Here is a 56288-nt window from a genome sequence, read left to right as displayed (position 1 = left end):
AAGTGAAGGTAGAGAATGTTGAAGAGTACAATCTAAATTTTCAGATAAAGTCATAAAAAAATGAGCGTATTGGCATACACTCATTTTTACTACATTTTTCTAATGTCTGCTTAACTGACTGGCATTATCTCCGTGGAGAGGTTTTTTATTTTAAAAATAAATTTTTTTTATTTCTGTTTCATTTCCAGCACTAACTGATTAATTAAATCAGAAGCTTCCATCTCACGAATTTGCGCCACATTCGAACCAGCCCAAAACGCGCCATAACCCTGATCACCATGTTTGGACGCTGCTGCATGTAACTGCTTGGCCAGATCATAAGTATATGGATAGGCAGGTACATCCAGACGATCAGGAGTGTCGATGTCTATATGCCAGTGATTAATGATGCCACGCGCTGGACGGCCGGAAATGCTGGCACTAACTTGAGTCAGCGGCTTGGACAGTAGCGCTTTACGATAGGCGTCATTGGCATTGGAAGATTTACACTGAACAAATGCCGTGCCTAATTGTACTGCTTCAGCGCCGAAGTCCATCATCTGACGTGCTTGTTCACCATTCATGATTCCGCCTGCAGCAACCACTGGCAATGAAAAATGCTGTTTTATTAACTTGACCAGATTAGAGGTTTTGACTGAGGCATCAAACTTGGTGCTAAAGATACCCCGGTGACCTCCAGCCTCAATACCTTGAGCAATGATGATATCAATCCCTGCCTCTTGAATGGCTTTCGCCTCAGCAAAATTGGTGGCAGATACCATCGTCAGAATACCGGCATCTTTTAGAGCCTGAATCTGGTGCGGAAGAGGAATACCAAAATGAAAGCTGACCGCACATGGTCTGGTTTCAAGAACCAGATTCAAGAAATCATCATTGTCTTTAAAACTTGGGTAAATACAGTGTAATTGAGTGGGTGGATTAATTCCGTATTCAGCAAATTTATCTTTAAACTGGTTAATCCAGGCTTGGGCTACGTTTTCATCAAGAGGCTGACTGTCATGACAGAAAAAGTTAACCTGAAACGGACAATCTGTAAGTTCCTGAGTTTTTAAAATCTGCTGGCGCGCAGACTCTACGCTGCTGGCTCCCAAGCCCAGCGAACCCAGACCACCTTGATTTGAAACTTCCGCTGCCAGTTCAGGTGTCGAAACGCCTGCCATAGGGGCCAAAAAAATAGGATGTTTTATTCCGAGTTTTTCTAATAAAGACATAGATTTGCTCCCTGTTACTCTATCTACTTTGCCTATAGCCGCAGAATTAAGCAAATCATATTGGTTATTTTATTTTGAAATAATGCTGTATGGATAACGGTTCAATTACATTTCTTACGACATGAGATGTCGCTATAAAGACAGGAAAGCTATAGTGCATAACGGGGAAAATTTATAATAGGTTTTTAGCCAACAACTTGCTGAAATCATGTCTGATCGTATCCGAGAAAAACTACAAATTTTAGCTGATGCTGCCAAATATGATGTGTCCTGTTCATCGAGTGGCAGTAACCGTAAAAATAAAGACAAAGGCTTGGGCAATACCGGAAATGGAATCTGTCATAGCTATACCGAAGATGGTCGCTGTGTCTCATTACTGAAAATACTGTTTTCAAATGTCTGCATTTTTGACTGTGCCTATTGTGTCTCTCGTCGTTCCAATGACGTAAAACGTGCTGCATTTACCGTGCAGGAAGTGGTCGATCTGACCATGAATTTTTATCGCCGTAATTATATTGAAGGGCTGTTTTTAAGTTCGGGAATTTTTAAATCAGCAGATTACACCATGGAGCGGATGTTGCAGGTGGTGAAAAAGCTGCGTCTTGAAGAAAATTTTAATGGTTATATTCATCTCAAAACCATTCCCGGAGCATCGCAGGAGATCATTACTGAAGCGGGTTTATATGTCGACCGGATGAGTATCAACCTGGAAATGCCAACCGAAGCAGGCTTGCAAAAGTTTGCTCCAGAGAAAACCCATACAGAAGTGCAAAAAGATCTGGGAATTGTACGGGATCGCTTAATCCAGTTGAAAGATGAACGTAAGATCATCAAATCCGTTCCCAAATTTGTTCCCGCAGGACAGACCACGCAAATGGTGGTCGGTGCGCATAGTGAAACGGACAAAGATATTATTTTGATGGCTGATCGGCACTACAAGGAATTTAAGCTGAAACGCGTGTATTTTTCTGGCTATATTCCGATTAATCCCGAAGAAAAAGCCTTACCTGCAATCGGCTCAGCGCCACCCTTATTAAGAGAAAATCGTCTATATCAGTCTGACTGGCTGATGCGCTTTTATGGTTTTGAAGCAGATGAAATTGTGGATGACCAGCATCCAAATCTGGATCTGGATATTGATCCAAAACTGAGCTGGGCTTTACGCCATCCGGAGGCCTTCCCGGTTGATATTAACCGAGCCGACTACAAGATAATATTACGCGTGCCTGGCATTGGAGTACGTTCTGCCAAAAAGATTGTACAGGCACGCCGTTTTGGTCAGATTCATATCGATCAACTAAAACGGATGGGCGTGGCGTATAACCGGGCGCAGCATTTTATTCGCTGTGCAGATACACCGAAATTTAAAAAGGAGCAGCAATCCCAGCAGATTCGCCAGCAGATTTTACAAGCGGGTCAGTCCAAATATCAGCAGCAACTGTCACCTCAACTGGGATTTGGTTTCTGATGGCACACTACTGTTTTGATGGCACCATGACCGGTTTATTAAGCTGTCTATTTCGGGCTTTTGAATTTAAAGAGTTTGATGTCAAAGTGACTGCCAATCCGCAGGCACAAAATGGCTTATTCGATGATTTTATTCATGTGGCCTCGAATGAAAGTCAGGGACAGCGGGTCTGGCAAGGCTTAAAACAGAAAGTATCATACAGCAGTTTAAAAGCCTTTTATTATGCCTTTCTTTCTGAAAAAGAACAGGCGTTTCAGAATCTGTTTGATTTTGCGGTCTATGTATTTCAAAACCAGTGGCCGGTTGATAAAGATTATGGCCATCATGCAGTCATTGGAATGTCACAATGGTGCAAACAGGTCGGGCGTGAAAAGCATCGTATGGAAGCTTTTGTCCGCTTCAAAAAGGCCAAAGATGGATTGTTTCTCAGTCTGGTCAAACCGGATTTTAATGTACTGCCGATTATTTCCCGACATTTTAAGGAACGTTACCAAGACCAGCGTTGGCTAATTTATGATGAGCAGCGCCAGTACGGCATCTATTACGATTTAGATGATGTACATCAGATAGAAATGAATGCAGAAATAGTTGATCCACAAATCCGGATTGGACATAGTCAGTCTTTTAGTATTGAACTGGATGATGAAGAAGTACTCTATGATCAGCTTTGGAAAGATTATTTTAAAAGCGTGAATATTCAGGCACGACAAAATATGAAACTGCATATCCAATATGTACCTAAGCGCTACTGGCGTTATATGAATGAGAAAGTACTTTAAATAAAATCTTCGCCCAGGTTTAAGGCATAATGACAGCTAATATTTAGATCGAGTGTATAGATATGAAGGTATGGCTGGCATCATTAGCTATGGTAACTGGATTGGCCGCATGTTCAGCAGAGCAACAGAAAGTAGCAGTAGATCCAGGTAAATATCAGGTTAAAAGTGCACAGGAATTACAGCAACGTTTTGATGATCTAAACAGTAAGTTGGCACAAGACTTTCAGCAATTTAAAAAAGTAGAAAGTATTGCCTTTTCTCATCAGCTGCCTTTGGATGTGAATAACCTGCAAACCTTGAATCAGCATCCTGTCAGCCGGACTGCGCTAAAATCCAGTAAAGTCGCCTATTGTGACATGATGAATGGCTATTTTGCCGAGATGTATCGCTTGGGACATTATAATCTGAATCTGATCGACAAGATCCAGTTACCTAAAGCCGAGAATGAAGACCTGAAATCCAATTTTGCATCTAGCGATCAGTTCTATACTTTTATTCTGGATCGTTATACGACTTATCGCCAAGTTCAACAGACCATGAATTATGGCTGTAACTTAAAAGCTGCGTTGTAAGTATTAAGCTATAAAAAAGCCCATCACAAAGATGGGCTTTTTTATTTAGCAACCAGTCAGTTTTTCTGGTTGAGGTTTCTCACCGGGGAAGAAAATTGGACGAAGTTTTACCCCAAGCCCATTTCCAATGAATGCGAAGACCAGCCATAACCAGCCATGTACACTGCCAGAAGCAATACCACTAAAATAGGCACCAATATTACAGCCATAAGCCAGACGAGCGCCGTAGCCAAGCATCAAACCGCCAATAACCGCAGCAACCAATGAACGTTTTGGAATATTGAAGTTCGGAGCAAATTTACCTGCCAGACTGGCAGCCAATAATGCACCAAGCATGATGCCAAAGTTCATCATAGACGTAATATCGAACCAGAGCGATTCAGATAAGGCTTTGGCATTGGCTGGTTGCTGCCAATACGCCCAAGAGGCTACATCAATTCCAACAAAACTTGCAGATTTTGCGGCCCAGACAGCAAGGGCAGAAGTAACCCCCCATGGACGACCAGCCAGCGCCAAAGTAGCAAAGTTAAGCAGGGTTAAAATGATTCCACCCCAGATTAATGGCCATGGACCACGCAAAAAGCGTTTCCAGCCCTGATGCTGGCTTTGAGGTTCAACTTCTAAATTGCCATGACGTTTCTTTTCAAAAAAGATAGTTGCAGTAGCAATAACAGCAAAAATGACAAAGCTCAAAACAAGTGCAGGAATGACACCAAAACTTTCTACAATGGAGATAGGTGCGAAATGAGGCAGGTTAAACCACCAGTCAATATGCGAAGTCGCAATCAGTGAGCCGGCACAGAAGAAGAACAGGGTTACCAGCATACGGGCACTACCACCACCAACGGTATAAAGTGTGCCTGATGCACAACCGCCACCGAGCTGCATGCCAATCCCGAAAATAAATGCCCCGATTACCACAGAAAGCGAAACCGGACTGACAAAGCCTTGAACTGGATTACCGAACAGTTCACCTGCGCCTAAAGCAGGAAAAAATAGCAATACAGCAAGACCCAGCATGATCATTTGGGCACGTAAGCCACGACCACGACGTTCTTTAATAAAGACGCGCCAGCTGGAGGTGAAACCAAACGAGGCATGATACAAGGTCATACCCAGTGCACCACCCACCAGAAATAATAGAGCCTGGTTCAGGCCCACGATGTGATAGGCACCGACAGTTCCTAATACAAGTAAAATAAAAGCCACCCAGACCGAGAGATTCGATCGCTGGGAAGACGCAGCAATAACAAACATGGGAGATCAAGTTTTAAAAATAAAGTCGCGTATATTACGCAATTTCTCACTAAAATGGGCTGATCTAGAATTTCTAAGAGCCAATTAAATATCCTGATAACTGATAATAATTATGACTTTAAATGATATAAGGTCGTGATTATTTCAGAAGATATCATTTTAATTAGAACAATCACCCGTCTAATAGTGAAACGTATAAAAAGTTTAAAAGCCTGCAAAGCAGGCTTTTAAAGATTGAAAGCTTTAAAAATTAATTTTCAGCTTTCTCACGTACTTTGCCTGCGCCTTCTTCAATAGCACCGGCAGTTGCAGCAGTCGCGTTTTTAGCGGCTTCAGCAGTTGCATCTGCTGCTCGAGAAGTCGCAGCGGCGGCTTCATCAGCGGCACGGGAAGCATTTGCAGCCGCATTATCCATGGCTTGGTCAGTTTCCTGAGAAGCCTCATGAGTGGCATCTTCCATATCATGGCCGGCTTGAGTAGCAGCATTTTCTAAATGCTCACCTGTAGTCGCGCCAGTCTCAGGCTGTTTTTCTTTACTACAACCCACCAGTGTTACGGTAGCAACTAAACCCAAAGCAACAAGTAATTTATTCATCGTGTCATATCCTTTGTAGTTGTAAGGTCGAAAACAGTCTAGCGAGTATTTATTTGAATTTATGCTAATAATTAGATCAGAATTTGTTCGCTAAATGTAATTTTTATAAAGGCTTATACAATTTTTGCTAGATATAAATTGTCTGATTATTTGAATGTATTTTCTTACAACCCTTATATGGATTGCTTCTCACTGCTTATAAAAAATAAGTTTATCCGTTTTAATATGAGTTTTAGATGTAACAAAACACAACTATTTCCAGCTCAATTTTTGTCAGGCTAAAAGTAGAAGCCATAAAAAAAGCCCGCATAAAGCGAGCTTTTAAAACTTGAAAACTTATAGACCAGCAGATGCTTTAAGTGCTTCGACTTTGTCAGTTTTTTCCCAAGTAAATGCAGTATCTGAACCTTCACGACCAAAGTGACCATAAGCCGCAGTCTGTTTATACATTGGCTGGATCAGGTTCAACATACGGGTAATACCATATGGACGCAGGTCAAAGTGCTCACGAACCAATTGAACGATCAATTCATCCGACACTTTGCCTGTATTGAAGGTATTGATTGAAATTGAAGTTGGCTCGGCAACACCAATTGCATAAGACACCTGAATTTCACATTTATCAGCAAGACCCGCAGCGACAATGTTTTTCGCAACATAACGGCCTGCATAAGCAGCAGAACGGTCAACTTTTGATGGATCTTTACCAGAGAATGCACCACCGCCGTGACGTGCCATACCGCCGTAAGTATCTACAATGATTTTACGGCCAGTCAGACCACAGTCACCTACAGGACCACCGATCACAAACATCCCGGTCGGATTGATGTGGAATTTGGTGTCTGCATGGAACATGTCGGCAGGAATGATTTTTTTCACGATTTCTTCAATCACAGCTTCTTTTAAATGAGCTTGTGAAATTTCAGGATCGTGTTGAGTTGAAAGCACAACAGCATCTAGACGAACAGGTACGCCATTTTCATAAGCGAAAGTCACCTGGCTTTTTGCATCTGGACGTAACCAAGGCAATGTACCGTTACGGCGTAATTCAGCCTGTTTTTCCATTAAACGGTGCGCATAAGAAATTGGCGCAGGCATGAGTACATCAGTTTCACGGCTGGCATAACCAAACATCAAGCCTTGGTCACCGGCACCTTGATCTTCAGGTTTCTGACGGTCTACACCCTGAGCAATTTCAGGAGACTGCTTACCGATCATGTTGATGATCGCACAAGTCGAACCATCAAAGCCAAGGTCAGAATGATGATAACCAATACTGTTAACGGTATGGCGGACAACCGCTTCAAAATCGATGTTCGCAGTTGTTGTGATTTCACCGGCAAGTACAACCGCACCTGTTTTTACAAGCGTTTCACAAGCAACCCGTGCGTATGGGTCTTCTTTTAAGATTGCATCCAAGATAGCATCACTGATTTGGTCAGCCATTTTATCTGGATGGCCTTCGCTTACAGATTCCGAAGTAAATACAGCGTACTCGCGCATAGTCCTATCACAGTTAAATTTAAAGACCCGATATGTTACATCGACTTGTGCTCTAGGACTAGCGCAACTCGACAAAATTGCACGAAATTGTTTCAAATTATTGTGCTTTTATTTGATTATTGGAATTAAAAAAACTGATATGCCTAATTAAACAGCAGGGCGGATTCATTTAATAAACTTAATAAATAGTCTGTGAATTGATAAAGGACGCTTATTAAGCAGTGATATTTCTAAACAAATTTGCATAACTAAATACTAAGAAAAATATAAAAATTAAAGTGCCTAAAATATCAAGGAAAGTGATCATTCTATTAATAAATTAAGAAGGGGGTATTGATCGTACGACAGACAGCCTTGCTGCAAATAGTCCGATTCTGCATAGTAGTTTCAAGTCTTCAGAAACCGCCTGTCAGGAAGTGGCGAAATCTTTTGGTATGGACTTGTTTAAAAGACTGTACGGAGATGGAAAAGCATGTATCAAAAGGCGTTTACCTTGATTGAAGTCATGATTGTACTCACAATTATTGCCATTCTGGCGACAGTAGCTGGCATGAGTTATCACAGTTATGTAGTGCGAAGCCAACTAGCGGAGGTTTTTGAGCAAGCGGGTAGCTATCGAACTCAATTTATTGCCTCTGATGGTCACTGTGATGCAGGCCGTCAAATTGGCAGCGGAACCCAATATATTGAAAAAGTCGTGATCAATGCAGCTTGCCGGATTGAATTTAAGCTACGGCAGGATGGGATAGATACGGCAATCCGTGGCAAATCCATCGCCTTTGATGTCTATGGCGGCAGTTGTTCTTCGAGCGATATCAGTCAGCGTTATTTACCTAAAGAGTGTCGAGGACAATGATTTTCGTGGTATCGACTAGCCTGATTGAACTTCAACCTTTATCTTTTCATGTCTGATGATCTTGGGCAGACATTAGATATTCACATATGCATTTTTATGGACTGGAAAAAGATCACTTATTTAAGTCTGGATCTTCTGTTTTGACTCCTAGCTGGAGGTATCCTGAAGAGGAATTCAACATATTGTAAAAGTTTAATTTATAAAAAATAGTTAAGAATAATCCCAGATTTATCATCTTATTAGAATTTAACTTAGACTCTAGTCAATCAATGCACCTTAAAAGTGCAGAATATTTATCCGATAGGTAAATACAAGATCAATAAATTGATAAATATTGTAGGCTAGTCTTTACCCCTCGCTGTTTTTTTAAGACAATAGACGGCAGTTTTGAAAGTCTTTTCATCATTTCCTATTTCTTCTGAATTTATTTGGACGCTGATTTATGACAACCCCGCTTAATGAACGTCGTATTGCAAACGCAATTCGTGTATTGGCAATGGATGCTGTGCAAAAAGCAAACTCAGGACATCCAGGTGCTCCAATGGGGATGGCAGATATCGCTGATGTGGTTTGGCGCGAATTCTTAAACCATAACCCAACAAATCCGAATTGGGCTAACCGTGACCGTTTCGTATTGTCGAATGGCCATGGCTCTATGCTTCAATACGCACTTCTTCATTTAACGGGCTATGATCTTTCAATTGAAGATCTTAAAGCATTCCGTCAACTTCATTCTAAAACTCCAGGTCACCCAGAATTGGGCTATGCACCGGGTATTGAAACAACCACTGGTCCTTTAGGCCAAGGTATCGCAAATGCTGTTGGTTTTGCACTGGCTGAAAAAACTTTAGCAGCGCAATTCAACAAGGAAGATATCAAAGTTGTAGATCACTACACTTACTGCTTCCTGGGCGATGGTTGCTTGATGGAAGGTGTTTCTCACGAAGCATGTTCTTTGGCAGGTACTTTAGGTCTGGGTAAGCTGATTGCTTACTATGATGACAACGGTATTTCGATTGACGGTGAAGTTGAAGGTTGGTTCTCTGACGATACAGAACAACGCTTCAAGTCTTATGGCTGGCAAGTGATCAAAGTTGACGGTCATGATGCTGATGCAATCCGTCAAGCCACTGTTGAAGCAAAAGCTGAAGCGAACAAACCAACCATCATCATGTGTAAAACAGTGATTGGTTTAGGTTCACCAAACAAACAGGGTAAAGAAGACTGTCACGGTGCTCCTTTAGGTAATGACGAAATCGTATTGACTCGTGAAGCTTTGGGTTGGTCAGATGAAGCGTTTGTCATTCCTGAGGATGTATACGCAGCTTGGGATGCCAAAGATAAAGGTTCACAAGCTGAAGCAGCATGGAATGAAACTTTTGCCGCTTATGCAGCAAAATATCCAACTGAAGCAGCTGAATTAAAACGTCGTCTTTCTGGTGATCTTCCAGCTGACTTTGTTGCAAAAGCGGATGCTTATATCGCTGAAGTAAATGTAAAAGAAGAAACCATTGCTACACGTAAAGCGAGCCAAAATACGTTACAAGCCCTTGTGCCTTCACTACCAGAAGTACTAGGTGGTTCTGCTGACCTTGCAGGTTCTAACCTGACACTTTGGAAAGGCGCGCAAGGCGTACAGGACAATCCAGCAGGTAACTATGTTCACTACGGTGTACGTGAATTTGGTATGACTGCGATTGCCAACGGTGTTGCACTGCATGGCGGTTTCATTCCTTATGTAGCAACATTCCTGATGTTTATGGAATATGCACGTAATGCAGTACGTATGTCTGCACTGATGAAACAACGTGTGATCCATGTATATACTCACGATTCAATCGGTCTGGGTGAAGATGGTCCTACACACCAGCCAATTGAACAAATCGCATCTTTACGTGGTACACCAAACCTGAATACATGGCGTCCATGCGACACTGTTGAAGCAGCGATTTCCTGGAAATCTGCTTTGATGCGTTCAGAAGGCCCAACAGCGTTAATCTTCTCTCGTCAAAACCTGCCATTCCAAACGCGTACTCAAGCACAAATTGAGAATGTAGCGAAAGGTGGTTATGTTCTGGCTGAAGAAAAAGGCGAATTGAAAGCGATCATCATTGCGACTGGTTCTGAAGTTTCTCTTGCAATGGAAGCTTATGCACAACTCGAAGGTGTACGTGTTGTATCTATGCCATGTGCTGAAGAGTTCGTGAAACAGGATGCTGCGTATCGTGAAGCGGTTCTTCCTTCAAATATTCGTGCACGTGTAGCGGTTGAAGCTGCACATGTAGATTACTGGTGGAAATTTGTAGGTCTGGATGGTCGTGTGATCGGCATGACCACTTATGGCGAATCTGCACCTGCTAAAGACCTGTTTAAACACTTCGGCATTACAACTGAAGCTGTTGTAACAGCTGTAAAAGAGATTACTGCTTAATCAACTGATTAAGTCGTTTTTTAAGGGCGCCCCAGTTTTGGGGCGTCTTTTGTTTTTCCGCTTTCTAGCCTTGTTTTCATGTGGCAACCGCTAAAAAGTGTTCTCCCATAATTGAAATGAAAGAGTGAGATAAACATGAGCTTGTATGAACAAATTAGTGATGAAATTACTTTAATGGATGCAGGCGAGCAGAAATGGATCGGGCAGGATCTACCCCTTGAAGCAATGGTTGCGGTTGAGCTATTACTTCAGGAAATGGCTGAAGAAAAAATCATTAAAGTACGTCGTAAGAACCATGAAAAGCATTCTGGTTTGAAACAGGTGGATCGTATTCTGGTTGAAAAACTTTAACAGAAAATACTAAAAGTCCCTGAATGGGGCTTTTTTTATGTCGGATGATTTCCTCTGACAGTTGCTTATGAACATTAGATGAGATAAATCTAAGTTCGTGCCATCATAAAAACCTAATGACTCATATCGTAAATAATTGACTTAAAGATAATTAAAGACATAAACCAAAGAAGTTACTCAATATGGAAATATCATCCCAGATCCAGATCAAATCTCTAGAGCAAATATCACAGCCCGAATGGCTATTTTTATGGCAAGACTATCAACGCTTTTATCAGACCCAAATTTCGGATGAGGTAAGTAAAAATACCTGGGATAAATTAACCAATTATGAGCTAGATTCAATGTACGGTTTTGCGGCGCTGATAGATGGAAAGGTCGTTGGGATTGTGCATGTCATCGAACATAACAGTAGCTGGACCATGCGTCCTTATGCCTATTTGCAGGATTTATTTGTTCATCCGGATTATCGCGGGCAGGGCGTAGCACGTGTACTGATTCAGCATATCTATGATGTAGCAAAGCAGCGTAATTGTGATCGGGTGTACTGGCTGACCCATGAATCGAACCATAAAGCCAGATTGCTCTATGATAAAGTGGCCAAAAAAACCGGATTTATCCAGTATCGTATGTCTTAAATGCTTAGATTTACACGAGAATTTACAATTTTATCGTTTCATAGTTGCAACAAAACGTTTTATCTTTAGGGATGTAAACGGTTCAAGATTCTATAAACTGAAGTTAATTCAGACGAGAGATAACAACATGAATTTGAAAACATTAACTTTAGGCTTGGTAGCCGCATCTATTGCAACTTTTAGCTTTGCAAAACCGGTGACTTATACAATTGATCCGAGTCATACTGCGACGGTATTTAGCTGGAACCATTTTGGGTTTTCTACGCCATCTGCAAACTTCAGTGACATCCAAGGCACCATTAATGTTGATAATGAAAAACCTGCGAATTCTTCGGTCAATGTGAACATCCCGGTTGCAAGCATTAATACGAATGTGAAAGCACTGGATGACCATATTAAGACAGCAGAATTTTTTGATGTTGCCAAATATCCGAATATTACTTTTAAAAGTACTAAAGTTCAGGCTTTAGGCAAAAACAAATATAAAATCACCGGCAACTTAACCGTGAAAGATGTCACTAAACCTGTGGTACTGGATGCGGTGTTAAATAAACAGGGTGAACATCCGATGGCAAAAGTTCCGGCAATTGGTTTTAATGCCACAACATCATTTGACCGTTCTGCATTCGGCTTAGGCGCGAATGTTCCGCATGTGAGTGACAAGATTACTGTTCAGATCACCACTGAAGCGACCATTCCGGCAGAACCTGCAAAGAAATAAGATTTATTTCCATTCTGCATAAAAAGAAAAAAGCACCTTTATAAAGGTGCTTTTTTCTTGGGCCAATAGATGAGTTATGAATCAGAATTGGCATTTATCTGAAACTAAAAAATCTTAGCTATGATTCCATTAATCTATTTTGCAAACTTTTAATCATAAATATTTATCCAGTACCTTTGATCAAGATACTAGTTTTAACTGAGTCAGATATTGCTCTAGGACAGATTTAGAAGTGCTTTCCAGTGCAGGCGCAAATTGAAGATTGGCTGCCCGAAGAACTGGGATATTAATTTTAGCTTGACGTAATTCAGAGGTATGACCAACTAGCCATTTTTCCAAGCTATCGCCAGCGACTTCAGGATGAAATTGCAGAGCCAGAATATTTGATCCTATCCGGAAAGCCTGATTTGGATAGAGATTGGAACTGGCTAATAATTCAGCCTGTTTAGGCAGATCAAAAGTATCGCCATGCCAATGTAGCACTTCAATATTTTCCAAGGCTTGTAGTGGATTATTCTCAGTGGCTGGAAGACTAAGTTTAGACCAGCCAATTTCTTTGCTATGTCCTGCATAGACTTTAGCACCGAGTGCATGAGCCATGAGTTGAGCACCCAGACAAATACCTAAAGTGGGTAAATTCTTTTCTAAACGCACTTTAAGTAAGTCTATTTCTTGTTGTAAGAAAGGGTAGTCCTCCGTTTCATAAACACCAATTGGACCCCCTAAAATAATTGTCAGACCTTTATATTCATACGCTTTACGCAGGTCATCAATACCGGCTTCAAAATAGCGAACACGTAATCCCAACTGATAAAATACATCTTCCCAGGCACCTAGGTCTTCAAAAGCCAGATGTTGAATGGCATATACGGTATCGGGGAAGTGATCAAGGTTCAGCATAGCAGTCAGGTCTAAATGGAAAATATTTATTTAACGTTATTCTGCAAAAAATTAGAAGTCTTTTTAATCCGGTGATTTAGCCTTAGGTAGGTGATTCATCCGAATCGGCAATCCTATGTAAGACTATAACTCCGCTTTGTATCAATATGCAGCGATATTTTCCTTTTCTATAAAAAAGGCGTTAGAGTAGAAAGCAGTGGATAATCATAAGAGGCAGGATAAGAAATGCACAATATCTGCTTATATGTCGATAAAAAACGTATCAGTCCTTATGCCATGTCGGTTTATGTGGCTCTAAAAGAGAAAGGACTCAACTTTCAGGAAAAAATGATCGATCTGGATCTGCTGGAACAGCAATCTTTGGCTTATCGTAAAATTTGTCCGAGTGGCAAAGTTCCTTGTCTGATCATTGATGATTTTCATTTATTTGAATCGTGGGCGATTACTGAATACCTGGAAGATGCTTTTCCGGCACCGGATTATCCTGCTTTATATCCTGCAGAGATGAAAGCCAGAGCAAAATGTCGCGCCGTTCAGGCTTTGATTAAAACTGATTTTTCCTCTATCCGGCAGGATATGCCCTCAACTTCGATCTTTGTTCCACCTAAAAGGCCTTTAATCGCATCGGCTGAAACCATGCAGGATATTCAGCGCTTACTGGCAATCACAGAAATTTTAGTTGAAGAGTTGTGGCTCACCGAACGATGGTCAATTGCAGACTTTGATCTAGCCTTTATGCTGCATCGTCTGCTTAGTCATGATGTTGAGCTTCCCGAAAAGATTCAGGCCTATATCCAGCGTAATTTTCAGCGATCTTCAGTGCAGTCCTGGATTTTGGAAAATGAAAAATTGAGGACTCATGCTGAGTTTTGATTCTATGTCCGGTAGAGAGGTTAATTTAATAATTTAAGTACTAAGTTTGCTTAATGAATAGACATGGATATTTTAAAAGAGAGCCAAGTTATACAAAAAATTGCTTAAATATCAGCAGAGCAAGCGTAGTATAGAAAGTATAGGTAATAAGAAGTAGCTAAAACTTAGAATCAGATTCAAATGAAAAGGAGTATAAGGTGGGTGGATCACATCATCATGATCATAGTCATGTAGAAGTTAGTGCGAAGAATGCCAAAAAACTGTCCATCGCCTTAGCCCTGACGACAGCCTTTTTAATTGTAGAAGTTATTGCCGGTTTTATGACTCAGAGTCTGGCCTTGCTTTCTGATGCAGCACATATGTTTACCGATGCCGCTGCATTGGCGATTGCACTGGCTGCGATTAAGATCGGGCAAAAACCCGCAGATGATAAACGTACCTTTGGCTACCAGCGATTTGAAATTCTGGCAGCTTTGTTTAATGCGATTATGCTATTTCTGGTGGCGATGTATATCTTGTTCGAAGCTTACCAGCGCCTGAGCCATCCCCCTGAAATTGAAAGTCTGGGCATGTTGATTGTCGCCATACTTGGACTGGTCATTAACCTGATCTCCATGAAAATTCTGGTTTCTAGCAGTCAGGAAAGCTTGAATATTAAAGGAGCTTATCTGGAAGTACTGAGTGATGCACTAGGTTCGGTGGGTGTCATTATTGGCGCAATCATCATCTATTTCAGCGGCTGGATGTGGATTGACACCGTGATTGCGGTCATGATCGGATTCTGGGTCATTCCACGGACATGGATTTTATTGAAACAGAGCATCAATATTCTGCTGGAAGGAGTTCCCGATGAAATCGATATTGAAAAACTGCGCCATGACCTACTGGCGCTAGACGGTGTTGAAGATATTCATCAGCTAAAAGTCTGGGCGATTACTTCCAAGAAAGTCATACTGACCGTTCATCTGGTTGCGCCAGAAGTTGACTATAAAAAGTTGCATCAGGAGGCGTTTGAGATGTTGCACCATGAACATCACATTACTGAGATGACATTGCAAATTGAAGCAGAAGATTGTCCCCCAGAACAGCATCGGCAATCAGCCCATTCGCATGAGCATCATGACCATAAAGAAAGCCATCAACATTAAGTTTAAAAAATTTTGCCATCACACTTAATGTATTTTTAAACTTCGATCTTTTATTTTAGCCTTTTAATAATGAAACAATTACATCTTTATAACTCGGTGGCGCTTTCACGTAATCGCGCTCTCGCAACATCTGATGCATTTTGGGCAGATTTTGATGCGGAACAGAGGCCATTAAATGATGTTCAATATGATAATTTACATGAATCGGTGCAACGAAAGCCCGCGCTAGCCAGCCTGCATGGGTGGTACGGGTATTAGTCAGTGCAGAATGGCTGGTTTCCAGGCCTGCATGTTCAGCCATTGCCCGTATACGGATAAACAGTGGGAAAGGAGTGATATAAGCTAACGGCCATAATAAATAAAGTTTTGGATGACCGCTGGCCCAAAGTGCGGAAAATAGGGCAGCATTGGAAATCAGCATGCCCGAGCTATTTTTTAACAGATTCTTTGCCAGTTCCAAGTTACTGCGATTACCACGAGGAATTGGTTTCGGATCATTGGAAACACTCCATTCCAGAAGTTCTAAATCCATCAAGACTCGGCCAGCCAGAAATTTTAGGCCGGATTGACCATTTAAATCTCTAAAGAATTTTCTAAATAATGATTGTTTAGTAATTGGAAAGTTTTTCACCAAACCTAAATCTGGATCATCAGGTTGAGAGGTGCGGGCATGATGTTTCAAATGATAAGGACGATATTTACCGACCTCATTCCAGATCGGACGGGCGCACAACCAGTCAGTGAAGTGTGTGTTTAGCCACTTGGTTTTAAACAGACTGTGGTGTGAGGCATCGTGCATTAAAATGGCCATAGCCAGCTGACGACCTGCCAGAATGGCTAATGCCAAGGCACATATCAATATTTTTCCCCAGACTGGTAAATATTCCCAGCTATAAGCGACTGTGCCAAAGGTCAAAACAATCACAGCCCAAGTTGAGCCTACTGCCAGAGCCCCCTGTAAGTCGGATGGGGTGGTCAGCTCTTTGATTTCTTCACGGCTAAATAGCTCTGTGACACTCACTTTACTGTTCATTATTCTGCCTTGATCTAGTTCTTGTATTTCTTGTCACTATATTTGAATTAAAATATTACAGTCAATTTATTTTTGTGAGTGTATAGGAAATAAATTATACGCCTTGCTGCTGAAAATATTGCTGCCATAACTGCTGGCCTTGCTCTTCCATACGCCGTACAGCCAGTTCAAACTTTTGTCGGGCTGGAGCGTCTAGCCACTCTTCAGGCAATAATGGATCTGCACGCAGACTAAATACGGCAGATTTCGCCAGATAAAAGGCAGTTTTAGCTGATTCAGCCAAGGATAAATATTCATGACTTTCAAACCACTGCTCAATTTCCTGACTAATATTTAAATAGGTTTGATGGAGACCATGAATATCCCAAAGTGCAGATACATGGGTGTGCTGATCGATCTCGCTAACCTGAAAAAATCGTGCGCCTTGATCTAGGCCAAACTTGACGGCTGCTGATTTAAGCTCGTTCAAACTGAGTTGTAAATTATCCGGGCGGATAAACACATTCTGTTCCAGCTCCTGAAATCCATAATAACGCAGGGCTTTTTCCCGTTTAGATAAGGCCGTACGATCTACTCGTCCCAACGCACCGGTATAAACCAGAATGTATTTGCCATCCCAAGCCGTAGCAGTCTGCATATTGGGATGTTTGTTCAGGCTGATAAAAGAAGTATCAAATTTTTTTTCAATTAACTGATAAATGCCGCGTTCTACTGACTGAATGATCTGATCCTGATTGAGTCGTGCGACTGCAACCCGCAAGCTGTTGTCAGAGATTCCTAATAAATCTGCTGCACATAACATCTGTTTGATGCTAACAGTAGAGTTATGTGAGGCATAGAGCAGGTCTAGCACCAGATGTCGGGCATTCAGTTTATAAGTCATGAAACTAGATCGTGATTAGAAAATGAGAAATTGGAAACTTTTTGTACAATAGCATTTTGAATAGGAAGAACCAAAGAGGAATACGACTAAAGTGTTTGTATATTCAGGCAATTAATTTTAATTAAAGGTAATGTTTATAAATAAAAATGACTAGATAAGGTCTTGGTTTTTTACTGGGACACAATATTTCACAATCAATAAGCTGGTCTAAGCAGCAAGTCAGCGAAAAAGACCTGAATCTGTTTTTATTTTTTTATTCTTGATTATTTTTAATCCCAGCTCCCTTGGGAGCTGGGATTACCTAAAAAAATAAATGAAGCGTTATTCCTAACGTCTACATGTTTGGGTATGAGAGGCAATGCCTCGCAAGAATTATCCTAACATTACATGTTAGGATAATTCGGACCACCAGCACCTTCCGGCACCACCCAGGTGATATTCTGAGAAGGATCCTTGATGTCACAAGTCTTGCAGTGTACACAGTTCGCCGCATTGATCTGGAAGCGTTTAGAACCATCATCATTTTCCATGATTTCGTAAACACCTGCAGGGCAGTAGCGCTGCGCAGGCTCATCCCATTTTGGCAGGTTGACGTTTACTGGAATTGAAGCATCGGTCAGTTTCAAATGTGCTGGCTGGTTTTCTTCATGGACTGTATTCGATACAAAGACTGAAGATAGACGGTCAAACGTCAGCTTGCCATCCGGTTTTGGATAGTTCGGCTTGAAGTTCACTGCATCCACCGTTTTCAGTGCACTGAAATCAGGAACTAAATCATGGAGCGTGAATGGAACTTTAAACACGTTCTGGTCGATGAAGTTGAATGCACCGCCCATCCATTGACCAAATTTGTGCATTGCCGGGCCAAAGTTACGTGCGCTATATAACTCTTCTTTCAGCCAGCTATTGTTGAACTTGTCTGTATAAGACGTGAGTTCTTTAACGAAGAAGTCTTCACCTTCAGTCACACGTGCAACTGCAAGATCACCACCTTTTTCTACACCAGCTTTGATCGCTTCAAAGACTGCTTCACCACATAACATGCCTGATTTCATCGCAGTGTGTGAGCCTTTGATTTTCGCAAAGTTCAGGAATCCAGCATCATCACCAATCAGTGAGCCACCCGGGAAGGTGAATTTCGGCAGAGAGTTGAAACCACCTTTGGTTACGGCACGCGCACCATAAGAAATACGCTTACCGCCTTCCAGATATTTTTTGATCAGTGGATGGGTTTTCCAGCGCTGCATTTCCATGAACGGGTACATGTGTGGGTTTTCATAAGAAAGATCCACGATCATGCCCAGAGTGACCTGGTTATTTTCAGCGTGGTATAACCACCAGCCGCCTGAAGAACCTGTTTCAGATAAAGGCCAGCCAGCACCGTGCATTACCAGACCTGGCTTGTGTTTGGCCGGATCAATTTCCCAAAGTTCTTTAATACCGATACCGTAGTGCTGAGGATCAGCATCTTTATCCAGATTAAACTTCTGGATTAAACGTTTACCTAAGTGACCACGGCAGCCTTCAGCAAAAATCGTATATTTCGCGTGAAGTTCGTAACCTGGGGTAAAGTTATGCGTTGGTTCACCATCTTTACCAATGCCCATATCACCAGTTTGGATGCCTTTGACTGAACCATCTTCATGATACAGAATTTCAGCAGCAGCAAAGCCCGGGAAGATCGAAACTTCCAGTTCTTCCGCTTTCTGGCCTAACCAACGCACCACGTTACCAAGAGAGATGACATAGTTGCCATCGTTGTGCATGGTTTTCGGTACCATCCAGTGAGGAGCTTCTTGTGATTTTTCATCTGAAAGAAGGAAGAAAGTTTTATCCTCTGTCACAGGAACATTTAAAGGCGCGCCTTCTTCTTTCCAGTTCGGGAACAGCTCGTTCATGGCACGAGGTTCAAGCACAGCACCAGAAAGAATATGAGCACCGACTTCGGAGCCTTTTTCCACGACACAAACGGACAGATCATTCAGGTTGTTTTCAATTGCAAGCTGACGGATTTTGATTGCCGCAGAAAGACCCGCAGGGCCTGCGCCTACGATGACTACGTCAAACTCCATCGATTCTCTAATAATATCTTCCATAATAAGAAATCCTGTTTCGCTTAGCGGTATTTTACCACAGTGAAAAAGTTTTTAAATAGAAAGTTGGGAATTGATTATGAAAAAAGCCTCCTAGGAGGCTTTTTCTAAAACGGATTAAGATTTTTGAGGATCGTAGAGTTTTTCTTTGATGAACAGGGCAGGAAGCAGACCACAGATAAAGTATGCAGCACCCATTACTAAGAAGCCAAGACCGATCGAACCGCCTGTTGCCAGATAACCAATCGTAGCTGGGGCAATTGCCGCACCTAAACGACCGACATTATATGCACCACCAATTGCTGTGCCGCGTACGTTGGTTGGGAAGCTTTCAGTCATATAAGTCGCATTCACACCATATGGAATACCATATAGGAAACCGAAGATCACCAATAAGTATAGAATGTTGTCTGGTGAGTTATAGAATACGATCAGTGGTAGGAAGATCGCAGTACCAATCGCACCGAAGGCATAAGTAAAACGACGTCCGAATTTATCTGCCATTAAGCCTGCAAGGATTTTACCTAGAATCATCGCGGTATAGGTACCGACCATGTAGGCAGTCATTTCCTTGAACTTCATACCCAGTTCACTTTCAAGGTATGTTGGCATCCAGTTGTTTACGCCATAGTAACCAAACTGAAGGAAACCGGCAGTCAAAGCCCATAAGATAAACATGTTACGGTTTTTCTTATCTTGGAAAATCAGCTTCCAGGTCGACTCAGTAGGTTTGTCAGTCACTTCAACTTTCTTGAAGCGGTTTTCTTGCCATGCCGCTGGTTCTGGTACCAGAATGTGCATCAAAATAGCCAAGGCAATTGGAATCGCAGCTACATAGAACAGCATGCGCCAGCCGTGATCTGGAATTAACCAGCCCGCAAGCAAGGTCGCAACGATATAGCCAACTGTCCAGCCAGCCTGTAATGTACCTAAAACGGTAGTACGATATTTAGTAGGTACGTACTCAGCCATTAAAGTATTCGATGCAATATACAAAGAACCCAAGCCAAGAGAAGCGAAGAAACGTAATGCACCAAATTGAGCAAAGCTTTGGGTAAAACCAAGACCACAAGTCAATGCCGAAAATAAAAGGATTGAGACAACGACGGTACGTACACGACCGAATTTATCACAAGCCCACCCTCCGAATATACCTCCAACTGCCATACCTGCAAGGGTAAAGCTTCCGAGCATCCCAGCTTCGACAGAGGTTAGGCCAAATTCAGCTTTAATACTGTTTAAGCTGTAGGAAAGCAGCATTAAATCCGCACCATCGACCAGCAGGGCGAGGAATGCAAAAATAAATGCGATTTTCCAGGTATTTGGGCCAATTTTTGAAATTGTATTCGTTATAGCCATCATCCATTACCTATAAAAAAGGCCTGATCGCAAGGAGAGTTGATCAGGCCAAACTTGTTACTGAGTCGCCTCGCGAATCATATTGCGAGCAATAATGACTTGCTGGATTTGCGTGGTTCCTTCATAAAGACGGAATAAACGCACATCGCGGTAGAAGCGCTCAATTGCATATTCACTGATGTAGCCCGCGCCACCATGGATTTGCACACCACGGTCAGCGACACGGCCACACATTTCTGTTGCAAACATTTTTGCGCATGATGCTTCAGTACTTACATTCTGGCCGGCATCACGACGACGCGCTGCATCAAGCACCATGCATTTCGCTGCATAAATTTCAGCTTTAGAATCTGCCAGCATGCCCTGGATCAGCTGGAAGTTGGCAATCGCCTGACCGAACTGCTTACGTTCAACGGCATATTGCAATGAATCTTCCAGCATACGGGTTGCAGCACCCACGCTCAGTGCAGCAATGTGGATACGGCCTTTATCCAGAACCTTCATCGCAGTTTTAAAGCCAACGCCTTCTACACCGCCAATCAAAGCTGATGCAGGGATACGGCAGTTTTCAAAGATCACGTCACAGGTATGTGCGCCTTTCTGGCCCATTTTCTTGTCACGTTTACCCAGTGAAATACCTGGCAAGTTACTGTTAACGATGAACGCTGAAATAGCTGCAGCACCTTTTAATTCAGGATTGGTACGTGCCATTACTGTGAATACACCCGCATGTGGCGCATTGGTAATGAAACGCTTGGTACCATTCAGAATGTACTCATCACCATCTTTTACAGCAGTAGTTTTAAGCGACGCTGCATCAGAACCAGAATCCGGTTCAGTCAGACAGAACGAGCCAATAATTTCACCGCTGGCAAGTTTTGGCAGGAAGTGCTGTTTTTGCTCTTCAGTACCATCGATGATCAGGCCAGATGCGCCGATACCGTTATTCGTACCAATCAATGAGCGGAAAGCAGGGGAAGTACGGCCCAGTTCAAAAGCGATATAGACTTCTTCTTCCATGGTCAGGCCAAGACCGTCATATTCTTCAGGAATGGTTAAACCAAATAAGCCCAACTCTTTCATTTGTTGCACGATTTCTGCTGGAATTTCATCCGTTTCTGCAACAATTTCTTCATTTGGGATTAATACGCCTTCTACAAACTGGCGAATCATATCTACCAACTGGTCTAAGGTTTCCTGATCACGAATCATGTCCTAACTCCGTATCTAGGATTTCGTTCTGTCCACATCTTGTCCAATGTGAATAAAAACTCATCACTAAGCTAAATTTATGCGGATACTAATTAAAATTAAAACAAGGATCAATATATACGAAAGTATATTTCGCTGTGCGATATTTATGTTTTACTTTAAAATTGGCTTTAAATAATTGATTTAATGTGATTAATGCTGTTTTTAAGGCGTTATAAAATATTTTTTGTTCAAATTTGAATAGTTTACTTTGAACTAAATTTATGTATATTGTTAATTAAATACCGCTGTGCGAAATGAGAAGATTATGGAAAGCACTGAAATTTTAAAATTGACTGTACAGGAAGATGGCGTCGCAATTGTTCAAATCCATCGCCCGGAAGCACGTAATGCCTTGAACCTGGAATTACGTCAGCAACTCTCTGAAGCATTTCAATACCTTTCAAAATTAGATGCTGTAAAAGCGATTATTTTGACCGGCGGTGAAAAAGTATTTGCTGCGGGTGCAGACATTAAAGATTTCACCACTGCAACTACAGCCCAAATGTATTTACGCCATACTGAACAATATTGGCAAAGCATTACTGATTGTCCGAAACCGATTATTGCAGCAGTCAATGGCTATGCACTCGGTGGTGGCTGTGAACTGGCCATGCATGCGGACATCATCATTGCCGGTGAAAGTGCCAAATTTGGTCAGCCTGAAGTGAAACTGGGCTTGATGCCAGGTGCAGGTGGGACACAACGTTTACTGCGCGCGATTGGTAAATATCAAACCATGCTTTGGGTATTGACCGGTAAATTGGTGAAAGCTGCTGAGGCTGAGCGTATGGGCTTGGTTTCTGAAGTCGTGGAAGATGAAAACACCATTACCCATGCGATTGAGATTGCTCAAACGATTGCGTCTTTCTCTCCAATTGCAGTGCAGCAAATTAAAGAAGTGACCAATCTTGGCCAAGATCAATCTTTACAAGGTGCTTTGGCATTGGAACGTAAAGCTTTCCAGATTTTATTTGATACCAAAGATCAGAAAGAAGGCGTGAATGCGTTCTTTGAAAAACGTCCTGCACAATACACTGGAGAATAAGACATGACCATTCAATCTATGGCGCTCATTGGTACTGGTGTAATGGGCATGGGTATCGCGCAAATCGCAGCCCAGGCAGGTCTGGAAGTGCGCTTATTCGATGCCAAAGCAGGTGCGGCAGAAGCAGGTTTGGCTAAACTTAAAGCTACGCTTGAAAAGCTGCAAGCCAAAGGTAAATTTACTGAAGAAGTTCTGAATGCAACTCTGGCACGTTTCAAAATCCTGAATAGCATTGAAGAAGTGGCTGGTGTTGATCTGGTGGTTGAAGCCATCATCGAAAATCTGGACATCAAGCAAGGTTTATTTAAACAGCTGGAAAGTATCGTATCTCCAGAAACCATTCTGGCAACCAATACCTCATCACTTTCAGTGACTGCTATTGCATCCAACCTTGAGCATCAAGGTCGTATGGCGGGATTCCATTTCTTTAATCCAGTGCCCTTGATGAAAATTGTCGAAGTGATTGCTGGCCTAGCAACAGATGAACAGGTCGTTGCAGATCTACTCGAACTGGCACAACGTATGGGGCACTTCGGTGTGCGTACCAAAGACACGCCTGGGTTTATTGTTAACCATGCCGGCCGTGCTTATGGTACGGAAGCACTGAAAATCCTAGGCGAAGGGATTGTCTCAGTTTCAGAAATCGACCGTATTCTGCGTGAAGGTGCCGGTTTCCGTATGGGACCACTGGAATTGTTTGACCTGACTGCACTGGATGTTTCTCATCCAGTGATGGAATCGATTTTCAACCAGTATTATCAGGAAGATCGTTATCGTCCAAGCGCTTTAACCCGTCAAATGCTGGCTGGTAAAAAAGTCGGTCGTAAAGTCGGTGAAGGCTTCTATAAATATCAGGATGGTCAAAAGACCAATGAAGCTCCGGCTCAGATTGCGCCTGAAGTAACTGAATTCAGCCCAGTCTGGATCAAAGCAGATCTTGAGCAGGATGCCAGCATCTTGCGTGACTATATCCGTGAGCAAGGCTTGATCATCGACAGTGCTGAAACTCCGGCAGCTGACAGTCTGATTCTATTGGCCACTTATGGTGAAGACACGACAACAGCTGCATTACGTTTTGAGGTTGATGCGACTCGTGCAATCAGCATTGATATGCTGACTGATTTTGCCAAGCACCGTACCATCATGCCTTCGATTGCAACTCAAAAAGCCTATATCGACCAGGCACATGCATTGTTTGCTAAAAATGGTCATGGCGTATCGGTAATTGCTGAAAGTATTGGCTTTGTCGCACAGCGCGTATTGGCAATGGTCGTGAATCTGGCTTGTGATATTGCCCAACAACAAATCGCAACTGCAGCCGATATCGATAAAGCAGTAAAACTTGGTCTGGGCTACCCACATGGACCAATTTCATGGGGTGATGTTTTGGGCGCAGAACGTATCCTGTTGATCCTGGAACGTATCCTGGCGAATACTGGTGACCAGCGTTATCGTCCAAGTACATGGTTACAACGCCGCGCCCGTTTAAAACTATCTCTTCTTCACACTGCAGCAGTTTAAGGAATCAAACTCATGTTAAATGCATATATTTATGATGGATTACGTACGCCATTTGGCCGTCATGCAGGAAGCCTGGCAAAGGTTCGTCCAGATGATTTAGCTGCACATGTGATTAAGGCATTGGTTGCAAAACATAATCTACCTGCTGATATTTTTGATGATGTGATTCTGGGGAATACTAACCAGGCCGGTGAAGACAGCCGTAATATTGCACGTCATGCAACGTTATTGGCGGGTCTAGATGTGAAAACGCCAGCACAAACTGTGAACCGTCTATGTGCTTCAGGTTTAGCAGCGGTGATTGATGCAGCTCGTGCGATTACTTGTAATGAAGGGGATATCTTCCTTGCAGGTGGTGTCGAGTCGATGTCTCGTGCACCGTTTGTCTTTGCCAAATCTGAAACACCATTTAGCCGTGATTTTAAAGTATTCGATTCAACCATCGGCGCACGTTTTCCGAACCCTGCCATTGAAAAACAGTTCGGCAATGACACCATGCCGCAAACTGGCGATAATGTAGCAGTAGAATACGGTGTAACCCGTGAAGATGCAGACCAGTTTGCTGCAGCATCACAAGCCAAATATGAAGCAGCTAAACAGGCAGGTTTCTTTGCTGACGAGATCGTGGGTGTTGAAGTGCCTCAAGGCCGTAAATTACCAGCAAAATTGGTCGATCAAGACGAACATCCACGTCCATCTTCTAACTTGGAAGCGCTACAGAAACTACGTCCACTGTTTGAAGGCGGTGTAGTGACTGCGGGTAATGCTTCTGGTGTCAATGATGGTGCAGCAGCGCTAATCATTGGTTCTGAAGCCGCTCAGGAAAAACTGGGCATCCAGCCAATGGCGAAAATCATCGCTTCAGCGGCTGCGGGTATTGAACCACGTATTATGGGCGCCGGTCCGGTTGATGCGATCAAACTAGCATTAAAACGTGCCAACTTGACGTTGGATGACATGGATATCATTGAAATCAATGAAGCATTCGCATCACAAGTTTTAGCATGCTTAAAAGGTCTGGGTGTGGCATTTGATGATGCTCGTGTGAACCCGAATGGTGGTGCGATTGCAGTTGGGCATCCACTCGGTGCTTCAGGTGCTCGTTTAGTGCTCAGCACCGCTCGTGAATTGCAGCGCAGCGGCAAAAAATATGCTGTGATTAGTCTGTGTATCGGTGTGGGCCAAGGTCTGGCACTGGTCATCGAACGCGTATAAACAAAGGAAAAACACATGGGTGCATTAGAGGGTATTCGCGTACTGGATTTAAGTCGCGTACTTGCAGGTCCTTGGTGTGGTCAAATCCTCGCGGATTTAGGCGCTGAAGTGATTAAAGTTGAACGTCCTAAAACGGGTGATGATACCCGTATGTGGGGACCACCTTGGATGAAAAATGACCATGGTGAAAATACACGTGAAGCGGCGTACTACCAGTCAGCCAACCGTAATAAAATGTCAGTTGCGATTGATATTTCAACGCCTGAAGGTCAGGAACTGGTCAAAGCACTGGCTGCTGATTCAGATGTGGTGATTGAAAATTACAAAGCGGGTTCATTGAAAAAATACGGTCTGGATTATGAAAGCCTCAGCGCGATTAATCCGAAACTGGTGTATTGCTCAATTACTGGCTTTGGTCAAACTGGCCCTCGTGCACCTGAACCAGGTTATGACTTTATCATCCAGGGGATGGGCGGTTTAATGTCTGTCACTGGTGAGAAAGATGACTTACCAGGTGGTGGACCACAAAAAGTTGGCGTGGCTTTTGCGGATTTGACGACGGGTTTGTACTCGACCATTGCCATTCAGGCTGCTTTGCTGAATCGTCATGTGACTGGCCTGGGTCAGCATATTGATATGGCACTGTTGGATGTGCAGGTTGCTTTGCTGGCAAACCAAGGGATGAACTACCTGGCTTCAGGTAAAATTCCAGGTCGTTATGGTAATGCGCATGCCAATATTGTGCCTTATCAAGTGTTCCGCGCTGCCGACCAAGACTTCATTATTGCCTGTGGTAATGACAAGCAATTTGTTGCCTTGAGCGCTGCAATTGGTTTGCCTGATTTACCGCAAGATCCACGTTTTGTGACCAATGCACTGCGTATTCAGCATCGTGCAGAAATCACAGAGCTGCTAGCCAAACATTTCTTAAGCAATACTGCGAAGCATTGGGTAGAAGCAATTCATGCAGTGAAAGTTCCGGTAGGCCTGATTAATAACCTTGAACAAGCTTTCCAGGAACCACAAGTGCAAGCGCGTAATATGCTGGTTGAGATCCCCCATCCGTTAAAAGAAAAATTAACGGTGATTGGCTCACCAATTAAATTATCGCGTACACCAGTGGAATATCGTAAAGCACCACCAATGTTAGGTGAGCATACGAATGAAATTCTTTCACGTGTCGTGGATGAGGAAAAACTGGAGGCCCTAAAAGCTCAAGGTATTGTTGGTTAATAAACAAGAAAACCCATAAGTCCAATAAAGAAGCAACTTAATCAAAGTTGCTTCTTTGCTATATACAAGATAATTATTTATAATTTCGCAATGCGAAACACTTATTATGAATTTGAAGGACGGTGAAGACATGTCTGATGATGTACCTGAAACCGATCAGTCGGAAGAAAAATTAATTGCGCCTTTGCGCCATGAGTTATTGCATCCGATCGAAGATATGCAGGATGAAAATGACCGTCAATTTATTACAGCTTTAGCACGTGGTCTGGAGTTACTGCGCTGCTTTAGTCCAAAACATCAGCATCTGGGCAATCAGGAACTGTCACAGATGACAGGTCTACCTAAACCGACGATTACCCGTTTAACCCATACCTTATCCCGTTTAGGATATTTAAAGCAGGTTCCGAATTCGAGCAAGTTTCAGCTCTCAGTCGGCGTACTGTCTTTTGGTTATTCGATGCTGTCGAATTTATCCTTGCGATCGGTTGCTCATCCATTAATGAAAAATCTGGCAGACTATGCTGAGGCAGCCGTTGCAATGGCGACCCGCGACCGATTGAACATGATTTATCTGGATGTGGTGCAGGGCAAAGGCAATGTCACCATGCGTCGTCAGGTAGGAACCCATTTGCCGATTCATTTAAGTTCAATGGGGCGTGCCTGTCTGGCTGCAATGCCAGAAGATGAGCGTGATTTTCTGCTTGATGCGATTCGCCGTAAACATGTTGAAGAATGGCCACAGATCCAAAAAAATCTGGAGAAGTCATTTAAAGACTATCAGGAATATGGTTTCTGCTTTTCAATCGGTGAATGGCATAAGGATGTGAATTCGGTTGCAGTTCCTTTTGTCCATGAACAGCATGGTCTACTGGTGTTTAACTGCGGCGGTCCAAGTTTTCTGCTCAATGAAGAGAAAATCAAAAATGATATTGCACCACGTTTATTACATATGGTGAACAATATTAGAAATGAATTGGGATAATACATTTCTCAATTGATTAATTTTAGAAAATAGTAGGTATTTCAATTAAATACCTGCTATAAAATATCTATAAAATTCATTGAAAATAATAACTCTTTTACCTGATAATAATTTATCATTATTTTACAAATACTTAATTAATTCCTCTATGGTAATTCATGAGTGTTTTTATCACTCATAAGACCTTAATTTAAATTAAAAATAGCTTGATAACTAAAGATGATAAGGGGTATGAAAACTAAGATGAAGACAATTACAACAGCTCTTTCTTTGGCGGTAGTTGTTATAATGGTGACTGCATGTGGTGGTGCAAAATCCTCTACAACAGTGAATACACCCCCGACTAATGGCGGTACTACACCGACTACGCTTGCTTATACCTATGACAAAGCTAAATTTAATGTTGTGGATAACGCTGCGCCTACTAAACAGGTAAGGATCGAGATTGCTGATCTTGATGTTCAAAAGAATGCATATCTGCAACATTCTGTCCAAAAGATATTTAAATACATTCAGGATTATCAGAATGGTACGATCACGGTTGAAGACCTGACCAATGCGGGGATCGCAATTCAAGATCCGTCACCAACATTTTGGCTGATGCTTCAACTGAAACTGATGTAACTGGTCTGGGCGCTTATGCAAAATGGCAATCTGACAAGGGTGTATATGTTTCAGGTAATGTGCAGCTTGGTTTCGGTGATGTTGAGTTTAACCGTACTGTGACTGATGGGCTTGATTCGGTGAAAGAATCCAATAAAGCTGATCTGTTTAAATACGGTGCTTATGCTGAACTGGGTTATGACTTCTTCGCTGACCGTCTGACTGTTTCACCATACATGGCTTTAAGCTATAACGCTGCAAAACTGGATGCGGTCAAAGAAGATACTGTTATTGGTCTGACTGTAAGTGATGTAGATGTGGCTGAAACTAAAGCGCATGTGAGTGTGCGTTTTGACTATGAGCTAAACCAGAATCTTTACCTGACTGGTTATGGTGAGTATGCCGATGCCTTTGATCGTGATAATGGCATGGTCACAATCTTGTCCAATGTAGATAATGCAATCCAGTATGGTTATCAGGCTCCGTCCTTTGACAAGGATTACCTCTTGTATGGTGTCGGTTTGAACTATACCAGTGGCAATAAATGGAACTTGGCGAGTTGACAGGCAATGCATCTGAATCAAGCGATTACCTGATTCAGTTAGGCTTGAAATACCACTTCTAAGTCCTGAAATGAAAAAGCCCTCTTAAGATAGGGGGCTTTTTTTAATTACTGAATTATGATTTTTCAATAATCAGGTGTAGCTTTCACGGATCATGCTGATGGTTTTACAGGTGGTATTTAGTAGATCATTATGGACTTTATTTCTGAAAGTCCTTAATTTCTTTACTCATACTGCAAATTGCAATTTAAGGCTCTTACGTTCCATGCATGATCTGTCTATGTAATAAAAAATAACCGCAGAAAAAGTCTTGAAAACTTTTCTTAAAACTTTATGAAAAATAATGCTTAGGTTAAGATGAACCATCATTTGTAAAAGCATTCTAGAAGACCTATGCAACCATTTGTTCTATATAACTCAGAGCAACGTAAAAAAGTAGAATTTGTGCCTCGTAAAGAAGGTCAGATTGATCTGTATGTCTGTGGGATGACGGTCTATGACTACTGTCATATTGGACATGCACGCACGGTGGTTGCATTTGACTATATTATCCGTTTCCTGCGCAGTCAGGGCTGGAAGGTGAAATACGTACGCAATATCACCGACATTGACGACAAGATTATTAAACGTGCCAATGAAAATGGGGAAAGCATTTCATCACTGACCAGCCGTTTTATTGATGCCATGAATGAAGACTTCGCCAAGCTGGGCTGTCTTGCACCAGATGTTGCACCAAAAGCCACTGACTATATCGATCAGATGCAAAATATGATTGATACACTAGTCCATAATGGCACAGCATATCCAGCCAATAATGGTGATGTTTATTTCGAAGTTGAAAAATTTGCCAAATACGGCCGCCTTTCAGGCCGTAAACTGGAAGATATGCAGGCAGGCGCTTCTGAACGTGTAGACGTCGAAGTTGAGAAAAAACACCCATTTGACTTTGTACTTTGGAAACATGCCAAAGAAAATGAACCTTCTTGGGCTTCACCATGGGGCAATGGTCGTCCAGGATGGCATATTGAATGTTCTGCGATGTCAACCTGCTGCCTGGGCAATCATTTTGATATTCATGGTGGCGGTGCTGATTTAAGCTTCCCGCATCATGAAAACGAGATTGCACAATCTGAAGCAGCGACAGGTGAGCAGTATGTGAACTACTGGATGCATGCCGGCTTCATCAATGTTGATGGTGAAAAGATGTCGAAGTCTTTGGGTAACTTCTTTACTATCCGTGATGTGATTGAAAAATTCCATCCGGAAGTGGTGCGTTACTTTATTGTGTCTTCACACTACCGCAGCCCAGTGAACTATTCTGATGTGGCCTTAAAAGAAGCGAAAAATACGCTGATGCGTTTCTATCATTCTTTCAAAGCTTATCAGGCAGTATATGGCGAACAACTGGTTGAAACTCTGGATCAAAGCTTTGTTGAGCGTTTCAATACAGCCATGTGTGATGACTTTAATACACCAGAAGCCATTGCTGTATTGTTTGAACTGAATAAAGAGCTGAATCGTGCAGTAAAAGATCAGAATCAGGAACAGGCTGCTGTTTATTATTCTACTCTGCGCCATCTCACCAATATTCTGGGTCTGGTACAGCACAATGTCGACGAATTCTTAAAGTCTGATATTGGTCAGGAAGCTTTAGGCTTGTCTGAAGAGCAGATTGAAGATCTGATCCAGCAACGTAAAGATGCCAAAAAAGAGAAAAACTTTGCTCGTGCCGATGAAATCCGCCAGTCTTTATTAGACCAAGGAGTGGTGCTGGAAGATACCCGTCAAGGAACTGTATGGCGTCGTGCTGATTAATTCGACAGTTGAATCAATAGAGAGTTGACAGTTAGCAGAAACTCTCTATAATTCACTCCCATATTGCGGGAATAGCTCAGTTGGTAGAGCACAACCTTGCCAAGGTTGGGGTCGCGAGTTCGAGTCTCGTTTCCCGCTCCAAAATTCAAAAAACCCTGATCGAAAGATTGGGGTTTTTTATTGCCTACGCAAAATAAAAAGGAAAATCAGAACTGATTAACATAATGAAATTCTGAATAATGAAGAGCTTTTGGTCAGGGAAATTTCTAAACATTCTGTTTAAGTTTTATGAAAAGCTCTACATTTTGAAACCTGACATTTGCATAGATATGATAAAATTGCGAAAATTATTTTTTGCTAGACTGAGTCAACTCTGTATAGAGTTAAGGTAAACCTACTTTGAACCCACCAAATATGCCAAATCAAATAGACTTCCAGAAAGTTGCACTTGAAACCTTGCGTATCGAAGAACAAGCATTACAGATTTTAGCCACGCAGATTGATGAGCGTTTTAGTCAGGCATGTGAAATTATCCTGCAGTGCAAAGGTCGTCTGGTGATTACCGGGATGGGGAAATCTGGGCATATTGGTCGTAAGATGGCGGCAACTTTTGCCTCTACGGGTACGCCTTCATTCTTCATGCACCCGGGCGAGGCAGGGCATGGTGATCTTGGCATGTTGGTACCGGGTGATGTACTGATTGCCATTTCAAACTCAGGCAAAAGCGATGAAATCATGATGCTGATGCCTCTGATCAAGCGTCTGGAAATTCCTTTAATTACCATTAGTGGTGATGCCAAAGGCCCAATGCCACAAAATGCTGATGTGGCTTTAACTCTGGGTCATCTTCAGGAAGCCTGTCCACTTGGTCTGGCACCGACTTCGAGTACAACGGCAACTTTAGCGCTGGGTGATGCACTGGCTGTCGCTCTTCTGGATGCACGGGGTTTTACTGCTGACGATTTTGCCTTGTCACATCCAGCAGGTGCCTTGGGTAAACGCTTATTGCTGCATGTAAAACACTTAATGCACACTGGTTCGGAATTGCCAAAAGTGTCACCAGATACACCAATGAATCAAGTTTTATACGAGATTTCAAATAAACGCCTAGGTTTAACCACAATTGTGGATCAAAATGACCTATTACTGGGTATTTTCACTGATGGTGACTTGCGCCGCCTGATCGACAAACAGCAAGGTTTTGATGTCAATTTACCGATTCAGGAAGTAATGACCAAAAATCCGCTGACGATTTCTCAGGAAGCGCGTGCTGTCGTTGCACTGGAAAAAATGAACGAACGTAAAATTAATCAATTTGTTGTGGTTGATGATGCCAATAAAGTCATTGGTGTAATTAGTATGCATGACCTGATTCAGGCTGGGGTAAATTAATAGATGGCATCTTATGTATTATTAGAGCAGGCACGTCATATTGAGGCACTGGTACTTGATGTAGATGGTATTTTAAGCGACGGTTTTGTCACATTGACCAATACGGGTGATGAGATCAAGTCTTTTGATATCCGTGATGGGCTGGGTATGAAACTGGTACAGCAAGCCGGAATCAAAGTGATCATTATCACTGGACGTCAAAGCAATATCGTACAAAAACGTATGTCGGATTTAGGTGTAGATCTGGTTTATCAGGGCCGCGAAGATAAAGGGACTGCTTTACGTGAAGCGTGTACTCAGCTCAATATCGACCCTGAAGACTGTTTATACATGGGTGATGACTGGCCTGATCTGTCTGCCTTCGCGATTGCAGGCATGAAAGTGACTGTTCCAAACGGGCATGTTGAAGTACGTCGTCGTGCTGATCTGGTAACGCAGGCCTATGGTGGTCGTGGTGCGGTACGCGAGATTTGTGACATGTTACTGATGTCCAAAGGTAAGTACCAAGAGTTACTTGAAAAATATACTCGTGCGCCTTATTAATAAGTCATACATCCTGGATTAAGTACACCGCTTATGGACACTAGAGTTTTATATCTTACGGCTATTATCATTGCCGCAATAAGTGGTGGTTATTACTATTACAGCGGTAAAGGCAACAAGTTGCAGACTGATTCTGCACGTAGCATGACCTATTCTGCGAATAATATTAACTTAACCCAAACTGATGAAAAGGGCATGTTGTCTGTTCGTGCCCAGGTCGACCAGCTTGAACAAAACCTGCAGCTAGAGACTTCAAGTCTCAAAAATCTGCAGGCAACGACCTATAAAGACGGTCAGATTGATGCGACATTCTTTGCCAAACAGGGCAACGGTTATGATGACAATACAAAAGTTGTACTTTCTCAAGAAGTGCTGGCGACCAAGATCATGCAAAATGGAAAAATGCAGTTCCGTACCGAGGAGCTGACCGCTTTTCCGAAAACACGTGAAATTGAAACCGATAAAACTGTCATTGTTGAATCTCCACAGGCTGAATTTATCAGTCAGGGCCTAAAAGCCAATCTTAATGATGGTCAATACGAATTCTTTAATATTCGAGGAAAGTATGAACCAAATTCCTAGAGCTAAAATGATGAAAACTTTCCTTAAGCGCGCTGCGTTATTAAGTCTGGTTGCATTGGGTTCAGCCACTGCGTTTGCATTGCCATCTGACCGTAACCAGCCGATTACCTTATTAGCTGACCGTGCGACTTTTAATGAGCGTACCGGAGTCACGACTTATTCAGGTAATGTCATTATTGAACAGGGCACCATGAAATTGCAGGCCAATTCGATTGTGGCGAATCTGAATAATAAAAAACAGATCAGCCTGATTACGGCAACAGGTAGCCCGGCTCAATTTCAGCAGAAAGTTGATCCTGCCAAAGGTTTGGCCAAAGGTCAGGCACAGAAAATTGTCTATAATGCGGAAACCGGGATTATTACCCTATCTGGAAATGCCTACTTGCAGCAAGATGGCGCTAGTATCCGTGGTAATACGCTGAAATACAGCATGAATAAAGGCGATATTGAAGCAACAGGTACACCAAATAAAACCGGTTCAGCAGCAGGTCGTGTACAAATCGTGATTCCGCCTTCATCTTCGAAATCCTTTCCGGGAGCACGTGATTAATGGCACAGACGCATCAGGTTCAAACTTTAACCATTAAGCATCTGGCGAAAAATTATAGTAAACGCTGGGTAGTCAAGGACGTTTCCTTCAGTATGGAAAGTGGGCAGATTGTTGGGCTTTTAGGGCCTAATGGTGCAGGTAAAACTACCAGTTTCTATATGGTGGTGGGTCTGGTGCGTATGGACAAGGGTGAGATCCATCTGGATGATCTCGATTTATCTGACTTGGCAATGCATGAACGTGCGCGTAAAGGTATTGGCTATTTACCGCAGGAAGCTTCTATTTTTAGAAAACTAACCATTTCTGAAAATATTATGGCGATTCTGGAAACCCGTAAGGATTTAAGCAAAGCTCAGCGTCAACAACGTTTAGCCGAATTACTAGCAGACTTTAAAATTACCCATATTAAAGATTCATTGGGTATGAGCGTGTCGGGTGGTGAACGTCGTCGTGCTGAAATTGCTCGTGCTTTGGCGGCCGACCCAAAATTCATGTTACTGGATGAACCTTTTGCCGGGGTTGACCCGATTTCCGTGGGTGATATTAAAGATATTATTACGACGCTGAAAGATCGTGGAATTGGGGTATTGATTACCGATCACAACGTTCGTGAAACTTTGGCCATCTGTGAACATGCCTATATTGTCAGCGAAGGTTCAGTTATTGCTGAAGGCACGGCACAAGAAATTCTGGCCAATGAAACGGTACGTAAAGTTTATCTGGGTGATGACTTTACTGTATAGAAAATTTTCATTATCAGAAAAACCCGCATTAAGACTTTAGTCGTCAAATGCGGGTTTTTTTTACTTAACTTAAGACGAAAAAGCTATCTTTTTGTATGATTTGATATATTGTTAGGCTAAAACACGAAACATTCATTATTATGCAATTTAGGGTGCAGCACTTAAAAAATATTCAGGGGATAATAGATAAAAATAAGGGAATATGGATCATTCTTCTTTTGCCTTTATCTGTGCCATTCGTACATGCAGAAAATTCACAGAATTATTTTAATAATATTAAAAGTGGGTTAGGAAAACTGATTGCTCCAGAGCCAACGCGATCAGCGCAGACGATTGATATTAGCTCACTGAGTCAGTACTCACTGGATACCTCAAAAGTAGCCGAACTGCCACAGATTAGTCGGCCGTAGCAGGGACAATCTTCAATTCGACCTATAAATGCTGGTATTCCTGCAAAAATGAGTCTGATTGAGGCGGTTCATACAGCAGTTCAGCGTCGTCCGGAAATTGCCCAGAGTATTTCGTCTTTATCTGCACAGGCCGCCAATATTGATGTGGCCAAAGCAGCCTATTATCCGCAGTTATCTGGCGGTGTAGGTACCGGAGATTTGACCTCAGGTGAACGTGGACGTCAGGTGGTTTCTCTGAATGCAACCCAGATGCTATATGACTTTGGCAAGATTAAAACCAATGTCAGTGTTGAAGAGGCGAGATTGGCAGAAGAACAGGCAAGAGTATTGGTGAGTCTGGATCAGGTGGCACTGGAAGTAGCGGATGCCATCGTCAATATTAAGCGCTATCAGGAAATTACCAAGATTGCCGAACAGCAGATTCAGGGCATCGCACGCATTGCAGAAATTGCCAATTTACGTGCCCGCGCCGGGATTAGCACACAGGCCGATCCGGTTCAGGCGCAGTCGAATCTGGAAGCTGCACAATCTAACCTGATCGTGCAACAGACCCAGTTAAGACAATATCAGCAACGTCTACGAACTTTATTGGGATTTGATGTCTCTGCAATCCAATGGGAAATTTCAGATCGTATCGTGACCCAGGCTGATCTTTATCAGGATCCTGAATTTACCCAGATTCCAAGCATGATCTTGGCACATTCAGGGGTAGATGTAGCTCGATTGCAAAAAGATCAGGCACGTTTAAGCCGTTATCCGACCATTAATCTGAAAAGTAGCTTAAGTCAGGCAGTCAATGGTCGAAATCCAAATAATAATGAAGATGATGGCTTTTATAATTCAATTATGATTGAAGCTAGCAGTAATTTTTATCAGGGGGGCGCTGTTCGGTCTCAGGCACGTGCTGCCAGTTATGCTGAAGAGGCTGCACGCGCACAGGTGAATACTGTCTATCTGGATGTGCTGGATCAGGTTCGCTTAATCCGGGAACAGATTGAAAATAAACAAAGACAAATGAATGTCCTGGCTCAGCGCCGTGAAACTACGGTACGAACCAAAGAGCTATATCAAGAACAATATAAATTGGGCACTCGGACAGTAGTGGATTTATTGAATGCAGAACAGGCGATTCACAGCGCAGCACAGGAAATTGAATCAGCGCGCTATGACATCTATTCGGCGATTGTGCAATACATTCAGGTAACAGGCCGTACACGGGATATTTACGCGCTTAACCGTATTTCCATTCAGGGGTTTGAAGTTCAGCCATGAGTACTATAATAAATTATCAGCCGTGGCTTCAGGCAGTTTTGAATATTGCCAAGCATTATCGGATTGAACCATCTGAGGAACGGATTCGTCTGCAACTGGACTGGAACCAGCATCATGACATTGATGAAATGCTCAAGGTTGTCAGCCGTCAGATGGGATTAAATGTCCGCAAAAATAAATTTGATAGCAGTCTGCTAAATCCTTGGCGTTTGCCCTTATTGGTTGAATTTGATAGCGGAGATGTCGGTGTTATTGAACGTATCGACACACAAGGTAATGTCAGTGTACAACTGAGTGGAGATGCTGGTTTATCGCAAAGTTTTACCATCGAGCAGTTAGAGGCTGGTGCGAAGCATGTTTATATCCTGCGACCAGAGTCTTCTGTACCGGATGCGCGTGTCGACGAATATATTAAACCCTTTGAGAAAAACTGGTTCTGGTCAATTGTTCTGAAAGACTGGAAACGCTATATCGATGTGATGTTTGCCTCTTTAATCGCCAATATTCTGGCTTTGGCAACTATTGTCTTCTCGATGAACGTTTATGACCGTGTCATTCCTTCACAATCGATTCCAACTTTGTGGGTGTTGGCTGGTGGTGTACTGATTGCGGCCATTTTCGAATTTGTATTGCGGGTATCCCGCATTTATCTTTCAGATATTATTGGTAAACGGGCTGACCTGAAAATATCTGACCGGGTATTTGGTCATTCCTTAAGAATTAAAAATAGTGAGCGTTCCAAATCGACTGGAACGTTTATTTCACAGATTCGTGAACTCGAAGGTGTGCGTGAACTGGTCACTTCCACTACCGTGACGGCAATTGCAGATCTGCCATTCTTCTTCCTGTTCCTGGGAATCTTTTGGATTATTGGCGGCAACCTGTTCTGGGTCATGCTACTGGTAGTACCACTCATGATTCTTCCTGGGATTCTGGCACAGAAAAAACTGGCCAAGTTGGCACAGTTGGGGATGCGTGAATCTGCAATCCGTAATGCCTTATTAGTGGAAGCTGTACAAGGGATTGAAGATATCAAGCTGTTAAGAGCTGAAACCCGCTTCCAGAACCAATGGAATCACATGAATGAAGTCTCTGCTGATGTCAGCATGCAACAACGTAAAATTGTTGGCTTAATGACAGCATGGACCCAAAAAATTCAGGGACTCACCTTTGCCATTGTGGTCTTGGTCGGTGCATTTGCGGTGATGGATGGTGAGATGACCACGGGTGCTTTAGTTGCCTGTTCGATTTTATCATCACGGATGCTGGCACCTATTTCACAAATCACTGGTGTCTTGGGGCGTTTACAACAAGCCAAAGTTGCTAAAGGCGGTCTGGATGAATTGATGAAAAAACCGGTGGATCAACCGGACTATTCACATCTGATTCACCGTCCTGTATTGGATGGTCATTATGACCTGAGTGGCGTGGTATTCAAATACGGCGATGATGATCCCAAACCGAGTCTGGTCATTCCAAAACTGGAAATTAAGCCAGGTGAAAAAATTGCAATTCTGGGCCGTAACGGTGCAGGTAAATCAACGCTGTTACAACTGTTGTCGGGCATGCAAACCCCAGCACAGGGTAAGGTCAAACTGGATGGTATTGATCTGACTCTGATCGATCCTTCAGATGTACGCCGTGATATGGGCCTGCTCAATCAGAATTCACAACTCTTTTACGGCAGTATCCGTGAAAACCTGACTTTGGGTGCACCGCTCGCTACGGATCAACAGATTCTGGAAGCCTTACAAATCACTGGTGCACTTAACTTTGTTCAAGAGAAAAAAGAAGGTCTGGATCATATCATTCTGGAAGGTGGAGTGGGCTTCTCTGGTGGACAGCGTCAAGCCTTATTACTCGCACGACTCCTGATCCGCCAGCCTAAAATTTTGTTACTAGATGAACCAACCGCAGCGATTGATGATGTTTCAGAAAAGCAGTTAATTGATCATCTGAAAGGGTATCTGTCCCATCGTACACTGGTAGTGGCAACGCATCGTCGTGCCGTACTGGAGTTAGTTGACCGTATTCTCGTGGTCAATGATGGCAAAATTGTCATGGATGGTCCACGAGACCAAATATTAAATCAGTCACAGGTAGGAACTAAACGGGTCGTGGGAGCAAGCGCATGAGTGAACCACAAACATTAACGCGTTCAAACAAAGTGAGCTTTCAGGAACCGCCATTACCGAAATCCAGTTTGATTATCTGGATTGTGGGCATTGGTTTGTTAATTTTATTGACTTGGGCTTGGTTATTTAAACTGGAAGAGGTCTCGACCGGTACGGGTAAAGTCATTCCATCGTCCAAAGAACAGGTGATTCAGTCTCTGGAGGGCGGCATTCTAACCAAGTTAAATGTCAAAGAAGGTGAGATTGTAGAACGTGGCCAAGTCTTGGCTCAGCTTGATCCAACCCGCTTTGAATCAAATGTCGGTGAATCAGAATCCTTACTAATCGCTTCACGTGCGACTTCCGCCCGTTTACGTGCAGAAGTGAGTGGTACGCCATTGTCTTTCCCTGAAGAAGTGCTGAAATATCCGAAACTGGTTAAAGAAGAAACCGCACTGTATCAGTCACGTCGTGCCAATCTAGAAGAATCTCTTGCCGGCTTGCAACAGGCATTGGTACTGGTACAACAGGAACTGGAAATGACCGCGCCATTGGTGGCTAAAGGGGCAGCCAGTGAAGTTGAAGTTTTACGGTTGAAGCGAGAAGCCAATGACCTGCGTAACCAGATGAATGATATTCGTAACCAGTACTATGTTAAAGCACGGGAAGAACTTTCCAAAGCCAATACTGATGTGGAAACTCAGCAACAGGTGGTACGCGGCAAGTCAGATACCTTGAACCGGACCATTTTTAAATCCCCAGTTCGTGGCGTGGTGAAAGAAATTGATGTCATGACTTTGGGTGGCGTGGTACCACAAAATGGCAAGCTGATGACCATCGTGCCTCTGGACGAGAAATTACTTGTTGAAGCCCGAATTTCACCACGTGATATTGCTTTTATCCGTCCTGATCAGGAAGCACTGGTGAAGATTACTGCCTATGATTACTCGATTTATGGCGGTCTAAAAGGTAAAGTGACCGTGATTTCGCCAGATACCTTGCGGGATGAAGTCAAACAGGATCAGTTCTATTATCGGGTGTATATTCGTACCGATAGTGACAAGCTGAGAAACGCCGCCGGGCAGGAGTTTAACATCACACCAGGTATGGTGGCTTCTGTTGATATTCGTACCGGAGCAAAAACGGTAATGGACTATCTGATCAAGCCATTCAACAAGGCTAAAGAAGCGTTACGTGAACGTTAAATTTAAAAGTAATCAATAAAATTAAATTGAATCAAGCCTCTCGTATAGAGAGGCTTTTTCTTTGCCACCTCAAAACAGGTATACTGCACAGGTGAAATTTGAATGCCTGAAGTTATGCCATTTACCATTGCCAGCCTTGTCAGTTTTGAGGAAGACATCAAAAAAAGCCGATTTCAGGCCTTTGCCACACCTGTAGAAAATGAGCAGGATGTGAAGGATTTTCTGGAGGCCTATCGTGATCCGACCACCACTCATCAATGCTGGGCCTGGAAAATCGGTCATCATGTACGCTTTAATGATGATGGTGAGCCATCGGGTACCGCCGGCCGGCCGATCCTCGCGACTATTGAAGGCAATGAGCTAACCAATGTACTGGTACTAGTGAATCGATGGTATGGCGGTATTAAACTAGGCACCGGCGGTCTGGTCCGTGCCTATGGGGGCTGTGCTGGACAATGTTTGTTATTAGCTGAAAAAATTAAGCTGATTGAAAAGAAAAAGGTCGAATTTGCCTGCCAGTTTAATGAGTGGGCGATTTTTCAGTATGAGCTGAATCAGCAGCAGATTGATTATCAGGAAGAATATATGGCTGAAGGTGTACAGGTTCAGGCACAATTTCAGAAACATCAGATTGAACCTTTTGCTCTGAAGATTCAGGATGTTACTCGCGGACGTGAACAATTAAAAATCATAGAAGAAGCCACAGATGACTGAACCAGATCCATTACTGAAATATCGTGAGCAGCATAAACACCGCCTGAATTATATGCCTTGGCTATATTGGTCTTTAAAACCCAAGAATCGTGGTTGGGCTGAAGCTTGGCAGAAAGAATATCAGACCTATCTGATGGAGATGGAAACAGTCGAAATTGGCGAAAACTGTTTTATTTCGCCGTTGGCGCATATCTTTGCTGAGCCGGGTCGTAAAATTAGTATCGGAGATAATACCTTTATTGCGGCAGATTGTACGCTACATGGTCCTTTGGAGATAGGGAGCGAAGTTGCAATCAATCATCACTGTATTCTGGATGGTGGTCGGGTGGGCATTAAACTGCATGACCAGGTACGTATCGCAGCTTATTGTCATCTTTATGCCTTTGATCATGGGATGGAACTGGAGCAGCCGATTTATCAGCAGCCAGTCAGGTCCAAAGGGATTGAGATTGGTCGGGATGTCTGGCTAGGTGCCCATGTCGGCATTAAAGATGGGGTGAAAATTGCCGATCAGGCGATTATAGGGATGAATAGCATAGTCACGAAAGATATTGAAGTGCGTGCAATTGTCGCCGGAAATCCGGCAAAATTGATTCGATATCGGGATTAAAATAGTGAAAGAAGTTCTTGGAAAAAGGATTTATATCAGGTGCTTAATATTCGGTAAAGGCCTTAGAACATCACATAAAAGTTAACATATTTCAATTCAAGCCTTACAGATTTCAGTGCACATTTACTAATGCTTGTGCTAAGTTAAAAATAACTAAGAAATTTTTATTATAAAAGAGAGGCTGAACATGAAACGTGTCATTGCCTGCATAGACTCCTCACCATGCACGAACGCACTTGCAGATGCGGCTGCATGGATTGCCAAACAGACTGGTCGCGAACTGGTTTTATTACAGGTTCTGGATTATTACCCGGCCAGTTATCATCTTGGGGAAATTAGCGGTGTGATTGGCTTTGAAAGCAATGCCATGTTGCTTAAAGAGCTGGCTGAGCTGGAGCAAAAGCAAAGTGAAATTGCGCTTAGTTATAGCAATAATCTGCTCCAGCATATTTCGGATCGTATCTTTAAAGATTATGGCATCCGCACCACCCATATTCAGGAAAAGGGTGATTTTCTGGAACAAAGTTTTCAGATTCTAAAACCTGATGATATTGCAGTCATTGGACTACTCGGTGAGCGTTCTGCCGAGAAAAATAAGCCAATCGGCACCAATGTAGAAAACTTTATCCGTGGTGCTAACTGTACAGTGATGACTGTAGGGGAACACTTCAGACCACCGACACGTTTTATCTTTGCTTATGAATATTCGCCGACTTGTGTGAAGATGATGAAACGCATTGCAGAAAGTGATTTATTAAGACAATTACAATGTCATCTGCTTTATATCGGGGATCATGTGGAAATCCTGAATGAGCCTCTGCAATATTTGACAGAAGCAGGACTAGAGGTCGTTCCAGAATACCGCTATGGAGAAGTAGCTGAAAATATCCTGTCTTATCAGCAGGAACATGGGATTCAGTTAATTGTCTTGGGGGCATTCAGTCACAGCAAGATCCACCAGTTCTTCTTGGGCAGTATTGCGACAACGATTTTCCGAAATTCTAAAGTGCCATTATTGGTAGCGAAGTAGAAAGAGGGTGATAAAACCTACAGAAATGTATTTTTTGATAAATTGTTACAGCTTGAATTAAAAACAACCAGAGTTATCCTCATATATTGTGGATAACTCTGTGGTTACATTCTGTAAGATGATGTTATTTATCAGGAATACTTTATTGGCTGATTTTTGTTCTAGTCGTATTATTTGACAATTGCGAGTGCAAAACCATCATGTCCTTTACTGCCAACGGTCTGTAAAGCAGTACAAGATAAGATACGTGGATGATTTTCCAGCGCTTTAAACATGTCACGAATGCCTTCAATACTTGGTTTTTTATTGTCCGGATTGATGATATCACCGGCACGAATCACATTGTCCAGGAAAATAATGGTACCGGAGTGGGAAAGGTTTAAGCTCAGCTCCAGATATTCAGGATAGCTTTGCTTATCGGCATCAATAAAAATAAAGTCGAAAGCTTCAGTATCTTCAGGCAGGGCACGAAGCACATCTGCAGCACGGCCACATTTCAGCTCAACTTTCTGTTTTAACTGTGCACGATCAATATTTTCCTGTCCCATGGCAGCATGCGTATCACGGCCTTCAATGGTTAGAATATAACCGTCTTCAGGGAGGGCACGAGCCAGCCACATGGTGCTATATGCAGCAAAGGTTCCCAGTTCCAGTATACGTTTGCACTTATTCATCTGAATCAGCATTTGCAGCAGCATGCCCTGATTCGGCGCAACAGCCAGATGATCTGGAAAACCATGTGCAGCAGTATTTTCAAGAGTCTGATTCAGAATAGGATCTTCAGGAATTAAATGTGAATCAATGTAGCGGTCAATATCTGTCCACATTTGTTGCATAGTACTCGCACCTTTGTTGTGATGCGTGCATTTTAAACTTTTCCGGGCACAGCGCAATTTATTGTTCTATATTCGCTGGTTTTTTAGGCTATACAAAGCCAAAAGCTGGCTTTGTATAGTAAATGGAATGACTTAGTAATTACACATTGATGAGCGACGGCTTAAATCCGGACCCCAAGTGCGATAACCTTGGGTATCAATATGGATTTGGCCAGAGGCATATAAACCGAGCCCCATATTCAGGCTTTGTCCATGCTGTAACCAAAACTGGCACAGTTTGAACTTGGTATTTTCAATTGCTGCATAATCCTGAGCCTGTGGGTACTCAGGTCCGATCCGAAAATCAATTGCCGAGTTAAACAGGTGACGTGAAGAATTGGCTCCACCGGCACACTGATTTAAAGGCAGGTCACGATAAACCGAAGTGACTTCAAAATCAGTCAGTACATTGGCAGCAACCAGATATTTGAAGACACGTAAAGTAGGCACCTGATTTGACCAGAGCTCACGGCTTGGAATCATATATTGCGATCGACCACATTTAGCCCAATCCCGTGCAGTACGCATCAGCTCAAAACTTGGAATAATATTTCCGACCCCTTGCTGGGCCAAAAAGTTTTCATATTCACGTACAAGAGACAGGTTATTCAGTGCCGATACCCAGTGAGTATAGAAATAAGGAACCGGTTTAGGCTGTGGTTTATGGTTGTACTGGACTCGTTCTTCTGGGATGTAAATCCTTTTATCTGGAGTTACCTTACCAGACTGTTTTGTGGTGGTAGCACATCCTACAAAGACAAGCGGGATTATACAAACACTCAATAACCCCTTTATTAAATGCTTCATTGATAGCAATTCAGATATTTTAAAATAGCGCTATTTTAGTCCACTTTTACGGAGAAAATCAGGATAAATTGCAATGAAATGTGTGGATGGGGTATAAAAAAGACCAGTCTATGCTGGTCTTTTTTTAAGATTTGAAAAATTATTTTTCAAGATATTGTAATTTATCAGTTTTACCATTCCACTCTTCACGGTCAGCAGGTTGCTCACCAATTTGTGTGATGTTCGGCCATTTTTGAGACAGTTCAGCATTTAGCTCGATAAAGACTTCTTGACCTTCCGGTAATTCATCTTCAGAGAAAATTGCATTCGCAGGACATTCAGGCTCACATAACGCGCAGTCGATACACTCGTCCGGGTTAATCACAAGGAAGTTAGGACCTTCATAGAAACAGTCTACTGGGCAAACTTCAACACAGTCTTGATATTTACATTTAATACAATTTTCAGTGACAACGAAGGTCATGGCGACAGCTACCTAAAAAATATGGTTCTAATGACGAATACCGTATTTTAGGCAAAAATAGAGGGAACAAACAATTCCTTTTATTGATATTTGTTATATATAGGGCTGTTAAATTTGAAAAAACTGCGATGATTGGATGAAAGGCTTAGGGAATGAGAATCATCATCAGCTAAGCCCTATGCGGGATAGGGCTTAGAAGAGATTTTAACTTGGCTGTTTCATGAGATCTTTAAGAGCATAAAGTTGCTGTAATGCTTCACGTGGGCTCAGATTGTCGACATCAATGTCTTCTAATAATTCAAGCGCTGCTGAAGGCTTTTCAATCTCGATGACTTTTTCGATGATTTCAGGCATCGCAAACAGATCATGCTGCGGACTCTGTGGTTTGGCCTGATGCTGCTTTTCCAGAATCTTCAAGCGATGCTGAGCTTCTTTAATTACAGCCGCAGGAATACCTGCCAGTTTAGCCACTTGTAAACCATGACTCTGGCTAGCTGGGCCATGTTGGACTTTATGCAGCAGAATAAGGTTGCCATTTAGTTCTTTGGCTGTGACATGATAGTTATCAATTCCTGCTTCTTTGTCCAGTTCGGTTAGCTCAAAATAATGCGTTGCGAACAGACATAGACATTGAATCCGTTTAGTCAGATCCAGCACACAAGCCCAAGCCAGGGACAGCCCGTCATAGGTACTGGTTCCACGACCCACTTCATCCATCAGGACTAGCGACTGGCTGGTAGCATGATGCAGAATTTGCGAAGTTTCCGTCATTTCCACCATAAAGGTTGATTTGCCAGTCGACAAATCATCTGCAGAGCCAATCCGGGTAAAGATTCGGTCAATTGGACCCAGTGTTGTCGATTGCGCTGGCACATAACTACCGCAATAAGCCAGTAGGGCAATCAGGGCAGTCTGGCGCATAAAGGTGGATTTACCACCCATATTTGGACCGGTGATAATGGCCATACGGTGCTGATAATCCAGCTGGGTATCATTTGGAGTAAAGGCTGCTTTGCTTAAGGCTTCAACCACAGGATGACGGCCGGCAACGATTTTCACACCAATTTCAGGGCTGAATTTTGGTCGTGCCCAATTGCGTAAACGTGCCTGATGGGCAAAGTTTGCCAACAGATCGATCTGGGCAATCGCACTGCTCATCATCTGTAGATTGCCAATATCCTGACGCAGTTCATCCAGCAACATTTCGAATAGCATTTTCTCGCGAGCAAGTGCACGGGATTCGCTAGACAATACTTTATCTTCAAAAGCTTTTAGTTCAGGCGTGATATAACGCTCAGCATTTTTCAGCGTTTGGCGACGGATATAATGTTCAGGTGCCTGTTCAGCTTGTGCACGAGTCAGTTCGATATAATAACCACTGACACGGTTATAGCCGATTTTCAGGGTAGGAATGCCACTTTGCTCCCGTTCCTTAATTTCCAGATCAATCAGGAACTGGCCGGCATGATCACGGATTTTACGCAGCTCATCCAGCTCGCTATCGAAACCTTCTGCAATGACATTGCCATCACGTAGCAGTACCGGCGGATTTTCAACAATAGCTGACATCAGGCGCTGATGCAGGCCATGAAAATCGCCCAGTTCTTCATTCAGCTGTTGCAATAATTTCGAATTCTGCTGACTTAACAGCGGTTGTAACGCATGGCGTAAAAATGGAATCTGTGCACAAGCTTGACGTAATTGAACCAGATCGCGTGGACGAGCACTACCTAAAGCGATACGGCTGAGTACACGTTCAATATCACTGATTTCTTTTAAGACAAGACGGACTGGCGATTCATGGAAACCTTCAAGCAATGCCTGTGTCGCATCCAGTCGCTCATCCAGTATCGCAGTATCACGAAGCGGTTGCATCAGGGTGCGGCTAAGCAGACGGCCACCCATAGCGGTCTGACAGTCATTGATCAGCTGAAACAATGAAGTGCCATGTTCAAATAAAGGCTCAATCAATTCGAGGTTGCGACGGGTGACTGGATCCAGTGCAATAAAGTCTGAACTTTGTTCCAGTTGAATGGTTCGGATATGCGGTAAAGCCGTTTTCTGGGTTTCTTTAGCATAGTGAATCAATGCAGCCGCAGCAGCTTTGGCCAAAGGCAGATGATCAATTCCGAAACCTGAAAGTGTACTTACTGCAAACTGGTCGCATAAGGTCTTCTGGGCATTGTTCTGGTTGAAGTCGACATTCGGACGTTTACTGATTGGAACATCTAGTTGTTGTTTTAAGTGTTTTACCAGAGCTTGATCTTGCAGATTTTCATCAATCACAATTTCGCTTGGCATCAGGCGTGCCAACTCAATGGCTAACTGACTTAAGTCATAATCGATTTGCTGGACTTTAAATAAACCCGCACTCAGGTCGAGAAGTGCAATTCCGATTTGTTGGTGTTGAACACACAGAGCAACCAGGTTGGAGGTTTGATGCGCACCTAATAAGGCATCATCAGTTAAAGTCCCGGGAGTGATAATTCGGACGACCCCACGTTCAACTGGACCTTTACCAGTCACTTCACCGATCTGCTCGCAGATCACCACCGTTTCGCCTTTTTTTACCAGACGAGCCAGATATCCTTCAGCAGCATGGAAAGGTACACCGGCCATCGGAATTGGCTGACCATTGGCTTTACCGCGATGGGTCAGGGTAATGCCTAAAATTTTGGCGGCCTTATGGGCATCTTCAAAGAACAGTTCATAGAAATCACCCATGCGATAGAACATCAATGAGTGTGGATGCTGCATTTTGACCGACATGTATTGCTGCATCATGGGCGTTAAGCTAGAGAGATCAGCCACAAGTTCTGAACTGGTCATTAAGAAAAAATCCTTTAAATATATAAAGCAAAACCGAAATCTTTTTCCGAAACACTATCCTCGGAAAACCTGGAAAATAGCCTAAGCTAAAATCCTGTAAAGACTGGTTTGAATGTCAAAAATAATTGTCTCAAGTCTAACAAATTTAATTTTTAGAAAGAAACATAAATCCGCAGGAATCTGTATTTGTACGGACTTAGTCGATATAAAGAATAAAAGGGTATTGATACATGGGTTGCCCATAAAAAAAGCCACCGATAGGCAGCTTTTTTATATCGCTTATCAAAATTTAATCAGAATCATACAATCCCAGGTCGACCAGATGTAATCTGAGAAGGCGGCGGAGTTCCAGTACAGCCTCGGGAGTTTCCTGAACGGAATGTCCACCTTTGATAATTTTATTGGAAGCCGCACCTTCAAGATATGCACTCTGATAAGCGACGACATCATCAGTCATAATATTTTCATCATCGCTATCTGTATTGTTGCCAATAATCGAGTGAAATTTGAAACCTGGTGCCGGATTAATATCTTTAGTCAGTGCCGTGAATTTTGATTTCTTACTAAGATCACTCGGCCCATTCTGAATCAGGTCACGACCAACTTCATGCAGAAAATCACTTAAGCCAATTTCACCTTGGACAGTATCGGCAAATGCACCCAAAAAGGCACTCGGCACACGAATAATTTTACGTGCCAATTTGGTATGCCAGCGATCTGCATAATCGGTCCCTTTATGCGGTGCTGCCAGGAAAATAGCACGACTGAAATTCGGAACAGGCTGCATTTTGAAACGCGCTTTAAAGAGTGGATTGTCCCGGAACTTGGTCAGCTTTGAATCTTTTACAATATTAAAAGCGGGCTCGGTAATATCTGCATCACTCACCAATAGACGGGCAATGACACCACCCATACTGTGTCCGACCAGTACAGCTTCTTTTTTGGCTGGTGCATTATTGCTAATACGCGCGAAACCTTGTTGAAGCAGCGCATTAATCTGGAAACGGCTTTCCAGAATAGGCATGTTGGTTGAGTAGAAGACCTGCCACACCTGGAAATTTTCTCTTAAGACCGGATCACCCATAATATCATTCGTTAAACGAATCCAGGCTTCCGGGCTGCTGGCCAAACCATGAATCAGCAATAAAACCTTCTTATTTGGATTGTAAGGTTCCAGCATAAACAGATGCGGCATGACCAGATTATCGTCACGATTGATCAGTGTCAGATAAGCTGCGCGTCCCAGATTGTTTTCTGCCAGCCATAGCCCATAAGGCGCTGAAAAGTTTGCCGCTAAAGCATATTCCTTATTGGCAACTTTAATCTTGTCATATTTATACGGGTCATAAAGTTTTAAATGGAAGTTGCTGTTATTCAGGATCTGTTCTACAGAGTTTGCTGATTCTGGAATGGCGGTAATCGTGGTTGCCAGATAACGTGCTGAATGAATAAAAGGATTTATGCCATTTTGATATTGGTGATTTAGTGGATCGACCAGATATTTTTTATCTTTTTTGGAAATTTCTTCTTCTGGCAAGACCACTAGAAACTCAGAGCCGAAACCGTCACGACGGGTAATCGAGCGCAGACCAGAGAAGTTCATGTTATAGGTCGACATTAACTGTTCAATTGGCTGATTCTTGAGCTGGGGGAAATTGTCCAGATTAATGGTATAGACGCTGTTGCCAACCTGCAGACGTTGACCGGCTTCTTTAGTTTTATAACGTTCCGCGTAGATCTGGATTAAATGAGCAATTGCCAGGTTATAAAAGTCACGAATCTGAACTTGTCGGTTGTCGAAGATCCGGTCCTGTGGTGCACGTTCAGTCTGAAACAGATAGGCATAACTGTAGCGGATACTTTTATCCAGCATTTGTAACTGCTGTTCCTGACATTTTTGCAGGTTCTGGGTTTGCAGTTGCTGTTTTTCTTCAGATCGGGTCTTAGCCAGAGCACTGGTTTTACATTCAGCCGATTTACCAAGCTGGAGTGATTTAGCTAGATATAATTCACTCGATGTTGAAAGTAATTGCTCATCCAGAATCTGTGGAATTTCTTGTAGCTCTTTCACACATTCTTCTGGATTATTTTCACAGACTTGTGCTTCACGTCCGGTCATGGACAGGACATTCAGACTGGCTTCACTCAACTTATCGCGTGTAAGAATGCTATCGCGTTCATTATTGATGGTGACATTAATAGCCTGCTCTTTAACACTCACCACCTGACAGCCACTCAGTACAGCTGTCATGAGTACAGTGCAAAGTAATGCTATCTTATTTATTTTCTCGTGCATAAAGACTTTGAACACTCATTTAAAATTATAAAGCTTGATAATGCTTTGTATTTTACTAATTTTTTCCCATAAAAATAGACCGCCGGAGCGGTCTATTTGTAATATTATGAATCTGAAATATAGCTTATTGTGCTGGTGTAGGCGCAGGGGTTGTTGGTGCAGGAGCGGCTGTTTGCATGACTTGCCATACGTTCCAGCGACCCTGTTTTTCAATTTCCTGAATCAGACGATCAGCGACTTCAGCTTCTTGCGGATATTTAATTTTGTAATTATTCAGAACCTGAACAGCGTTCTTTTTATTCTCCATGGCAATGTAGTTATTTGCCGCAGATAAATAAGCTTCTTGAACACCTGCCTGCATTGCCTTGTCCAGATACTGAATTGCTTCGCGGTGACCACCACCTTCAGACAGACCAAAACCGAACCAGAAGTTTGCTTCAGCATCATCCTGGTTAATACGAAGAATGCGCTGTGCATAGGTCATTGATTTGGTGGTATAGATAGAACCCAAATCAAGATTACGTGCCATCACGCTGGCCTTAAATGCACGCATTAAGACATCAAATGAAGCATTCGGACGTGAAGCCAAAGTATCCAGCTGTTGAGAAACTTCGCGAAGTTTTGCTTCAAAACCACGGCGTTCCTGACGGTCGCTAAAGCGGGGTGGATAATGACGCGCTTTACCTTCTACCATCTGCAAGAAATCATCGATTTCGGTAATGTCGATTTCATTTTCATTGGCAAGTGCTGCATAACGCATACTGCGTGTATTGCTATCCACCATCGGGATGATCAGCTTGTTCACATCTAGGGTTAACTGTTTAGACGGATCTTTAGGATCAGTGACCACCATTTTCGTCACTGGCTGCGCAGCGGCTTTTTGCAAATGAACTTCAAATGGAGGTGGTTCGTTATAGTTAAATGGATTTAAAGCATAAAATGGCGGAGTAAGTTCAGGTTCAACAAAAACTACCTGATCAGCTGGTTTCTGTTCTTGTTTGCTTGAGGTCGGTGCCATAGAGCACGCCGTCATGGTAAAAGCTAAGCAAGCAATTGCTAAGGGCTTCAAGGTCATAATATCCGTCCATTCATGTTATTTTTTAAAACATCTATTCAAAAAATGCATGATCGTCAGTCTATGAAAAGTGCTGCGATCATGCAAGCAAATGCGTGTTACAAAAGAATTACGATTTATAGTCAGGCCTTGGACTGACTGGTTTGTGCTTCGCACTCACGGCGCGCATCTTCCAGAATTTTAAGTTCTTCCTTGCTAAACGGCTGTTCATTTAACTGGTTTTTCTTAAAAGTCGGGTCAAGCAGAGACAGGCGGTTGCACAGTGTATTCATGCGTTTTTCATTTTGTTGAATACGGTCAAGTAGAACACGCATACCTTCTAGAATCGGGTCTGTCTGATCCTGTGTAGTTGCATAAGGCTGGAAACCAATGCTTTCCGCATAATCACGACGACGTGCTTCAGCATCCTCTTTTGGCTGGTCTTTGGTAATAAATCGGGCAGGATTGCCGACCGCTGTGGTATTCGGCGGAACTGCTTTGGTAACCACAGCATTGGAACCAACCTTGGCATTTTTACCTACCGTGAATGGCCCCAGGATTTTAGCACCTGCACCAACAACAACACCATCTTCCAGAGTCGGGTGACGCTTGCCTTTATTCCAGGTGGTACCACCCAAAGTCACACCATGATACAAGGTGACATCATCGCCAATTTCCGCAGTTTCACCAATCACAACGCCCATGCCATGATCAATGAAAAAACGTTTACCAATCTTGGCACCTGGGTGAATTTCGATACCTGTTGCAAAACGGCTAAAAGAGGACAAAACACGCGCTGTACCTTTACAGTCTTTTTTCCATAGCTCATGTGCCATGCGATGCATAATCAGTGCATGGATGCCAGGGTAGGTGGTTAAGACTTCTAAGGTATTGCGTGCTGCAGGATCGCGCGCAAAGACAGCTTGGATATCTTCTTTGAGCTGTTTTAGCATTAGTTTTGATCCTCATCCTGTTGTGATGTATGGGAAGATTTTTTCCAGGTGCCGTTATTCAGTGCCTGAACACGAGTGAAAATACCACGAAGTAAGTGATATTCCATACGATCTAATTGTATACGTCCGAAAAGGCGACGCAAGCGTAAAGGAAGTAATCGTGGGTTTTTTGGATCCATAAATTCAATTTCTGCCAGCATTTTTTCCAGATGCGGGTAGAACTGTTCCATCTGTTCATGGGTCACCAGTGGTTCATCCCATTCCATTTCAATGCCATCAATGACTTGCATGGTGGCTTTTGGATCACGTGGGTGTTCAACCTGATCCAGTGCTGCCATACGCAGTTCATAGCAGATCACCTGAATGGCTTGAGCAACATTCAAAACACCATAATCCGTATTCACAGGAATGGTTAAGTGATAATTCGCCATTGCCAGTTCTTCATTGGTCAGACCGCGGTCTTCACGGCCAAACAGAATCGCAATTTCCTGTTTTTCTTGCACCACAGCAGAAAGTGCTTTTTCTGCCGCTGGACGGACATCTAGTAAAGGCCATGGAATGGTGCGGCTACGCGCACTGGTCCCAAAGACGATCTGGCAATCCTTAATGGCTTCTTCTAGCGTTTCTACGATTTCAATCTGCTCGATCAGATCGGTTGCACCTGCAGCTAGGGCATCAATGTCCGGATGTGGGTAGGTTTTAGGCGCAACCAGAACCAGCTTGCACAGGCCCATGGTTTTCATGGCACGTAAGGCACTACCAATATTGGCAGGCAGGGTAGTATTAACCATGACAATACGCACATGAGAGAGATGTGCTGAAACAGCAGCATTGTCAATTTGACTCATGATGATTCCAGTTTGGATATATTAAAATGGGAGATTTATGAATACTGCGGCTGAGATTCAGCTTCATATTGTGCCAGAGCATCGTCCATACTCATGTCAGCAGGTGGAGGCGGAACCTCGACCGGCTTGGCTTGTTCATAAGATACGGCACGTGCAGCTTTAGACTTCACCTGATACTCGATATAGAGCGCAGTCTTGCCAAAATAATCACGCAGCTTGGCGAGAAGATCATCCAGCGGCGCAACTTTCCAGCTTAAACCCAGATGCAGTTCGGCCGTGGCATAGCCATAATCCAGATATAGAATCACGGGAATATGCGTGCTCATGTCCACATTGGTATATGGCACTAGAATCTGCTGCAAGTCACGGCTGAGGGTTTTGCTGTAATGTTCAGCTTGCAAGGTAATCTTGATGCTGTTAGCACGTTTCTGACGGATTTCATTCAGGCTAAAGGCCTTAGTTAAACGACCGAGTGGACGGTCAAAACCTTCACGTTCGTAGATTTCACCTTCAATCACTACCACTTTATCGACCTGAACGATGTCTTTAAAGCGCTGGAAGCGTTCATGGTTGGTGGAAATTTCGATACGTGCCGTACCATCATCTAATGTCACCATCATCCGGTTCGGGAAGTTAGCGACATCGACTACCAGACCGGCAAACACAGTCGTTACACCACGACGGGTTGGGGTTAATTCATTGATCTGACAAGGTACAAAAGCTTTTAGTTCATTACGATATACATCAATTGGGTGACCAGTCAGGTATAGACCTAAGGTATCTTTTTCACCTTTCAGACGAACTTCATCTGACCAAGGTTTCACCGGTTTGGCAGGTTTACGTTGGACTTCTTCAACTTCCCCGAACAGATCCATGATCCCGGTTTCACGGTTCTGACGCGCCTGATCCGCAGCTTGTACCGCTTCAGGCAATTGTGCCATTAGGTCAGCACGTTCAATGCCTAGACAATCTAGTGCACCCGCACGGATCAAGGCTTCGAGCGTACGTTTGTTGATTTTCTTCAGGTCAATACGGTGACAGAAGTCAAACAGGTCTTTATATGGACCTTCTTTCTGACGTGATTCAATCACGGACTGCATTGCCGCTTCACCGACGCCTTTAATCGCACCCAAACCATAAACAATGGTTTTTGGATCACTGGCATGGAACTGGTAAATCGACATATTCACCGATGGTGGTAATACTTCCAGTCCGTTATGACGGCAATCATCAATCAGGAACACCACGTTATCAGTGTTCTGCATTTCCGAGGTCATCACCGCTGACATGAATTCAGCAGGATAATGCGCTTTCAACCAAGCTGTTTGATAGGCGACAAGTGCATAGGCTGCAGCATGCGATTTGTTAAAGCCATAGCCTGCGAATTTTTCCATATAGTCGAAGATATGGTTCGCCGTTGCTTCATCGATATCTTTTTTCGCAGCACCTTCAATGAAGATCTTACGCTGCTTGACCATTTCTTCAGGTTTTTTCTTACCCATCGCACGACGAAGTAAGTCCGCACCACCCAAGCTATAGCCGGCACAGAACTGTGCCGACTGCATTACCTGTTCTTGGTATACCATGATCCCGTAAGTCGGCTCTAATACCTTTTCCAGTAATGGATGCAGGTATTCAAACTCGCCACCATGCATACGATGGATAAAGTCAGGAATCAGATCCATTGGACCCGGACGATATAACGATACGAAGGCGATAATTTCTTCGAACTTGCTAGGACGTGCTTCCTTCAACATCTTTTTCATGCCGACGGATTCAAACTGGAATACCGCGGTGGTATTCGCCGTCGCGAAGATGTTATAGGCTGGCTTGTCATCCAGCGGAATATAGGAAATATTCACCGGTTCGGTCACGTCTGGGCGTGCATTGATGTGCTTGATGGCATCTTCAATAACGGTCAGGTTACGTAGACCCAAGAAGTCGAATTTCACTAGACCGGCAGCTTCGACATCATCCTTATCAAATTGAGCGACACGTGCTGTACCATCCGCATCACACATCACGGCTGAATAGTCGGTCAGCTTGGTCGGTGCAATCACTACACCACCGGCGTGTTTACCGGTGTTACGGGTAATGCCTTCAAGCTTAAGTGCCATTTCCCAGATTTCAGAAGCATCATCATAATCTGGATTTGATGGATTGGTGACGATATCCTTCAGCTGTGGTTCTGCTTCCAGAGATTCTTCCAGACTTAAACCCAAAGGTTTGGTGGGAATCAGTTTGGAAATACGATCGGCCAGACCATACGATTTACCCAATACACGTGCCACGTCACGAATCGCACCTTTGGCCGCCATGGTACCGAAAGTCGCAATCTGCGATACCGCATCACGGCCATAAGTCCGTGCCACATAGTCGATCACGCGGTCACGACCAGCGATACAGAAATCGACGTCAAAGTCGGGCATCGAAACACGTTCCGGGTTCAAGAAACGTTCGAACAGCAGGTCATAGCGCAGAGGATCAAGATCGGTAATTTTCAAACTATAGGCTACGAGGGAACCCGCACCTGAACCACGGCCCGGACCTACCGGTACGCCATTTCCTTTGGACCATTGAATGAAGTCCATGACGATCAAGAAGTACCCTGGGAAGCCCATATCCAGAATAATTTTGATTTCAAACGCCAGACGTTCATCATAAGGCTGACGGATTAAAGGCCAGTCTTCTTCACGTTTTTCTGGTGGATACAGGAAATTCAGGCGTTCTTCTAAACCTTCTTCACATAAATGTGCGAAGTAGGTGTCAATAGTATGGCCTTCAGGAATTGGGTAATCTGGTAAGTCGTTGAAACCTAAACGTAGGGTGACATTACAACGTCTTGCGATATGGAAGGTGTTTTCAATCGCGGTTGGAATATCGCTAAACAGTTCCGCCATTTCTGTTGAGCTTTTAAAATATTGCTCAGGGCTATAGGTTTTAGGACGGCGATTATCACCAAGCACATAACCATCTGCGATACAGACACGCGCTTCATGTGCTTCAAAGTCTTCGCGTGCAATAAAATGCACATCATTATGTGCAACTACACCAATATTATATTTCTTTGCGAGCTTTACCGCTTCTTCAATGAAAGTATCTTCATTAGCACGGCCAGTGCGGGTGAGGGCGAGATAAACACGATTTCCAAATTTCTCTACCCATTCTTGCAGTAGCGGTTCAGCTTTATCGGGATTTGAAGTAATCAGCATTTTGCCGACATCGGACTGCATACCGAGCAATACGATCATGTCATCGTGCTGATTCAAGATCCAATCTTTTTGTACGCAAGGAATATCCAGTTGCTGGCCGCTGATATAACCTTCAGACACCAGTTCGGTCAGGTTGCGCCAGCCTTTGTTGGTCATGGAAAGCAGGGTAACCCGATGCTCAGCATCATTCAGACGAATTTCAGAGCCAAGAATCGGTTTGATGCCTTTATCCAAACATTTTTTATAGAATTTAACAGCAGCATGTAGATTGGATAAGTCAGTCAGCGCGAGTGCTGGCATCTCGTCATTCGCAGCAGCTTTGACCAAGTCAGGTATACGTACGATGGATTCAGTAATCGAAAATTCTGTATGAATACCAAGATGAACAAAGTGCATAAATGAGTCCCTGCAAAAACCACTCGATAGTTTAGCACGGGATTTATTGTTTCAGTTTGAAATTGAGGGGAAATGCTGAACTTTTAGATTGTGAATTAGAATTGACTTAAAGTCATGTTTATCATTTTATCGGAATAGAACTACGTATCCAAATTGAATTTGTATGAGGCGACATGGATGTCGCCGTTGGCTTGTGATACAGGGACGTATCATCAAGCTAACAGAAGATTTTTGTTACCTTGCATAGCAGTGCTATTCATCTTTCAAAAGTAAAAGAAGAATTTCAAGTGTCAGTAAGTTTATTCATAAAGTTATTTGAAAATTAGAATTTCATTATTTTTACTTTAATTTAAATTTTGAGTAGGGTCTGTTGACACTTACTGTTCATAATTAACCCTATAACGGTAGCCATAAAAATATACAGGCTAAGGCAACAGAACTTTGATAATTTCTTTTGAGCTTGTCATATCGAGTAGCTATTCCTCTAA

General features: G+C 43.0%; 47 protein-coding genes, 1 tRNA gene and 2 pseudogenes. 30 read left to right on the top strand and 20 right to left on the bottom strand.

Going from position 1 to position 56288, the window contains the following annotated elements; translation table 11 throughout:
* Nucleotides 1–167: 167 nt before the first annotated feature.
* A complete protein-coding gene (locus FTU19_RS10635; protein WP_180018679.1) occupies nt 168–1211 on the bottom strand; it encodes a nitronate monooxygenase family protein in 1044 nt (347 codons plus the stop codon).
* A gap of 208 nt (nt 1212–1419) precedes the next feature.
* Here FTU19_RS10635 and FTU19_RS10630 point away from each other — a divergent pair, with 208 nt between their 5' ends.
* From FTU19_RS10630 to FTU19_RS10620, 3 genes are all read left to right on the top strand, one after another.
* On the top strand, nt 1420–2679 hold the full coding sequence (locus FTU19_RS10630) for a putative DNA modification/repair radical SAM protein (protein WP_159123756.1): 1260 nt from the start codon (nt 1420–1422) through the stop codon (nt 2677–2679).
* Complete coding sequence (locus tag FTU19_RS10625; protein ID WP_180018677.1) at nt 2679–3458, top strand: TIGR03915 family putative DNA repair protein; 780 nt, start codon at nt 2679–2681, stop codon at nt 3456–3458. Before FTU19_RS10630 ends, FTU19_RS10625 begins: the two co-directional genes overlap by 1 nt.
* Before the next feature lie 62 nt (nt 3459–3520).
* Nucleotides 3521–4030: a hypothetical protein gene (locus tag FTU19_RS10620; RefSeq protein ID WP_180018675.1), complete on the top strand. Its 510-nt coding sequence runs from the start codon at nt 3521–3523 to the stop codon at nt 4028–4030.
* Nucleotides 4031–4075: 45 nt separating this feature from the next.
* Here the strand turns inward: FTU19_RS10620 and FTU19_RS10615 are convergent, their stop codons facing one another.
* The 3 genes from FTU19_RS10615 to metK form a co-directional block, all read right to left on the bottom strand.
* Nucleotides 4076–5287: a YeeE/YedE family protein gene (locus tag FTU19_RS10615; RefSeq protein ID WP_180018673.1), complete on the bottom strand. Its 1212-nt coding sequence runs from the start codon at nt 5285–5287 to the stop codon at nt 4076–4078.
* 250 nt (nt 5288–5537) lie between these two features.
* Nucleotides 5538–5882, bottom strand: coding sequence for a hypothetical protein (locus tag FTU19_RS10610; RefSeq protein WP_180013114.1), 345 nt, complete (start codon nt 5880–5882; stop codon nt 5538–5540).
* Nucleotides 5883–6218: 336 nt separating this feature from the next.
* Nucleotides 6219–7385, bottom strand: coding sequence for a methionine adenosyltransferase (metK, locus tag FTU19_RS10605; protein ID WP_004786281.1), 1167 nt, complete (start codon nt 7383–7385; stop codon nt 6219–6221).
* Nucleotides 7386–7857: 472 nt separating this feature from the next.
* Between metK and FTU19_RS10600 the strand changes: the two genes are divergently transcribed.
* From FTU19_RS10600 to FTU19_RS10580, 5 genes are all read left to right on the top strand, one after another.
* Nucleotides 7858–8241, top strand: a complete 384-nt coding sequence (locus tag FTU19_RS10600) for a prepilin-type N-terminal cleavage/methylation domain-containing protein (RefSeq protein WP_159123753.1) — start codon at nt 7858–7860, stop codon at nt 8239–8241.
* A 442-nt stretch (nt 8242–8683) separates the two neighbouring features.
* Nucleotides 8684–10672 carry a transketolase gene (tkt, locus tag FTU19_RS10595; RefSeq protein ID WP_180018671.1) on the top strand — a complete coding sequence of 663 codons (1989 nt, stop codon included), beginning with the start codon at nt 8684–8686 and terminating at the stop codon, nt 10670–10672.
* Nucleotides 10673–10807: 135 nt separating this feature from the next.
* Nucleotides 10808–11023: a hypothetical protein gene (locus FTU19_RS10590; RefSeq protein ID WP_004786275.1), complete on the top strand. Its 216-nt coding sequence runs from the start codon at nt 10808–10810 to the stop codon at nt 11021–11023.
* Nucleotides 11024–11205: 182 nt separating this feature from the next.
* Nucleotides 11206–11661 carry a GNAT family N-acetyltransferase gene (locus FTU19_RS10585; protein WP_180018669.1) on the top strand — a complete coding sequence of 152 codons (456 nt, stop codon included), beginning with the start codon at nt 11206–11208 and terminating at the stop codon, nt 11659–11661.
* 127 nt (nt 11662–11788) lie between these two features.
* Complete coding sequence (locus tag FTU19_RS10580; RefSeq protein ID WP_180018667.1) at nt 11789–12382, top strand: YceI family protein; 594 nt, start codon at nt 11789–11791, stop codon at nt 12380–12382.
* Between the two features lie 180 nt (nt 12383–12562).
* Here FTU19_RS10580 and FTU19_RS10575 read toward each other — a convergent pair whose 3' ends face one another.
* Nucleotides 12563–13282: a glutamine amidotransferase gene (locus FTU19_RS10575; RefSeq protein ID WP_180018666.1), complete on the bottom strand. Its 720-nt coding sequence runs from the start codon at nt 13280–13282 to the stop codon at nt 12563–12565.
* A 225-nt stretch (nt 13283–13507) separates the two neighbouring features.
* Here FTU19_RS10575 and yfcF point away from each other — a divergent pair, with 225 nt between their 5' ends.
* Both yfcF and FTU19_RS10565 read left to right on the top strand, forming a co-directional pair.
* Nucleotides 13508–14155, top strand: a complete 648-nt coding sequence (gene yfcF / locus FTU19_RS10570) for a glutathione transferase (protein ID WP_180018664.1) — start codon at nt 13508–13510, stop codon at nt 14153–14155.
* A gap of 197 nt (nt 14156–14352) precedes the next feature.
* Nucleotides 14353–15303: a cation diffusion facilitator family transporter gene (locus FTU19_RS10565; RefSeq protein ID WP_180018209.1), complete on the top strand. Its 951-nt coding sequence runs from the start codon at nt 14353–14355 to the stop codon at nt 15301–15303.
* Nucleotides 15304–15358: 55 nt separating this feature from the next.
* Here FTU19_RS10565 and FTU19_RS10560 read toward each other — a convergent pair whose 3' ends face one another.
* From FTU19_RS10560 to FTU19_RS10540, 5 genes are all read right to left on the bottom strand, one after another.
* On the bottom strand, nt 15359–16336 hold the full coding sequence (locus FTU19_RS10560; protein ID WP_180018207.1) for a fatty acid desaturase family protein: 978 nt from the start codon (nt 16334–16336) through the stop codon (nt 15359–15361).
* A gap of 94 nt (nt 16337–16430) precedes the next feature.
* Nucleotides 16431–17219 carry a PaaX family transcriptional regulator C-terminal domain-containing protein gene (locus FTU19_RS10555; protein WP_180018205.1) on the bottom strand — a complete coding sequence of 263 codons (789 nt, stop codon included), beginning with the start codon at nt 17217–17219 and terminating at the stop codon, nt 16431–16433.
* Nucleotides 17220–17602: 383 nt separating this feature from the next.
* Nucleotides 17603–19315 (bottom strand): electron transfer flavoprotein-ubiquinone oxidoreductase, encoded by a 1713-nt coding sequence (locus tag FTU19_RS10550; RefSeq protein ID WP_180018203.1) that lies wholly within the window; start codon nt 19313–19315, stop codon nt 17603–17605.
* Between the two features lie 114 nt (nt 19316–19429).
* Nucleotides 19430–20671 (bottom strand): MFS transporter, encoded by a 1242-nt coding sequence (locus tag FTU19_RS10545; RefSeq protein ID WP_180018201.1) that lies wholly within the window; start codon nt 20669–20671, stop codon nt 19430–19432.
* A 57-nt stretch (nt 20672–20728) separates the two neighbouring features.
* Nucleotides 20729–21883 carry an acyl-CoA dehydrogenase family protein gene (locus FTU19_RS10540; protein ID WP_180018199.1) on the bottom strand — a complete coding sequence of 385 codons (1155 nt, stop codon included), beginning with the start codon at nt 21881–21883 and terminating at the stop codon, nt 20729–20731.
* Between the two features lie 307 nt (nt 21884–22190).
* Here FTU19_RS10540 and FTU19_RS10535 point away from each other — a divergent pair, with 307 nt between their 5' ends.
* The 20 genes and pseudogenes from FTU19_RS10535 to FTU19_RS10440 all read left to right on the top strand — a co-directional run bounded on the left by FTU19_RS10535 (nt 22191) and on the right by FTU19_RS10440 (nt 42067).
* Nucleotides 22191–22970, top strand: coding sequence for an enoyl-CoA hydratase (locus FTU19_RS10535; RefSeq protein WP_180018197.1), 780 nt, complete (start codon nt 22191–22193; stop codon nt 22968–22970).
* Nucleotides 22971–22973: 3 nt separating this feature from the next.
* Nucleotides 22974–24491, top strand: a complete 1518-nt coding sequence (locus FTU19_RS10530; protein WP_180018195.1) for a 3-hydroxyacyl-CoA dehydrogenase — start codon at nt 22974–22976, stop codon at nt 24489–24491.
* A 12-nt stretch (nt 24492–24503) separates the two neighbouring features.
* Entirely contained in the window at nt 24504–25706 is a 1203-nt protein-coding gene (locus FTU19_RS10525; RefSeq protein WP_180018193.1) for a 3-oxoadipyl-CoA thiolase, read from the top strand.
* Between the two features lie 15 nt (nt 25707–25721).
* Complete coding sequence (locus FTU19_RS10520; RefSeq protein WP_180018191.1) at nt 25722–26939, top strand: CaiB/BaiF CoA-transferase family protein; 1218 nt, start codon at nt 25722–25724, stop codon at nt 26937–26939.
* A gap of 130 nt (nt 26940–27069) precedes the next feature.
* Nucleotides 27070–27921 carry an IclR family transcriptional regulator gene (locus tag FTU19_RS10515; RefSeq protein WP_125279305.1) on the top strand — a complete coding sequence of 284 codons (852 nt, stop codon included), beginning with the start codon at nt 27070–27072 and terminating at the stop codon, nt 27919–27921.
* Between the two features lie 243 nt (nt 27922–28164).
* Nucleotides 28165–28545 carry a hypothetical protein gene (locus FTU19_RS10510; RefSeq protein ID WP_180018189.1) on the top strand — a complete coding sequence of 127 codons (381 nt, stop codon included), beginning with the start codon at nt 28165–28167 and terminating at the stop codon, nt 28543–28545.
* The gene (locus FTU19_RS10505; RefSeq protein WP_180018187.1) at nt 28515–29087 is read left to right on the top strand and encodes an autotransporter outer membrane beta-barrel domain-containing protein; all 573 of its coding nucleotides are present in this window, start codon (nt 28515–28517) and stop codon (nt 29085–29087) included. Before FTU19_RS10510 ends, FTU19_RS10505 begins: the two co-directional genes overlap by 31 nt.
* Nucleotides 29088–29480: 393 nt before the next feature.
* Complete coding sequence (gene cysS, locus FTU19_RS10500) at nt 29481–30902, top strand: cysteine--tRNA ligase (RefSeq protein WP_180018185.1); 1422 nt, start codon at nt 29481–29483, stop codon at nt 30900–30902.
* 65 nt (nt 30903–30967) lie between these two features.
* Nucleotides 30968–31043: transfer RNA gene (locus tag FTU19_RS10495), tRNA-Gly, on the top strand.
* A 273-nt stretch (nt 31044–31316) separates the two neighbouring features.
* Nucleotides 31317–32294, top strand: a complete 978-nt coding sequence (locus FTU19_RS10490) for a KpsF/GutQ family sugar-phosphate isomerase (RefSeq protein ID WP_004786235.1) — start codon at nt 31317–31319, stop codon at nt 32292–32294.
* A 3-nt stretch (nt 32295–32297) separates the two neighbouring features.
* Nucleotides 32298–32837: an HAD family hydrolase gene (locus tag FTU19_RS10485; protein ID WP_034170294.1), complete on the top strand. Its 540-nt coding sequence runs from the start codon at nt 32298–32300 to the stop codon at nt 32835–32837.
* 33 nt (nt 32838–32870) lie between these two features.
* On the top strand, nt 32871–33419 hold the full coding sequence (lptC, locus tag FTU19_RS10480) for an LPS export ABC transporter periplasmic protein LptC (RefSeq protein WP_034705852.1): 549 nt from the start codon (nt 32871–32873) through the stop codon (nt 33417–33419).
* A complete protein-coding gene (gene lptA, locus FTU19_RS10475; RefSeq protein ID WP_159122791.1) occupies nt 33403–33969 on the top strand; it encodes a lipopolysaccharide transport periplasmic protein LptA in 567 nt (188 codons plus the stop codon). Before lptC ends, lptA begins: the two co-directional genes overlap by 17 nt.
* A complete protein-coding gene (lptB, locus tag FTU19_RS10470; RefSeq protein ID WP_004786227.1) occupies nt 33969–34712 on the top strand; it encodes an LPS export ABC transporter ATP-binding protein in 744 nt (247 codons plus the stop codon). The genes lptA and lptB overlap by 1 nt, the downstream gene beginning before the upstream one ends.
* A 140-nt stretch (nt 34713–34852) precedes the next feature.
* Nucleotides 34853–36394: pseudogene (locus FTU19_RS10465) on the top strand (TolC family outer membrane protein).
* The gene (locus tag FTU19_RS10460) at nt 36391–38529 is read left to right on the top strand and encodes a type I secretion system permease/ATPase (RefSeq protein WP_180018181.1); all 2139 of its coding nucleotides are present in this window, start codon (nt 36391–36393) and stop codon (nt 38527–38529) included. The pseudogene FTU19_RS10465 and the gene FTU19_RS10460 overlap by 4 nt, the downstream one beginning before the upstream one ends.
* Complete coding sequence (locus FTU19_RS10455) at nt 38526–39713, top strand: HlyD family efflux transporter periplasmic adaptor subunit (protein WP_004786223.1); 1188 nt, start codon at nt 38526–38528, stop codon at nt 39711–39713. Before FTU19_RS10460 ends, FTU19_RS10455 begins: the two co-directional genes overlap by 4 nt.
* Nucleotides 39714–39827: 114 nt before the next feature.
* Nucleotides 39828–40427 (top strand): YigZ family protein, encoded by a 600-nt coding sequence (locus tag FTU19_RS10450; RefSeq protein ID WP_034170371.1) that lies wholly within the window; start codon nt 39828–39830, stop codon nt 40425–40427.
* A complete protein-coding gene (locus FTU19_RS10445; RefSeq protein WP_180018179.1) occupies nt 40420–41037 on the top strand; it encodes a DapH/DapD/GlmU-related protein in 618 nt (205 codons plus the stop codon). The genes FTU19_RS10450 and FTU19_RS10445 overlap by 8 nt, the downstream gene beginning before the upstream one ends.
* A gap of 187 nt (nt 41038–41224) precedes the next feature.
* Entirely contained in the window at nt 41225–42067 is an 843-nt protein-coding gene (locus FTU19_RS10440) for a universal stress protein (protein WP_034703837.1), read from the top strand.
* Between the two features lie 170 nt (nt 42068–42237).
* On the opposite strand, the gene FTU19_RS10435 is transcribed toward FTU19_RS10440, so the two are convergent.
* From FTU19_RS10435 to FTU19_RS10390, 10 genes and pseudogenes are all read right to left on the bottom strand, one after another.
* Nucleotides 42238–42903 carry an O-methyltransferase gene (locus tag FTU19_RS10435; RefSeq protein ID WP_180018177.1) on the bottom strand — a complete coding sequence of 222 codons (666 nt, stop codon included), beginning with the start codon at nt 42901–42903 and terminating at the stop codon, nt 42238–42240.
* 132 nt (nt 42904–43035) lie between these two features.
* Nucleotides 43036–43749 (bottom strand): D-Ala-D-Ala carboxypeptidase family metallohydrolase, encoded by a 714-nt coding sequence (locus FTU19_RS10430; protein WP_180131086.1) that lies wholly within the window; start codon nt 43747–43749, stop codon nt 43036–43038.
* Nucleotides 43750–43888: 139 nt separating this feature from the next.
* The gene (fdxA, locus tag FTU19_RS10425; RefSeq protein ID WP_004786212.1) at nt 43889–44212 is read right to left on the bottom strand and encodes a ferredoxin FdxA; all 324 of its coding nucleotides are present in this window, start codon (nt 44210–44212) and stop codon (nt 43889–43891) included.
* 204 nt (nt 44213–44416) lie between these two features.
* Nucleotides 44417–47041 carry a DNA mismatch repair protein MutS gene (mutS, locus tag FTU19_RS10420; protein WP_180018175.1) on the bottom strand — a complete coding sequence of 875 codons (2625 nt, stop codon included), beginning with the start codon at nt 47039–47041 and terminating at the stop codon, nt 44417–44419.
* Nucleotides 47042–47330: 289 nt separating this feature from the next.
* A complete protein-coding gene (locus FTU19_RS10415; RefSeq protein WP_180018173.1) occupies nt 47331–49337 on the bottom strand; it encodes a triacylglycerol lipase in 2007 nt (668 codons plus the stop codon).
* Between the two features lie 124 nt (nt 49338–49461).
* The gene (locus FTU19_RS10410) at nt 49462–50412 is read right to left on the bottom strand and encodes an ABUW_2363 family tetratricopeptide repeat lipoprotein (RefSeq protein WP_004786208.1); all 951 of its coding nucleotides are present in this window, start codon (nt 50410–50412) and stop codon (nt 49462–49464) included.
* A gap of 122 nt (nt 50413–50534) precedes the next feature.
* Nucleotides 50535–51344: a serine O-acetyltransferase gene (gene cysE / locus FTU19_RS10405; protein WP_159122783.1), complete on the bottom strand. Its 810-nt coding sequence runs from the start codon at nt 51342–51344 to the stop codon at nt 50535–50537.
* Nucleotides 51344–52192, bottom strand: a complete 849-nt coding sequence (locus tag FTU19_RS10400; protein WP_034703830.1) for an RNA methyltransferase — start codon at nt 52190–52192, stop codon at nt 51344–51346. Before FTU19_RS10400 ends, cysE begins: the two co-directional genes overlap by 1 nt.
* Nucleotides 52193–52227: 35 nt before the next feature.
* Nucleotides 52228–55800, bottom strand: coding sequence for a DNA polymerase III subunit alpha (gene dnaE, locus FTU19_RS10395; RefSeq protein ID WP_180131083.1), 3573 nt, complete (start codon nt 55798–55800; stop codon nt 52228–52230).
* Nucleotides 55801–56196: 396 nt separating this feature from the next.
* Nucleotides 56197–56288, bottom strand: a pseudogene (locus FTU19_RS10390) (IS5/IS1182 family transposase); the annotation flags it as partial.

The sequence above is a fragment of the Acinetobacter sp. YH12072 genome (assembly GCF_013419565.1).
In the GTDB taxonomy this organism is placed as follows: domain Bacteria; phylum Pseudomonadota; class Gammaproteobacteria; order Pseudomonadales; family Moraxellaceae; genus Acinetobacter.
The sequence above is the reverse complement of the archived record's forward strand: the minus strand, read 5'-3'. Positions and strand labels throughout refer to the sequence as shown.

Bases quoted from the DNA above. Each gene is read 5' to 3' on its own strand.
- FTU19_RS10635 (WP_180018679.1), bottom strand. From the start codon at position 1,211: ATGTCTTTATTAGAAAAACTCGGAATAAAACATCCTATTTTTTTGGCC.
- FTU19_RS10630 (WP_159123756.1), top strand. From the start codon at position 1,420: ATGTCTGATCGTATCCGAGAAAAACTACAAATTTTAGCTGATGCTGCC.
- FTU19_RS10625 (WP_180018677.1), top strand. From the start codon at position 2,679: ATGGCACACTACTGTTTTGATGGCACCATGACCGGTTTATTAAGCTGT.
- FTU19_RS10620 (WP_180018675.1), top strand. From the start codon at position 3,521: ATGAAGGTATGGCTGGCATCATTAGCTATGGTAACTGGATTGGCCGCA.
- FTU19_RS10615 (WP_180018673.1), bottom strand. From the start codon at position 5,287: ATGTTTGTTATTGCTGCGTCTTCCCAGCGATCGAATCTCTCGGTCTGG.
- FTU19_RS10610 (WP_180013114.1), bottom strand. From the start codon at position 5,882: ATGAATAAATTACTTGTTGCTTTGGGTTTAGTTGCTACCGTAACACTG.
- metK (WP_004786281.1), bottom strand. From the start codon at position 7,385: ATGCGCGAGTACGCTGTATTTACTTCGGAATCTGTAAGCGAAGGCCAT.
- FTU19_RS10600 (WP_159123753.1), top strand. From the start codon at position 7,858: ATGTATCAAAAGGCGTTTACCTTGATTGAAGTCATGATTGTACTCACA.
- tkt (WP_180018671.1), top strand. From the start codon at position 8,684: ATGACAACCCCGCTTAATGAACGTCGTATTGCAAACGCAATTCGTGTA.
- FTU19_RS10590 (WP_004786275.1), top strand. From the start codon at position 10,808: ATGAGCTTGTATGAACAAATTAGTGATGAAATTACTTTAATGGATGCA.
- FTU19_RS10585 (WP_180018669.1), top strand. From the start codon at position 11,206: ATGGAAATATCATCCCAGATCCAGATCAAATCTCTAGAGCAAATATCA.
- FTU19_RS10580 (WP_180018667.1), top strand. From the start codon at position 11,789: ATGAATTTGAAAACATTAACTTTAGGCTTGGTAGCCGCATCTATTGCA.
- FTU19_RS10575 (WP_180018666.1), bottom strand. From the start codon at position 13,282: ATGCTGAACCTTGATCACTTCCCCGATACCGTATATGCCATTCAACAT.
- yfcF (WP_180018664.1), top strand. From the start codon at position 13,508: ATGCACAATATCTGCTTATATGTCGATAAAAAACGTATCAGTCCTTAT.
- FTU19_RS10560 (WP_180018207.1), bottom strand. From the start codon at position 16,336: ATGAACAGTAAAGTGAGTGTCACAGAGCTATTTAGCCGTGAAGAAATC.
- FTU19_RS10555 (WP_180018205.1), bottom strand. From the start codon at position 17,219: ATGACTTATAAACTGAATGCCCGACATCTGGTGCTAGACCTGCTCTAT.
- FTU19_RS10550 (WP_180018203.1), bottom strand. From the start codon at position 19,315: ATGGAAGATATTATTAGAGAATCGATGGAGTTTGACGTAGTCATCGTA.
- FTU19_RS10545 (WP_180018201.1), bottom strand. From the start codon at position 20,671: ATGGCTATAACGAATACAATTTCAAAAATTGGCCCAAATACCTGGAAA.
- FTU19_RS10540 (WP_180018199.1), bottom strand. From the start codon at position 21,883: ATGATTCGTGATCAGGAAACCTTAGACCAGTTGGTAGATATGATTCGC.
- FTU19_RS10535 (WP_180018197.1), top strand. From the start codon at position 22,191: ATGGAAAGCACTGAAATTTTAAAATTGACTGTACAGGAAGATGGCGTC.
- FTU19_RS10530 (WP_180018195.1), top strand. From the start codon at position 22,974: ATGACCATTCAATCTATGGCGCTCATTGGTACTGGTGTAATGGGCATG.
- FTU19_RS10525 (WP_180018193.1), top strand. From the start codon at position 24,504: ATGTTAAATGCATATATTTATGATGGATTACGTACGCCATTTGGCCGT.
- FTU19_RS10520 (WP_180018191.1), top strand. From the start codon at position 25,722: ATGGGTGCATTAGAGGGTATTCGCGTACTGGATTTAAGTCGCGTACTT.
- FTU19_RS10515 (WP_125279305.1), top strand. From the start codon at position 27,070: ATGTCTGATGATGTACCTGAAACCGATCAGTCGGAAGAAAAATTAATT.
- FTU19_RS10510 (WP_180018189.1), top strand. From the start codon at position 28,165: ATGAAGACAATTACAACAGCTCTTTCTTTGGCGGTAGTTGTTATAATG.
- cysS (WP_180018185.1), top strand. From the start codon at position 29,481: ATGCAACCATTTGTTCTATATAACTCAGAGCAACGTAAAAAAGTAGAA.
- FTU19_RS10490 (WP_004786235.1), top strand. From the start codon at position 31,317: ATGCCAAATCAAATAGACTTCCAGAAAGTTGCACTTGAAACCTTGCGT.
- FTU19_RS10485 (WP_034170294.1), top strand. From the start codon at position 32,298: ATGGCATCTTATGTATTATTAGAGCAGGCACGTCATATTGAGGCACTG.
- lptC (WP_034705852.1), top strand. From the start codon at position 32,871: ATGGACACTAGAGTTTTATATCTTACGGCTATTATCATTGCCGCAATA.
- lptA (WP_159122791.1), top strand. From the start codon at position 33,403: ATGAACCAAATTCCTAGAGCTAAAATGATGAAAACTTTCCTTAAGCGC.
- lptB (WP_004786227.1), top strand. From the start codon at position 33,969: ATGGCACAGACGCATCAGGTTCAAACTTTAACCATTAAGCATCTGGCG.
- FTU19_RS10460 (WP_180018181.1), top strand. From the start codon at position 36,391: ATGAGTACTATAATAAATTATCAGCCGTGGCTTCAGGCAGTTTTGAAT.
- FTU19_RS10455 (WP_004786223.1), top strand. From the start codon at position 38,526: ATGAGTGAACCACAAACATTAACGCGTTCAAACAAAGTGAGCTTTCAG.
- FTU19_RS10450 (WP_034170371.1), top strand. From the start codon at position 39,828: ATGCCATTTACCATTGCCAGCCTTGTCAGTTTTGAGGAAGACATCAAA.
- FTU19_RS10445 (WP_180018179.1), top strand. From the start codon at position 40,420: ATGACTGAACCAGATCCATTACTGAAATATCGTGAGCAGCATAAACAC.
- FTU19_RS10440 (WP_034703837.1), top strand. From the start codon at position 41,225: ATGAAACGTGTCATTGCCTGCATAGACTCCTCACCATGCACGAACGCA.
- FTU19_RS10435 (WP_180018177.1), bottom strand. From the start codon at position 42,903: ATGCAACAAATGTGGACAGATATTGACCGCTACATTGATTCACATTTA.
- FTU19_RS10430 (WP_180131086.1), bottom strand. From the start codon at position 43,749: ATGAAGCATTTAATAAAGGGGTTATTGAGTGTTTGTATAATCCCGCTT.
- fdxA (WP_004786212.1), bottom strand. From the start codon at position 44,212: ATGACCTTCGTTGTCACTGAAAATTGTATTAAATGTAAATATCAAGAC.
- mutS (WP_180018175.1), bottom strand. From the start codon at position 47,041: ATGACCAGTTCAGAACTTGTGGCTGATCTCTCTAGCTTAACGCCCATG.
- FTU19_RS10415 (WP_180018173.1), bottom strand. From the start codon at position 49,337: ATGCACGAGAAAATAAATAAGATAGCATTACTTTGCACTGTACTCATG.
- FTU19_RS10410 (WP_004786208.1), bottom strand. From the start codon at position 50,412: ATGACCTTGAAGCCCTTAGCAATTGCTTGCTTAGCTTTTACCATGACG.
- cysE (WP_159122783.1), bottom strand. From the start codon at position 51,344: ATGCTAAAACAGCTCAAAGAAGATATCCAAGCTGTCTTTGCGCGCGAT.
- FTU19_RS10400 (WP_034703830.1), bottom strand. From the start codon at position 52,192: ATGAGTCAAATTGACAATGCTGCTGTTTCAGCACATCTCTCTCATGTG.
- dnaE (WP_180131083.1), bottom strand. From the start codon at position 55,800: ATGCACTTTGTTCATCTTGGTATTCATACAGAATTTTCGATTACTGAA.